Genomic DNA, 57,671 nt, shown 5'->3' on the forward strand with positions numbered 1-57,671 from the left:
AGAGGAAGCAGGATTTGCTGCTAACGATCTCATTGAACTTCACCAAGTGAGTATGGCCCCCACGTTTTTCAACGCCAATATGACCATTGTATTGGCGCGCGACTTGTATCCCAAACAACTTGAAGGCGATGAACCCGAGCCTCTTGAGGTGATTCATTGGCCTTTAGACGAAGCAGATGCTTTACTTGCTCGAGAAGACTTTATAGAAGCACGCTGTATTGCCGCGCTGTTTTTAGCTCAAAAGTGGTTTAAGGAACAATAAACATGCCCGATGACGCCCATGCCGACCTACTAGAACTTGCAAAGAAAATTGCCGTTGAAGCTGGTGAAGCCGTATTAGAAGTCTACGACAAAGGTGAGTTTGACGCTTACCAAAAAGAAGACGAGTCCCCTGTCACCAGCGCAGATTATTTGGCAAATGATATTATTAATAAGCGACTAAAAGCCGCTACACCTGATATCCCTATTCTTTCCGAAGAGAATAAACACGCAAGTTTAGAAGAGCGAAAGCATTGGCCACGTTATTGGCTTATAGACCCTATTGACGGTACACAAGAATTCATCGCCAGAAGCGGTGACTTTGCCGTTAATATTGCGTTAATTGAAAATAATGAGCCCACCATTGGGGTTATATTTTGGCCGCCAGGACAGTCTTTGTATTACGCCGAAAAAGGGAAGGGTGCATTTAAGTCTTCTCCTGATGGCGACCACCCCATAAAAGTACGCAAGCTAGACGACCCCAAAAGCAGCGTTGTTATGATTGCGATTAGTCGTCGTCAGTCTCGCGAAAAAGTGTTAAGTAGAATGTGCGCTAGGCGCGTATACCAAACACTACCGTTAGGCAGCTGTTCGCTGAAAGCCTGTTTCATTGCTGAAGGCAAAGCCGATGTATTTATGCGAATCGGCATTACCGGTGAATGGGACACAGGCGCATCTCAGTGCATAGTCTCTGAGGCAGGCGGTAGCATTGCCGCAGCTAACTTTGAACCGCTTACCTACAACCAGCGTCATTCGTTAGAGAACCCAGATTTTGTAGTAATGGGCGATCAACGGGTGCCGTGGCAAGACGTTGTCCAGTATGATGACTTCGTAAACCCACATACGCATTAGCACGTAACAAATTACATAGCGTAGCGTGCTAACCTACGTATAATAGCGTAGTAATGTTGCTGGGCCACATTACTCTGGTCGTGGTTAAATCAAGCCAGATGGAACCAATTTGTAAAAGGAGTAACCTATGATGACTACACGTATTCGCACGTTGTCGACAGCATTGCTCGCTTGTGGGCTAGCATTTCCCGCTGCAGCCGACTGGTCAATTGACAGCGAAACAAGTGTGCTGCATTTCTTATCTACGAAAAACGCACAAGTTACAGAAGTTCATAAGTTTGATAGCTTCAACGGCACCCTGTCTGATAGCGGTAAGTTAAGCGTTGCGGTAGATTTATCGTCTGTAAATACAGCGATTGATATTCGCAATCAGCGAATGCAAGACATGCTATTTAATGTATCAAAGTTTGCACAAGCAACATTTGAAGCTAACCTACCTGAGTCGATGATGAATCTGAAAGCAGGTGAAGTGGCAAACGGAAACGTTGATGGCATTTTAGTGCTTCACGGCAAGGCGGTCCCTACATCATTTTCAGTAACCGCAAGTAAGGTAGACGAAGGTACATTAACCGTATCAACTACCGCACCTACGCTTATTAAAGCCGAGTCATTTGGTCTCGCAGAGGGTGTCGCGGCACTTCAAAAGATTGCTGGCCTGAAGAGCATTACAACCACTGTACCTGTTACCTTCGCGGTAACGTTTGAACAATAGTAAGGTTGCAATGTGCGCAAAGAGGAACCTCGCGCCTTAAGGTAGCTTGAACACCTCGTGCTAATGCGCAACTGACCTCTTATTTCGTAAAGGTACAAAAAACCGCACTTTATGTGCGGTTTTTTAATTCTCGAAACAAAATCAACCTATTGGGTGTTATTAGAAAGCCTGTAACGCATAGGCAAGGGCTTTTCACTGAGCGTCTGTACCGGCATGTTCTGCCATGTATTTTCCGGTAAAGCAGGAACTTCAGCGTTATGCTGTGAAATAGCAAAGTAGTCCATGGCCACACGTAAACGCTTCAGGGCTTTGCATTCCTTTACCTCTTGGTCGATAACAAACACACCCCACCGACGCATTGCTAAGCCGAGCTTATCGCTACTGGTTAAACGAATAACCGGGGCTGCTAACACCATGCCTACCAATACCGGCAGCAGCCACATAAATAGCGATGGCGTGAAATAAAACGTGGTTACGCCCCACGCCACTGCTAGACAACTCATTATCTGCGTGTGCTTGATAGCTACCGTCCAAGGTACTTTGCGACCTTCCCGTTCTTGCGCTTCCCATTTAACTGAATGACCAACGAACACACTAATAACAAAGTAGCTGTGATAAAACATCATCAGCGGCGCAATGAGCACAGCCATTGTTAGCTCTAATGCCGCGCCTTTTATCAGCGCCCACGCGCCGCCAAACTCGCTGCGACGCTTCATGAGCGCAAGAGCAATACCCAAAAGTTTAGGTAGGAATAATAAGGCCGCCGTGCCCCACATGGTCACCATCATCATATCTTGGCGTGCCACCTGCCAGCTAGGGAATAATTGGTATTCAGACACGAAGAATTCCGGTACCGACGTAGCGCGAATAAGCGCATCTGCCGTGCCTAACGCCAGCATACAAAACAATATAAGCGAAGAAATGTAGGCAAAGGCACCAAACAAAAAATGCAGTCGGTTGGCCATTTTCAAGCCTTTCACGTTTAACAACCCTAGGTGCTGTATATTGCCCTGCACCCAACGGCGGTCGCGGATGGCGTAGTCGACAATATTGCTTGGCACTTCTTCATAACTGCCCGTGGTGTCGGTGAGCAAGTAAGCTTGCCAGCCTGCTCGGCGCAATAGCGCCGCCTCGACAAAGTCGTGGCTTAGAATTTCGCCGCCAAAGGGAGCGCGACCTTCAAGAGTAGGAAGCCCACAATGCTGCATAAATGGCGCTATACGTATAATGGCATTGTGCCCCCAATAGTTAGCACTGTCGGTTTGCCAAAATGACAACCCAGTGGCTAACATAGGGCTATATAAGTGCGCCGCGAACTGCACAAAGCGCCCGAAGAAGGTATTTTGACGTACCGGCATAGGAATAGTTTGAACAAGCGCCGTATCTGGGTTTTGCTCAATACGACGAGCAAGGTCCTGCATACGCTCCCCCGTCATTACGCTATCGGCGTCCAATACAATCATCGACTCATAGTTAGCACCCCAGCGCTCGCAAAATTCTTTAAGATTGCCTACTTTTCTATGCAGGTTCTTTTCTCGCCTGCGATAAAACACCTGGCTTGAATACCCACCAAGACGTTTTTTCAAACGTGTGAAGGCACGAAGCTCTGCATCCGTTTTCGCCATATCACGGGTGTCGCTTAGCATATAAAAATCAAACTGCGCGCTATTGTCGCTATCCATCAGTTCGCGAATACATGCTTCAAAACCCACCATAATGCGACGAGTATCTTCGTTGTATACCGGCATTACTACGGCGTGCTTTTGCCCAAGTGGTGTAGCGGAATCTGGCTGCGCTTGAATTCGGCGCAAGCTTAACGGGTCAATGTTGAAAAGCTGTAAGAAGAATCCAATAATCCCCGTCCAAAATGCCATACATAGCCAAGCAAACAGGGTTAACCCCAGTCCCAGCTGTGCAATTTCTAAATTGGTGAGGCCGTTAGGTAAAAATATTTCGTATAAACTCCAACCGGCCAGTGCCGTGCTTGGAATCACTAGCATTGCCATGATAAACAAACGCATATGCTCTCCTTTTAAGATGAAATGTGACCCGCGCTTTGCGGTGTCGCTTTTAACCTGAGGCGCGGCTTTAGCCCCGTTAGATAATGCTGTATCTGTGCGCTTAGTTTGGTTGATAGACATAATTCCACACCTCACTGACACGTTGCCCGTCTTGCTCGATATAAGCGCGCATATCAACCGTTTGCTTCTCGTTCGGTTTAACAAAGAAAGTAGCGCGCCATTCCTGTCCATCGGCTACGGGGTAAAGGCGCTGCTTAGAGATTGCGCCATTAGCGCCTTGAACCACTAGTTTCATAGATTTTTCATCAAAACTAAGAGACTGCGGTGCGCTGAAATCCACACTAAACTGACGGGTATTATTCAAACTGTCGTCTTTAAATTCGTCACCTGGCAGTACCGCTTTACCTTGGCGAGTGCGCACTACTGACGCCAGTTCGCTAACGAATGGGTTTTGCTCAACGGTTTTAAGATCGTAGGAAAAGTACAGCGACTCACCGGAATTAAAGGGCTTTTCAGGCGTCCAGAACGCCACAATGTTGTCGTGAATCTCAGATTTTGTAGGTATCTCGACGACTTCAAGACGACCTTTTTCAAAACCTTCTTGGGGGGTAACCCAAAGACCTGGACGTATGTGATAGTTAGCTTCTGCATCTAAGTAGTTATCCCACTCACCATCGCGCTGCAGCATACCGAAACCTTTGGGGTTCGTATCGCTAAGCGAGGTCACTTGAAGGCGAGCTGGATTTGTAAGGGGGCGCCAAATCTCTTCACCCGCGTGGGTAACCATAAGTACGCCATCGCTGTCGTGAACTTCCGGACGATAATCGTCGTGGCGCTTCTCTGTATTTTCACCGTACAGGAACATACTGGTGAACGGCGCGATGCCTAGCTTGCTCACATCATCTCGTGCGAACAACCAGCTTTCCACTTTAACACTGGTATCGATGTCGGGCTGAATGACAAACTTATAAGCGCCGGCTACCGACGGACTTTCTAAGCGCGCGTAAATAGTAATAGGTTTGCCTTCGCCAGGCTCGATAATCCAAAACTCGGTAAAGTGAGGAAACTCTTCCCCTTTCGCGAGTGCCGTATCGATAGCCAGCCCGCGGGCCGATATGCCATATACCTGATTTTTACCAACAAGGCGAAAATAGGAAGCACCTAAAAATACAGCAAACTCGTCTTTATACTCTTCATTTTTAAGTGGGTAGTGAACGCGAAAACCCGCAAAGCCCGACTTATCATCGGTCAACCCTGCCAACGCTGATGCTGAACCATCGTAGTTAAACATCTCACTGTTAAACGCAAGGCGCTCAGGTTTATTACTTTCGCCTATCGTATGAATGGTAACTGGGTATTCGTACAGAAACCCTGGGTGGAAAAATTGCAGCTCATAGTCGTTTTCACCGTGCCAAAGACTTTGTTCGGGTTTAAAGCGAATAGAACGATATGTTGTGTAGTCAATTTCTTTTAACTTGCTGTTTAGCCCATGATCGTCTTGCTCATAGCTCTGAGTGGCTGATTGACGAGCCGCATCAATAATAGATTGTAAAATTGGCGATGTTTTCTGTGGCTGATTGTCTTCATTAACCTCAACAGCCCCTGCCTGATGAAATGTCACTAACGCGATAACGCTGGTCATCGCCAAAAGAATGCGTGACAACCCTAGCTGTCGGGGCTTACTCGCACTCTTTTTTGAAACTTTATTAAAAATAAAAACTGGCTTAGCCATCCGTCCTCTCCTTATGAAAACAATGGTTGTCCAGGTGGCTATGTGGCTTTGGCTTGCTATCCGAGTTATCGAAAAAAATTAGCGTAAGTAATCAAATTAAAAGACTTTACCAAAGCGTTCGTGATTCAAACCACACGAGGAAAGGTGCTCTACTCCTTTCTTATTCACCCTATCGTTGTGAAGCAAACGCCCTGTCAAAACGGTAGGAGTGAAAATTGGACAACGCATAAGCACTTCAGCAAAAGCCGTTCCAATACGAAGAAGCGCTGCGTTACTTTATATTTTTCACAATACTTACAATGACTTACTTCTAATTTAATTGAGTTACAGCGGGTAACCTTGTTTTGTAAATATGTCGAGAGGGTTAGACAAAAGGTTAACTGTTGGTTTTTAGCGACACCTAGACGTGCCAACTTTTCCTCGCAGTATAAAAAAGATGCGACATATCATGAATTCAACGTTGTGACATTATTTAAGCGAAGTGAAAATTACGCATATTTATTAATGACATATAGGAAATTTACCGGCTGGTAACAGCACGCATTATCGGTGTTGGCAAAGGCCTTGCTACTCACCATGTTGATAATTAAATCGGACACGATTTCTTTACGGAGATAGAAACGGTGGCGTGAAGCATTGTTATGCCATCAACACAGTGACTTGTTAGCAGCACGTTATTTGCGCTTACTCTATGACACATGGGTATTGCGTAAGTAGAAGCAAGTAGCTGAACACATTAAGGAGTTATCACATGCGTAAAACAATCACACTTATCACGGCAGCACTTGCTGCAGCAACACTTCCTCTTTCAGCAATGGCTGACAAGCCTGACTGGCGTTACGTAGAAGGTGGTTACACCAAAATGGACTTTGACAACAACGAGTCTTTTGAGCCAGACGGCCTAACGGTTAATGGTAAATATCTTTTAAACAGCAACTGGTTCCTAAACGGTGAGTACAGTTTTTTCGAAGAAGGTAACTTTGACTTCGACATGCTTACGCTAGGTGCTGGCTATCGTTTACCCGTAAACGCAACAACTGACGCCTACTTTGGTGCTAACCTAGAGCGTATAGACGGTGACGTAAATGACGAAACGGGCTATAGCATTAATGCTGGCCTACGCTCAATGATTACAGAGCAAGTTGAGCTAGCCGGTGAAGTGGGTTACTACGACGTAGATGATGGAGAAGCATCATTTAGAGTAGGTGCAAATTATTACATTACGCCGCAATGGGCTGTGGGAGCTAACTACAGAGTGATTGATGACCTAGACATTATGCAGGTTACTGCACGATACGCGTTTTAAGCCTCCCTCTCCTCAGGTAGGTTGCCGGGTTGCTCGACCCGGCTTTTTTGGTATCTATTCTGTTTCGTCACTAGGCTGAATATCTTCCTTTCGCTTAATATCCACGCTTTCATGAAGTTCTGAATACACCAAAACCGCGTCACCTTGCTTCAATCTCTCTAACACTTGCTGCACCTTCACCTCTAGGGCAACCTCTTGTTCGCCATAGTCGGTGCCTTCACGCAGCACAAACGCTTCTGCCAAACTGTAAAGTGTATCGGCTTCTAGCGCATCTATTGGAATTATCATTCAGGCTCCTGAAAGTATGTTGTGTTTATCGTGTTTACACTATGTGGTATTTATCGGTTTAGATAGCCACAGGTGGTATTCACCGGCAGGGCTTCACTAACAAAGCGTTTCACGCGGTCATGCAGCCAAACCTTGGGATTTAATACAGAGCCCTGCATGAACCCTACGTGACCACCTCGCTCGCTAAGCTCTACCGTCACATTACGCGCAAGCTCTTCTTCTTGAGGCACAATTAGGTGGTTCATAAAGGGGTCGTCGATACTGTGCAGGACTAACGTAGGGCAGTGAATTGCGCTTAAAAAATGATAAGCACTGCATTTTTCATAGTAATCTTGAGCGTCTGCGAAACCGTGCAGTGGCGCGGTTATCTTCTCGTCAAACTGCGTAAAACTGGTTATCTCATGCACATCGCTTTTCGTTAACTGAATGAGCTTGCGATAGTCAATGTACTCCATCTTCTTAAGTAATGTGTTTTTCATGCTAGTAAGCAGATACTTTTGATAAACCCTAGAAAAGCCTTGGTTTATCGATTTAGCGCATTCAGACAGTTTTAGCGGAGAGGAGATGGCCACGGCCGCTTTTAGCCATTTTTGAGCTGGGTTTTCACCAAGTAATTTCAGCAGCATATTACCGCCTAGGGAAAATCCAATGGCGACTTTAGGAATACGTGGAAACTTATCGTGCAACCACGCCAAGAAGTAACTGGGATCTTCGGTTTCACCGCTGTGATAGGCCCGTGCTTTCAAATTTGGTACACCGCTACAGCCACGGTAATGCATCATTACCACCTGCCAGCCATTCACAGAGAGCTGCGCCATCATATCGTTAGCATAATGAGACTTAATACTGCCCTCTAGGCCGTGAAACATCACGACTATGCCTGAGGTTTCTTGCGGTTTGGGGCCCCAAGCGACGTCTACAAAGTCGTCATCGGGTAACGTTAAGCGCTCCATGTCGTAAGACAAAGGTAAACGCTTTTGAATAAAACGCGGCCAAATAGTCTGGATGTGACGGTTTTTCGCCCATCCCGGCACCTTAAAGCTGCTTTTTATTATTTTTCCATGCGATAGCGCTGATTTACTCATTGTTATTTCTTATTTTGTTTTACGATAGTTGTTTGATCACAAGGCTCACCAAACGTCGAGCCTCGCTATTGTCGCGAAGCGAGTAGGCATTAATTAACGCTGCGATAGATGCGTTAAATATATTTGAAGAAGATAGCTGCGCCTGCCCTAAGTATGTTACCGATTGCCCGTTAAACGATGTAACGATGTCGCGCTGCTGCGCTCGTTCAAGTTCAAGCTCTTCTTCTTTTAGCGCATCATAAACGGTTCTATCCCCCCCGTTATCAGGGTGTGCGGCTTTTCGTTTGGCTCTATGGGCTTGCAATGTTGAATCTGTCGGGGCCGCGGCCTCAATAACCGCCTTAAGCTGAGGCAAGTTTATAATGGTATTGTTCTCTAAGCACCAACATATCAGCAAGAGAATGTTAACATTCACCTTGTGATTGTCTTGCAGCAAAATAGCAAGCGGCGCCATGTCCCCTTTGGTATAGCGAGAAACGCTGTACGCCCAGAAAGCACTGGTCTCAAGATTAAGCGGTTGCATTGTCGTACTCTTCTCGTTTTAGCTCAATTTGCTCTTGCGCATCCAGCCACGCCATCTCTTCTTCTTCAAGCTGCTGTTTAAGCTGGGTTTGCTTGTCGAGCAAGGCCATTAGTTCGGCTTTTTTATCGTCGCTATAAAGCGTGGTATCTGCCAGCGCTTCTTCTACGTCTGCAAGTTGTGCACTGCACTTTTCCATGGCCTTTTCGTGTTTGTCGATGGCTTTTTTGAAAGGTGCTACCGTTTGCCTGAACTCAGCTTCACGGCGTTTTTCTTCTTTACGGTCTACTTTACGTTCTGGCTTACTCGGCTCACCAGAGGCTTGCTGTGCTTCGTCCTTGGCGTCGCTATTGGCTTTCGCCTTTTCTGCGGCTTGCTGCTTTAAGATCCAGTCGCGATAATCGTCTAAGTCGCCCTTGAAGGGTTCAACCTCTTTGCTATCAACAAGATAAAAATCTTCGCACACCGATGACAATAGGAAGCGGTCGTGCGACACAAGGACCATGGCGCCTTCAAAGCCCTGCAGCGCGATATTAAGGGCATGACGCATTTCTAAATCTAAATGGTTAGTGGGTTCATCGAGTAGCAACAAGTTAGGCTTTTGATAAACAATTAACGCCAGCACCAACCGGGCTTTTTCTCCACCCGACATGGGGGCTACAGGCGCTAAGGCCTCGTCACCATTGAAACCAAACCCGCCGAGGTAATCGCGAAGCTGTTGTTCTGTAGCTTTCTCGTCGATGCGCTGCAAATGCAAAAGGGGCGTGGCATTGGCATCTAGCGTTTCCAACTGATGCTGGGCAAAGTAGCCAATTTTTAGGCCTTTTGCCGTATTAAAAACACCTTGCTTAGGCGCATGCACGCCAGCAAGCAGTTTGATCAATGTAGACTTACCTTGCCCGTTGCGCCCTAAAAGCCCAATTCGACTCCCCGGCACCAAGTTAAGCTTTACCTGCTGCAACACAATATGCTCATCGTAACCCAGCTGAATTTTTTCCATTTGAACTAACGGGTTCGGAAGCGCGGTGGGCGGCGCGAATGAAAAACTAAACGGGCTTGCCATATGGGCAGGCAATAGCGTTTCCATTTTTTCTAACTGTTTAATTCGGCTTTGCGCTTGCTTCGCTTTACTCGCTTTGGCTTTAAACCGCGTAATAAAAGAGTTGAGGTGCGCAACCTTTTGCTGCTGCTTTTCATATTCAATGTTTTGCAGACGTATACGCTCGGCGCGCTGGGTTTCAAAAGACGAGTAGTTACCGGTATAAGTAACGAGCTTTTGTTGTTCAACACTGATAATTTGCGCCACTGTGTTGTCGATAAATGCCTTATCGTGTGATATCAACAGCAACGTGCCAGCATATCGCTGCAGCCATTTTTCAAGCCATATTACGGCGTCTAAATCTAAGTGGTTAGTAGGCTCATCCAGCAGCAGTAAGTCAGACGGACAAAGCAGCGCTTGGGCGAGGTTTAATCGCATACGCCAGCCACCAGAAAAATCGCTAACCGGTGCGTTCAGCTGCGCATTAGTGAACCCGAGGCCTGAAAGGATGGTCGCTGCGCGGGCTTCCACATCATAAGCCCCAGCTTGTTCGAGCTGCCCATGAATTTGGCCTATTTTCACACCATCACCACTCTCTTCAGCGGCTTCTAACTGGGCCTGTAAGTCACGTAAATGTTTATCACCGTCCACCACATAGTCGATGGCCGTACGCGTCGTTGCGGGGGTTTCCTGCGCCACGCTTACTATGCGCCAATCACTGGGTACGCTACAGTCGCCCGCATCCACACTCAGCTCGCTACGTAACAGTGCGAAAAGTGTAGATTTCCCGCAGCCATTACTGCCAATTAGCGCCACTTTATGGCCTGGAAACACCTGTGCCGACGCCTCTTCTAGCAGCATTTTACGACCGCGTAGTAGGGATACGTTTGAAAGCTTTATCATAAGCAACCTGTGATGGAACAAACTTGGCCGCGTATAATATCAAAAACTTAAGGCAAAAGCTGATCAACAGGCAGCATTTCAAGGTATAATATTGGCGAAATTCATCAAAGGTGTATGTATGTCAAAACGTGTAAAACGCCGGTTTGTGGCCGGAGCTACCTGCCCTAAATGCCAAGAGCTAGATACCATTTCGCTATACTTCGAAAATAATGTAGAGAAGCTTGAGTGTGTGGCGTGCGGCTATAACGAAGCGCAAACCGATGAAAAAGTAAGTGCAGCCACCCGTTCAAACGAAAACGTTATTGGTATTTTCAAGCCTCACTAACATTCCTACTCACCGCTAGGTAAAATTTACGTTTATTTAGTGCTATACCGCTTAACCCTTGCCGATATGAGCGTATAGCCGTTCCTCTTAAGACCACGCCAACCCTTAGCCTGCCGCTTTTCATCATGTAAAAGTGGCACAGGTATAGTTTTTGTATCCTTAGCCCCTAAGGAGTGAAATATGAAGCATGCTAAAAAACGGTTTTGTTATGTGGTAGCAGGGTTATTGCTCATGCTCATTGCGTTTAGGTTATATCTTCCATATGCCGCAGCCACATACATTAACACCACACTAAGCCAATCGAAGCAATACGACGGTCGAGTGGGCGACGTAGATTTGATGTTGTGGCGAGGCGCCTACAGCTTAGAGTATGTTTTGCTTTATAAGGCAAACGGGCAAATAGACAAGCCCTTGTTTAAAGCAGACTATGTGGAATTTACGCTGTCGTGGTCACAGCTTTTTAAAGGCGCTGCGGTAGGTAGAGTGGTTGTTAACTCCCCCGAAATTAATTTTGTAGACGGAAACTCGGAAGAAAAAAGCCAGTCGGGTAAAAACGAGAATTGGCTGTCTATCGCCGATCAACTGTTTCCGCTGCGGATAGACAAATTGACCATTAACCAAGGAAAAATTGCCTTTCATAATCCCGATACCTCTCCGGCTATCGACATTGCGCTGCACGACATTCAGCTTGAAGTGAACAACTTGGTCAATAGCGATGACTTATCAGACACCCGTGTAGCAACGGCCAAAGCCAAGGGACAAACGGCAGAGCAAGGTACAATTTCCTTAAACGCCAAGCTTAACCCGGCGACAGAAGCGCCTACGTTTGACCTAGATATACAAGCTGACAATGTTGGGCTGGTGAACTTTAAAAACCTGCTTGATACCTATGCGCCCTTTGATTTAGAAGCAGGGACCCTTACCCTTGCAGCCGAAGTGGCGTCTAACGAGGGGAAAGTAAAAGGCTATATCAAACCCATTTTGCATAATGTGGAAGTGTTTTCTTGGAAAGGCGATATTGAACGTGACGGCGACGGTTTTATTGAAGGCAGTATCGAAGCCATTTCCGCGTTTGTCACAGAGCTTTTTGAAAATCAAAGTGAAGATCAGATTGCTACACGCATTCCTATTGAAGGCGACCTATCAAACCCGGATACGCAAACATGGGACGCATTTACAGCAATATTGAAAAACGCATTTATTAAAGCGTTTAAAGGCGATGTGGAGGAAAGCGTAGAACTCGACAGACTGGAGTTAGACAGATTGGAAAACCCTAAGGGGTCCAATTAAAAACGCTGAGGGGAATTTCATCGGTTAGGGCTCTGCAAGAGCCCTAACCGCTTTAGATGGTACTATATGGTACAGCTATCACCACAATCGTTGGCACCGTCGCGCATGCCTTCAATTTCTTGGCTTTCCTGCTTGTCTTTTTCAGCCTGCTTCTCTGCTACTGACTGCTCCACTGAGTCAAAATCGATGCTGTCGAATGCATCCATATCAAAATCGCTCATAGCTTACTCTCTTAAATTAATAGTGCGGGGGCGGGGTTTCTTCCGACTGTTTAGCAATATTAGAAGGCTCTATACTTTTAACACGGTCTATTACGTGACTTACTTTAAACGCTAAGTCATCAAGCTGCTTTTGTTGTGAAGCCAGCGCTTCATTAAGTGCCTCGATAGTGTGCTCTTGAAAAGCTACTTTCATCTGTAACTCTTCAATATAGCTATTGGCGCTATCTATTTGCTGTTGTAGCTGCTCAGCGCTTTTATCTGTCATGTAAACTCTCTATCTCTCTCGTTGCCATTCTTCGGCAAGACCACTACTGCTAATAGATACTATATTATCATTGGGAAGGAAGGCGACGCCATAAACAACTGCGGTAGGTGGTGAAATAGACTCTCTTGAAGCAACTTGTATAGACTGCACCTGCTCACCGCTTTGCAAATCCCATAAGTACACCTTCCTTGCTGGCGACCCTGTAAGCAAAAATTGACCGTCTTTTGAAAACTCCACATCGGTGAAAATCTTTTGTCGTGAGGCGAATTTTAGCGAGGTAACGGGCTGCCCGGTTTGCACATTCCATACTTGCGACTTACTTTGACTATCCGCGGTAAAGGCAAAGCGCCCTTCGTCGTCTAGCGCAACTTTCGTCACGCGAGTAGGGTGAGTAAAAGTATGTATAATCTGCCCAGTATCGGTACTCCATAAATAAGCGATGTAGTCATTCCCACCAGTAAGGGCAAACTTTCCGTTAGGTGAAATGTCGATTGAATTGACTTTTTCTTGATGGCCAAAGAATTCAAGCCGACGAGAGGTGCGAGGTTCAAAGTACATCACTTTACCATTTGAGCGGGCCACCAAAATGCCGTTGCCGTTATTGGTAACCACTACGTCGCGAATAGACGATTCATCAATACGCCAAAAACCTTCAGGCTCGCCGGTTTCTAAGCTCCACAGAGCAAACGCTTCACGGTCGGCAGTCACTACATAACGCTTGTCTGCACTAATGTGCACCGACATAACTAAGTTATTGCCTTCCCCTTGATGACTCCAGTGGTAAAGCGGTTCGCTTTGCCCTATTCGCCATACATTCACCCCGTTATTTACGCCAGATACCACGGCCAAGGTGCCGTCGGTGGATATATCTGCCGCGTATGCGCCCTCTTCTACATGACGCCACTGCTGTATTGGCGTAGTATCAGGGATAGAGCATCCCATGGAATTGCCAATAAGTACGATGAGTAACACTATTCTACGGAACAATTGAGGCCTAAACATAATCAAATGGGTTTCGCTTTGTAAACGCTAGGTTTAACATAGCATGGATCACGCATCTTTAACTATCGTGCACACTGCCTTAGATGCAGCAGTATAGACATAGACGCATGATGATAATAATTAATGGAGACGTTTTTATGCAGAAGTCGCTCGTTGCCTTATCTACTATCGCTGCGCTAGGCCTTTTCGCTTGCCAGCCAAATACATCTGATGAGGCCGCTTCTACAAGCGCTGATAGTGCAAAAACAACTGCTGTTGCAGCAGAAGAAATGACAGATACGCAAAAACAAGCTTACGCCATGGGCGCAAGCATGGGTCTGTTCGTAAGCAACCGTGCCGAACAACAAGAACAACTTGGCCTAACGCTAGACCAAGACGCGCTACAACAAGGTTTTAAAGACGGCCTAAACGACACGCTAAAATTTACACCTGAGCAAATTCAACAAATTGCTCAACAGGGTGAAGAAGTATTGCGTGCTAAACAGCAAGAAATGGCTGAACAAGCTGCTGAGAAAAACATTGAAGCAGGCATTGCTTACCTAGAAGAAAATGGTAAGAAAGAAGGTGTTGTTACTACTGAATCAGGCCTTCAATATGAAGTGCTTGAAGAAGGCGAAGGCGCAAGCCCGGTAGCGACCGACATGGTAAAAGTTCACTATCGTGGCACTTTGCTAGACGGCACCGAGTTCGACTCTTCATACAAGCGTGGCGAGCCTGCTGAATTCCCGCTTAACCGTGTTATCGCAGGCTGGACCGAAGGTGTTCAATTGATGAAAGAAGGCGCGAAATATCGCTTCCACATTCCATCTGAACTAGCCTATGGACAGCGCTCTACTGGCGCTATCACACCTAATTCAACGCTAATCTTTGACGTTGAGCTTTTAGAGGTGGTTAAGCCTGAAGCCGAAGCACCAGCTGAGTAAGCAACCGCTTTAGAAAAGAGAAAGCCGACGCATAGCGTCGGCTTTTTTGTTTTAGTGAGTCAGCGTGATCCTTGCTTACCTTTTCCCTACGAGCTAGTGGGTTTTCACCACGCGCGTACCCAAATAGTAAAGTGGGTTATTCAATATGCTTGGTGCCTCGAATTACACTTATAAGCTTAGCCTAAATTAGCGAAACTTCACGCTCAGAACCCTATTTTCTTGTAACGATTTAGCCTTAAAACTCAAAGCTTAAAACGAAAGGTTTTAACGCTGAGGCGCACGGCGTCTTTCTGTGTGCACTTTAAAGGTGGCAAAGTGGTTTAATAGCGTCTGCCCCACTTTGTAAATGGCACAGCCTAAAATAAGATAGACCACGGTTATCGTGCTATTTAAGCGAACCACAATATCAAGTAGAGCGTACAGCAATAACAACGCACCGCTTAAAAACAGCATAAAACCGATGATAGTACCGCTTATTTGAAGAGGTTCATTGCCCGGCCTTCGGCGGTTCAACACAGGTATTCGGTTACGCATTCGCTTCCCCTAATAATTTGTCTAGTATTTATACTGTGACATTGCATGAAAGGTTTATGTTCAATAATTATTCAATCTGCCCTTTTTGTCACTTTTTCCGAGTATCAAAGATTGCGTTTTGTGGTATTACCCACATAAAGTAGGGGTAATTAGCTGGAATATGTATAGGACATTGTGAAGACACCGCTTATCACTCGAAAAGGCTACCTTAAGCTGAAACAAGAGCTGGACTTCTTGTGGCGTGAAGAACGACCAGAGATTACTCGCAAAGTAACCTGGGCTGCCAGCCTAGGCGATAGAAGTGAGAATGCCGACTACCAATACAACAAAAAGAAGCTGCGTGAAATTGACCGCCGCGTTCGCTACCTACGCAAGTGCTTAGAAAACCTTAAAGTTGTGGATTACGACCCACAGCAAGAAGGAAAAGTTTTTTTTGGCGCCTGGGTTGAAATTGAGAACGAGGCAGGAAAAGTAATGGAGCTGCGCCTAGTTGGCTATGATGAAATTTTTGGCCGCAGGGACTACATTTCTATCGACTCTCCTATGGCGAGAGCATTGATTGGCAAAGAAGAAGACGATGAGTTTGTTGTGAAGACCGAAACGGGCACCAAAGAATGGTGGATAAACCGAATTTGGTACGATGCCACAGACAAACTATAACCAGAGATAGGCGCCATTAGATTACCCTTTAAAACCCAATGATCAGACGACTTCCCCTACACCGCGGTGATATACTCACCGCTTCTGTTTTCACTACCGACGCTGTGTACGTAAGCCTTTCGCACACCGTTTATTCGCCATTGCCTAACGCGAATTTTTAGTATCTTAGAGCGACTTATGATTATCAATAAAATTGCAGATGAACTTAGCGTTCAACCTTCGCAAGTAACTGCCGCCGTAAAACTTCTCGATGATGGAGCTACCGTTCCTTTTATCGCCCGTTACCGAAAAGAAGTCACCCAAGGACTTGATGATACGCAGCTGCGAACGCTAGAGCAGCGCTTAACCTACCTGCGTGAGTTAGAAGAGCGCCGCGACGTTATTCTTAAATCAATAGAAGAACAAGGCAAGCTGACTGACGAGCTAAAAAGCAGTATCAGTAGTGCTGACAGTAAAACCACCCTTGAAGATTTATATTTACCCTATAAACCTCGCAGGCGCACTAAGGGCCAAATTGCCATTGAAGCGGGACTAGAGCCACTTGCTGACGCCTTATTCAATAACCCAGACACAGATGCTGAAAGTGAAGCGCAAAAGTACGTTAATGCAGAAAATGGCATTGCTGATACTAAGCCAGCGTTAGAAGGCGCCCGCTATATTTTAATGGAGCGCTTTGCAGAAGATGCGTCGCTGTTAGCTAAAGTGCGTCACTACCTTATCGAAAACGCACATGTAAAAAGTACCGTTGCGCCGGGTAAGGAACAAGAAGCCGCGAAATATAAAGATTACTTTGAGCACAGCGAAAAATATAAAACGGTACCCTCTCACCGCGCCCTTGCTATGTTTAGAGGCCGCAACGAAGGCATGCTTCACATTCAGCTTGATGCCGACCCGCAGTCAGAAGAAAAAGGGCCTTCACACTGCGAACACATTATTGCGAGCCACTACGATATTATGCACCGCGGCCGGGGTGCGGATGATTTCTTAGCCCAAGTTGTGCAGTGGACGTGGAAAATCAAAATTGGCCTACACATGGAAACCGAGCTTTTCAGCGCGCTACGAGAGCGAGCCGAAGAAGAGGCCATTGAAGTGTTTGCTAAAAACCTGAACGACCTGCTGATGGCAGCGCCTGCTGGTGCAAAAACCACGATGGGCCTAGATCCAGGTTTAAGAACCGGCGTTAAAGTAGCGGTAGTAGACAGCACGGGTAAAGTGGTTGCGACCAACACCATATTCCCACACGCGCCGCAAAACCAGTGGGATAAATCTATGCGTACGCTTACCACGCTATGTAAGCAATACAAGGTAGATTTGATCAGCATTGGTAACGGCACCGGCTCGCGTGAAACCGACAAACTGGTTGGCGAAATGCTTAAAAACAACAGCGAACTTACTGCACAGAAAATTATGGTTAGCGAAGCTGGCGCATCGGTATATTCAGCGTCTGAGCTTGCTTCAAAAGAGCTACCAGAGCTTGACGTGTCAATTCGAGGTGCGGTTTCCATTGCGCGACGCCTACAAGACCCGCTCGCAGAATTAGTTAAAATTGAGCCTAAAGCCATTGGTGTAGGCCAGTATCAGCACGACGTAAGCCAAAGTCAGTTGGGCAAATCGCTTGACCGTGTTATTGAAGACTGTGTGAATGCGGTGGGTGTTGATTTAAATACTGCGTCACCTGCGCTGTTAAGCTATGTGTCGGGCTTAAACAAAACCCTTGCCCACAATATTGTTAATTTCAGAGACACCAACGGCGCCTTCCCTGACCGTAAAGCACTATTGAAAGTAGAGCGCTTAGGGCCAAAAGCCTTCGAGCAAGCGGCGGGCTTCCTGCGTATTGTTAATGGCTCAAACCCACTTGATGCTTCGGCAGTGCACCCCGAAGCGTACCCAGTGGTTGATAAAATTGTAGATACCACCGCTGTTGCAGTAAATGACATTATCGGTAACACCGAACTACTAAAAAGCTTATCGCCTGATACCTTTACCAGCGACGAATTTGGTCTTCCTACGGTAAAAGATATCCTTAAAGAGTTAGATAAACCAGGCCGTGACCCTCGCCCTGAGTTTAAAACTGCCGCGTTTAAAGAAGGCGTTGAAACCATTAACGACCTTAAGCTAGGTATGATTTTAGAAGGCGTAGTTAGCAACGTAGCTAACTTTGGCGCATTTGTTGATGTGGGCGTACATCAGGATGGATTGGTGCACATTTCTGCGCTTACCAACAAATTTATCTCTGACCCACGTGAAGTGGTGAAAGCAGGCGACATCGTTAAAGTTAAAGTGCTTGAAGTAGACGTTGCTCGCAAGCGTATTTCCTTCACCATGCGCTTAGATGATACGCCAAGTCAAAGCAACAATGCTGGCGGCCATAGCGCTACAGGTAAGGGGGCTTCAAGTAAGGGCGCTAATAACCAGCGTGCAGGTAAAGCACAAAATAAAGGGTCTGGGCGTTCGAATCAGGGGGGCGGCAATCGCAACAGTCAACCGCAAAACAGCGCTATGGGCAACGCTTTTGCCGATGCGTTTGCTAAAGCGAAAAAGTAAATATTTTAACGCTTTTCTAATCAAAAAGAGCCTGCTTTAAAGCAGGCTCTTTTTTATTTCAAGCCTTTATCCCGCTTCCATTAGGCCTGTTATTTTTGCTACATTATTAACCGCGCAAGGTAATTCGTGTGCGCACTGAGCACCGAAATGATGAAAGGTGTTGGTCACACTACAACCAAAATTCGTATGCTGTGGACGTATAGCGAGGGTAATGTTGCGCCTTTGACCAAAGCCTTTGTTTCTAAGGCTCTACTTTCGGACAACGAAACGCTAGCAATCAAAGGACGATATAATGAACTCGCCTGTTTCACAAAAAACACTCAATGTCAGCGCTGACTATCCCGACCTTAGGGACCGTTACTATCAACCAAACCTCACTCCACTTAAGCCGTTTATCGACCCGCCAGGTAACCTTGTCATATTAGATCAAGGCAAAGACGGGGCATGTACGGGGTTCGCCCTTGCTGCCACTATTAACTTCATTTACCGCCAACAGGGTCGAAAACAGACCGTAAGTCCGTGGATGCTTTATGCCATGGCAAAGCGTCATGATGAATGGCTCGGTGAAGCCTACGAGGGTTCTAGCTGCCGCGGCGCAATTAAGGGCTGGTATAACAGCGGTGTTTGCCATGCTTCACTTACCGAAGACATTACCCATAGCAATGAGTTTGAAATGTCACTTGCTATCACCAATAACGCAAGCAATCACAGGCTAGGGGCCTACTATCGCATCGAAAGGGAAATTAGTGATTTCCACGCTGCGCTTAATGAAGTGGGTGTTATTTTTGTCTCCGCCAGAATTCATGAAGGCTGGAACAATTGCGAAGGCGATACCATCACCCTTAGACCAGAACCTATGGGCGGCCATGCTTTTGCCATCGTTGGCTATAACGACGAAGGCTTTTGGATTCAAAATTCATGGGGCGCTGATTGGAAGAAATCTGGGCTTGCCCTTTGGCGCTACGATGATTGGGCGCTAAATGTGATGGATGCGTGGGTAGTGCAGCTAGCGCTACCGATTGCCGGCACTGGCACCTTTCACCAAGCCACTCGCTCTATTGCACAAGGGCTATTCTCGCGCTCTACGCCGCGGGTGAGTATTCAAGATCATTTCGTTCACTTCGACGACGGGCACTTCGATACAACCAGCAAGTATTGGAGCAATAAAAATCACGTCGACACCATTATTGAAAAGCTATCTCAAAGTGAACATAAGCACGTAATGCTTTACGCCCACGGCGGGCTAAATAGCATAAAGGCCTCGGCTAAGCGTATTGCCGCCATGAAAGATACCTTTCTTAAAAACGAGGTATATCCCATACATTTTATGTATGACACCGGCATGCTGGAAGAATTAAAAGATATTTTAGGCTTTAAGAACCAAGAACTGAGTAACAAAGTTGGCGCGTTTACTGATTACACAGACCGTATTTTAGAGTGGGCTACAAGAAAAGTGGGCGGCGCTCTATGGCGAGAAATGAAGTCGGATGCCTGTACGCCTTTCACCCGCGTCACTTCCGATGGTACCTATTTCTTAACCCGACTGGCCGACTATTTAAAAAATAACACGCACATTCAACTTCACATAGTGGGTCACTCAGCGGGCTCTATTTTTCAAGCTCATAGCCTTGCTCGTCTATTTAAAATTGATGAAACGCTCAAAGTAGATAGTCTACATTTAATGGCGCCGGCAATAAGCTATCCGTTATTTAATGAAACATTGGCTCCGCTAATTGAAAGTGAGCATATTGCTTCAACAACGGTTTATAACTTATCCGGGCCTTTAGAGAAAGACGACCACGTGGCGCGTATTTACCAAAAATCACTGCTTTATCTCGTATCGAATGCCTTTGAGTCGAAAACGGCAATGCCATTACTAGGTATGGCGGCCTTTAATGCGCCAATTGCTAATGTAACGTTCAAGTATAGTGAAGGGAAAGAAGGTGATTCTACCGCGGCGACCTCACACGGTGGCTTTGATAGCGACGTAGACACCATGAACTCAGTGCTTACCGATATTACCGGTGGCTCCCCTAAATACCCCTTTACCAAAGCAATTTTAGATTATTGATGCGGGCGGTATTTGCAGTAAAAAGCACGTGTACGTGGAAGTTATGTCAGTGAACCGTGCAGGTGCTTAAGCCTGAAGCGAAAGGCCTTCAGCAGATGGCGTGTACGCCTGTAAATAAGCACTTTGAATACGCCCAATTCTCGCCTGCATAAACTGAGAATCATCATTGGCGCTACCCGCGCTTGAAGTAGAGTCAGCAAACTGGGGTTGGGACGATAGCACAGCGTTCGGTGCTGAGTCGGTCGGTATATCTTCATTGGTGACAGAGCCAGCTTCTTGTGCAATATCAGTTTGTGGTGTGATACTGCTATCAATATTCGTATCTAAAGCACTTTGAGCGGTATCATTGCCTTGGGCTTGCTGCCCTTTAGCAATGTTGCTGCGAGCTTCAGTGGCTTTTTGAGATGCCTCTGCCGCTACTTTTAAATCTTGTGAAGAAGGCTCAGCGGGCGCGAGAGCGGCAGCTCGCACTTGTTCCATCTTTTTCAACGTTTCTTCTGGCGTTTTTTCTTCTGAGACATCAATAGACACCTCGCCGTCGGTCACATAGCGCTTATTATCTGGGCCTGTTGTATACTCATACTGAGGCGCACCAGCATATTGGCCGCCCGTTGAAGCATGGGCCTGTTCGTGGACTCTTACTTCCTGATCGCGGGCTTTTAGTTGCTCAATTTCCGCGGCGTCTTGCTGCTCTTGTTGTTCTTCCTGTGCTTGCTGTGTTGACTGGTCAGATTGCTGCTGGTCTTTGGCGTTCTGTTTACCCGCACTTTCATCCTGAGCATTATCTTTTTCCTGCCCAAATACATTTTGAAATGCTGCTTGCAGTTCAGATTGAATTTGCGGTCGTTCATAGGTAACGGGAGCAGGAGGTTGTCCTGGACTTTTCGCTTTGTCAGCTTCAGACCCCAGCCCTTTCTGAGACGCACCTTGCTCAGCATCTGATGCTTGAGGTATGGTTTCACGCTGCACATTGTCTCTGCGCGCAGACTCGGTATTGATGTTAGCGGTAGGATAGGCAATGGCGTTAAGGATAGGTGTAATTATATTCACCGTGAGCGCTCCCGTTACGCCAGAACGTCGATAATAGTGCCAAGCATATCGTCGGCTACGCCTAGCACTTTGGCAGAGGCTTGCGCGTTTCGCTCATTTACGTTCAACGCGATGAGATCATCTGTCAATCGTGTTGCGCTAGATGAGGTGTTGTTGGTGCCGTTAGCAGCCGTATTGGGCTGGATTGGCTGCGCTGGGGCCACAGCATCTTCAGCTGTACGTTGGGCAATACTAGATGCCGCCTGCGAAATACCTTCGCTAGCACTTTGTAAGCCATACTGGGCCGCTACAAATGCAGAACTTGCACTGTTACCGTCAACACCTGTCATACACTACCTCTACTCTCTCATGTGCAATTATTGACCACTTTTACACAAATGAAAAGCTAAGACTTAACGCAGCGTATTAAACCTTTGTCAGAAGGTGCTTTTTATTTTACCCAATTTAAAGGAAGCTGTACGAAATAAGCTCCTGATTATAAAAGTCAGGAGCGCAATTCATGCCAGTCAGATTAGGATGCCTTTTGCTGGTAAATACCTGCCATGAAACGAAACAGGATGTCAGCGGTTTGCTGAGGATGGGAAATAAATGGTGCATGAGAAGCATGAGGCAACACCACCGTATCAGCCTGCGGATGCAGCTCACATATTCTGTCAATTCCGCTAGTCGGCACTAAGCTGTCTAATCTTCCGTAAAGGCGCAGTGTTGGCACAGTTATCCGCCCCACATCTTGTCGCATATCTTCGGTGGACAACATGCGAAGCCCTTTTTTAAGCGCTTCTTCCGCAGGAGCAGGGAATTGGGTTACCTGTTCCCTAATGGCTTTAATATCCTGCTTAGCGGTTTCACTTCCCATCGCTTGGATAGCCAAGAAGCGTTCTAGGGTTTTTTGATAGTTTTTCTCAAGCTGCGCTTCAAACATAGAGAGTAAATCGGCTGCAATACCAGGCCAACAAGGCCCTGCAATAAAACGCGGCGTTGAGGCGATGGTGACGAGACCGGTAAGTTTTTCAGGCGCTAATAGGGCAAGCTTCTGCGCAACCAACCCGCCTAAAGACCAGCCAACCACGACGCATCGCTCTGGTAGTTTATTCACTACAGCCTGCGCCAGCGAATCTGCGTTATACGGGGAAGGAACGATACCCGCATTCTCTCCGAACCCGGGAAGATCAATAGTAGTCACGCGAAAGTTATCGCTTAAGTAGGGAAGGAAGGATGTGAACGCACCGCTATTCATCCCCCATCCATGAAGAAATACAAGATCTACGCCTGTACCCTTTGTACGGGTGACAAGCTCGCCGTTTGTATGCAAACTTTCCATTTACACCTCCTCTGGCTGTAACGTGTTTTTTGAGACTACACGTAATGATGAAAATAGGTCGACGTTCGACAATTCAAGGAAGTTGATGGAATCAACACTATGAACCTTTCATGCTTGCTATGTTATCAGGCAAGTCCTGCGCCAGTATGTCACTGGTGTGAAGATGACATCTTTTTTTTCGATGAGCGGTTACACGGAAGTAATCTACTTCACTACGGCCCTGTTGCAGGCCACGTCAAGCATAGCCACTACGATTCACTTAGTGTGCTAGGGCTTCATACATGGCCCATGTCATCGCTGGTTCACCAGTTGAAGTTTACGCATTCCCTTACCGCAGGAAAAGTGTTAAGTCACTGGTTTGTCCATAAAAAGCGACAGTGCACGCTAACAGTGCCTCATTTACTCCTTCCGGTTCCTATTAGTGCATGGCGATTAGCCACACGACACTACAACCAAGCCGCCGTATTAAGCCATCAGCTTAGCTATACATTTGGTATCCCGATTGATCACCAATGGGCCAGAAGACAGGGATTGAGTGTACAGCACCACCTATCTAGAGTAGCAAGGGCAGAAAATGCAAGCCGCGTATTTCACCTATCGGCCTCCTGCATAGACCACTCAATCAAGGCTCTGGGACACAAGAAAAACGGACGTGACCTCACCGTCGCTATTGTTGATGACGTACTCACCACTGGGGTAACAGTGAACACGCTGAGTAAGCAGTTAAAAATGCGCTACCCGAAGATAACGGTTCAAGTGTGGGCAGCGGCGTTCACGCCGCCGCCGAAAAGCAGCTTATTTCAATACGCGTAAGCGGCGCGGCCAAATAGCCCACCTTAGTGAGCGCCCACTTACCGCTTACACTCACTGCTGCTGTTGTGCATTACCGAATGAAGTGAGATTGATAAATCGCATTCGCAAGCATTTTATTTGTGCCATACCAATACCCTCTAAATTGCGTATTGTCCGTAAAGCCTATAACCACACCACGCCCCATTTTTTGCGCTGTAACGGCCGTAGACTCTGCCATTAAAGCGACCATAGCGTTATCACTAAACCCCGCCATTAACGGTTCATCGGTATAGCGCGCTGGGGTGACAAATGGCGAATTGCTGGCTTCAACTATCATATTGTTGGTTTTAAACATTGGCAGTGTATCGTCATCGTAGCCGTAGAATAAAGGATGTGATTTATCGATATTGGCCTCAAAAACAGCCCCCGCCACTAACTTTCTAGCGTAAAGCGAGGCTCCATCCTTATAGCTAAGCTCACTGTCATCAAACGCATTATCTATGCTCTCTTGGCTAACCATTTCGATATCCAGCCACTTATGCTCGGCGAAATAACGCAGCGCAGACTTTTGTCCGATGACTACACCACCCGCTTTAACCCAGTCTTCTATCTTTTCGTTTTCCGAATCAGAGAAGTGATAGCGGCCACTTGGAAACAAAATATGGGTGTAGGTTACACTGGGGTCGCTTAGCGCCCTCGCCACATTGTGCTGATCTACAATGCTCGCAGGCAGGCCGACCTTCGTATCGAAATAGTGCCACATCTCACCCGCTTCATATTCACTGGTGCCTTCACCACCGACAATAAGTACCTGTGGTAAAGCTACCGGCTTCATGCTTCTGCTGCCTAAGTCGTTTCCGGTAGGCGTTAAGCCGCTGCGAAGGCTAAATACTGGTACCTGCAGCTGTTGCTGTACGCTTTTAAGAATAGACGCCAAATTTTCCGGCTGGCCTAAGCCTTTAGGAATAATGATACTGCCTGGCTGCAGCGCGATATTTTTGCCATTGTACTGAACGGCAGAAAAGGGCTTTTCGCTGCTACGCACTTTAACGCCGGCTTCAAGTAAGGTTTGAAGCATGGCCGGGGCATAGTAGTGCTGCCAAGAAAATGCGTAGGCATAAGCATCGCTTTGAATTGAATTTAGCGTTGCTTGCTTTAGTGTGTCTCTAGCACCTAACTCGAGACCGCGCGCATCGCCTTTGTCCAAAGGCGCATAGTCTAAGTTAAAAGCTAACGCTAAATTCCACGTGGACACATCGTAAAAAGTATTGTTTTCAAACGACGTTTGCGTTGAAAAAATAGATTTAACCAAACGATACTGCGGCTGATTTGTGGGAATATATATCGCCTGACCTGCGCTATAGCGAACCTTATTCACCTCATGGTTTTCTGTTAGCACTTCATAGCGGATGTGATGCTGATTTAGCAGCGCGATAAACGCATTAAAGCGGCCAGTATCGTTTGACACACCAACTACAAAGCCGGAATGTTCGTCCTTTTTAGCAAGCGATTGGGTGCTTTTAACAAACCCAGATTGGTAATCAAGAATTGCGGCTTTATTTGCCAATGCGCCTCTAAAGGTGCTTAGAGACGTGGTAATTTGATTGGCAATGGTGTCTTTGAAGGCAAGCTTGCCATTGATAGAGTCCTGAAGGTGACCTCGTGAACTGGCCTGCTCAAAAAGAATACCTATACTGCCGTGCAGATCAGGGTAAGTTGACCCTTTCCCTGCATAAAAGTCATCAAAAGCTTCTTGAGTGAAATACAGTTCCCCTTGCTCGTCAAAGGCAGCAGCATGATATTGCGCAAGGGCCTCGGTTAGCGTTACGTTTTCATCTGGCGTTAAAGGGTTTTTGCGCGAGCGAACACCGGGCTGAAAGAAGTAGGTGCTATCGGTACCCATTTCGTGAAAGTCGGTCAGTATATGCGGGCGCCATTTATGGAACTGCTTAATACGTGCTTGCGACTCCGGGTGGGCCAATAACAACCAGTCGCGGTTTAAGTCGAACCAATAATGATTGGTGCGCCCAGAGGGCCAGCCTTCGTCATGTTCGCGGTGACGACTGTCAGAAACCAACTGCTTTCCCTTGTGCATATTCGCCCACTGAGCAAAGCGTGATAGACCATCGGGGTTGAAAGACGGGTCGAACAGCACAATATTATTGTCTAACAAGGCATCAATTTCTTTACCTTCGCCAGCAGCGAGGTAATAAGCCAGTGCAAGCGAGGCATTTGTGCCCGAGGGTTCATTACCGTGAATACTGTAACCCATATAGAAAACTAGCGGTGCGTCGCTACCGACCTTGTCGCCACTTTCCATAGCGTTAATGTGCTGTTTTCGAAGTGTTTCGATATTCTTGCGGTTTGAAGGCGACGTAATAGTCAACAACAAAAGCGGACGATTTTCATGAGTGCGACCGGTTTCCTCAAGGGTGATACGATCGGACTTTTCGGCTAATACCTTCATGTAATTCACGACTTGGTCGTGGCGAACATGCCACTCGCCAATGTTGGCACCAAGTACCGATTCCGGTGTAGGGATATTCGGGTTATATGTCACGCTATCGGGTAGGTATGCGGTAACCGGCTGTCCACCCACATCTGGCGTTAGGGTAACCGTTGAATTTAAGGCTTGCTGTGCATATGCTTGCTGGCTAATCGTTGCACCAAAGGCAAATGAGCTAAGGGCCAATAATGCGGCAAATTTAAATCGGCTGTTTTTGGTGGAGTAATGCAATTTCGCTAACATAGCGCTTCCCGTCTTGTTGTTATGGTTGAGAAGTAAATGCTATAAGCACGCTTCCCAACAAATTCGATTTACTGGAATAATTTATTTAATTAATACCTGACTGTTTTAGTCAGGTAAATTTGTTACAATAATCCAAATTTCAAAATATGTAGGACTTGCTGATGATAACTATATCAGAAGAAGCCCAGGCTCACTTCGTAAAACTGTTGAGTAAACAAGAGTCTGGCACGAATATTCGTGTATTCGTCGTAAACCCAGGCACTTCGTCGGCAGAGTGTGGCGTGTCCTATTGCCCGCCAGATGCTGTGGAAGAGACTGACACACGCTTAACGTTCAACGGTTTTGACGCGGTCGTAGATGAAGAGAGCGCACCGTATTTAGACGAAGCTGAAATTGATTATGTAACCGACCAAATGGGCTCGCAACTCACGTTAAAAGCGCCTAACGCTAAAGCGCGTAAGGTGTCTGATGATGCGCCGCTTATTGAACGTATTAATTACATGATCGAGTCGGAAATTAATCCGCAGCTAGCTAACCACGGCGGCCAAGTTGTACTTACCGAACTCACTGATGACGGCTATGCTGTACTTCAGTTTGGTGGTGGCTGTAACGGTTGCTCTATGGTTGATGTAACGCTTAAAGATGGCATTGAAAAACAAATGCTTGAACAGTTTGCAGGCGAGCTAAATGGCGTACGCGATGCAACAGAACACCAAGCAGGTGAGCACTCTTACTACTAAGGGCGACGCCAAGCCGTTATAGGTTCTCAACCTTATGCTAACGCAAGATATACACAAAAGCTGGCAACGATTTAAAATGGGTCTCACCCTTTTCGTTGTCGGCGTCTTGCTTTTATTTACCACAAGTCACCTTCACACTACGCTTTACTATTTAAGCCTTCTCGTTTTATTTGTGGGCTTCGCCCTAGCCATGTTGGGCTATTTCGGTATTTTCATTCAGCGTTTTTCGTTTCTAAAAAATAAAAAGCCGCCACCTAAGTTTTAATCACGCTTTGACGTATCAAAAGCCCTTACCAGCATTAGCTTAGGCTCAGCACAGTTTCAAAAAGCCACAACCTACTTTCTTTTAAAGTGCTATCTCTTTCTTGACACATAACGATGTTATGGCATGTAATGAAAGTTCAGATGGCAAGTAGTCAATGCAGCTCCAAACAGGTAGATTAGTTTAAAACACCCATGACGCAACGGTAGATATGATGAAAAAACTTGGTTTGTTAGGCGGAATGAGTTGGGAGTCTACGGTCAGTTATTATCAAGCAATAAACCGAGGGGTGAATGCCCGCCTTGGCGGCTTACACAGCGCTCAACTCGTTTTGAGCAGCGTTGATTTTGCGCAGATAGAACAGCTTCAACATAGAGGAGACTGGAGTAAAACCGCAGATATTCTCACTCAAGAAGCCAGAAACCTTGAGCTAGCTGGCGCAAAAGCCTTGGTTATCTGTACCAATACCATGCACAAAGTAGCCGACACCATTGAGCAAAATATTTCAGTCCCGCTTATTCATATCGCCGATGCTACAGGTAACGAGCTTCAACAGCATAGCGTTAAAAAAGTCGGGCTACTCGGCACACGCTTTACCATGGAGCAACCCTTTTATAGGTCGCGCATAGAAAATAATTTTAACATTGATGTTATTACGCCCAATGCACGACAGCGAGATATTGTGCATAAGATAATTTATGAACAATTATGCAAGGGCGTGATTTGTGTTGACTCCCGTAACGCGTATATTGAGATTATTAACGCACTTGCAGGCAAAGGTGCTGAAGGCATTATTTTAGGCTGTACGGAAATCGCATTATTGATACAGCAGCAACACACCCAAGTTCGGTTATTCGATACCACTGCTATTCACGCATCTGCAGCCGTCGACATTGCATTAAGTGATTGAGGGTCTATTAACCCTATTTGATCGATGGGGCTTACCCCAGATTTAAAAAGAGGACACAACTATGTTTAGCCACGTTATGTTAGGTGCAAATGACCTTGAAGCGTCGAAGAAGTTTTATGATGCCGTTTTAGGCGTACTGGGCTACGAGCCCGGGGTTTTTGATGAACACGGACGAGTATTCTACTACACGCCAAAGGGTATTTTGGCGCTAACCAAACCGATTAACGGTGAAGCCGCCACACATGGTAACGGCACAACACTCGGCCTTGCTGCCCGCACACCAGAGTTGGTAGATGAGTGGCATAAAGTAGGAAGCGAGAATGGGGGTGTTCCATGTGAAGATCCACCAGGCATTCGAGGCAATGGCGAACGCCAACTTTACCTTGCTTACCTGCGAGACCCTGCAGGCAATAAGCTTTGTGCCACGCACATCGTCAAGATGTAACGGTTAAAAATATTAAGCCTGCCGAGGCTTCATTGCCATCTGCAGGCTTAGTTATACGTTTTACTACCCGTTAGAAGACGCCAGTTCTTCACGCTTGTCTAACCGATAAAAGCTCCAAGCCAATGTCACGCCCCTAGCTAGTAAAAAGGCAAGTAGGGCATACCATAGGCTTACATTACCCTGGTTTTTGGTGAGGTACCACACGGGGAAGTAGACGCCTAGCGCACTTATTATCATAGTATTTCGCATTGCGCTGGCTCGGGTAAGGCCAACAAATACACCATCGTATAAAAAGCACCAGTGCGCCAACAAGGGAAGTAAAACCATCAAGCTAAGGTAGGGCAGTGCTGCCCTTACAATGCCACCATGCTCGGTAAGTAGCTCAATAATGGCTTCACCTGCTGCGTAAAATATCAGGCTATAGATAAGGGCAAAAATACTCGACCAAACTAGCCCTTGATAAGTACGCCGTTTAATTTCGGCCGTATTTGAAGCCCCTTTGGCTTCCCCCACCAGCGCTTCCACACCATAGGCAATGCCATCTAACCCCAGAGCAATCAAAACGAAGAACTGCATAAGTATAGCGTTGACCGCTGCCGACGTTTCGCCGTAGCGGGCGCCTTGAATAGTGAGGAACGCTAAGCAGCCTTGCAATGCTAAGTTGCGTAATAGCATGTCACCGTTTAGCTTCATCAACACTTTTCGGGTAGCGCGGTTAAACCACGATGCACTTACCGCTACACCGCCAACCTGTTTAAAAGCCACCACTAGCGCCATTATTGCCATGGTATATTCAGCGATTACGCTGGCTAGCGCTACGCCAGCCACAGACAGGTTCAGGCCAAACACAAATATCACATCGAGCGTGGCATTTAATAAATTCCCCACAATTTGAATGGTCATAACGCTGCGCGTTTTCTGTTGCCCCACTAACCACCCCACCAATGCAAGATTCAGCATGGCAGCAGGTGCCCCCCACACTCGGGTCGAAAAGTAATGTTGAAGGTGAAGGGCTACGTCACTGTTTGGCTGGGTTAAGGTTAAGCCTACAGAAAGAATAGGGGACTGAAGAACAAGCACGGCGCCCCCCAACAACAAGGCTACGGCCACCGTTTGCCATAATACTTTCGCCGACTCTAATGTATTGTTCTGCGCGCCTTTAGCTTGGGCACTTAACCCCGTTGAAGACATGCGAAGAAAACCACATACCCAGTATATTTGGGTTAATATGAGCGCACCTACCGACGCCCCCGCAAGCATGGCGGGTAACGACATGTGCCCGAGAACCGCAGTATCCACTAAGCCTAATAGCGGTGTAGTAATATTCGCTAAGATCATGGGAAGCGCTAGGGCTAACAGACGGGTATGATCGTCAAAAAAGGAGCGCTGAGTTACTTGGAAACGGGACATAAATGATCTCAGTAGGGGTTGGTTTCGCTATATACTATCAACTTATGGCGCAGCATAACTAAAACGCGCACTGGCTCATCTAAGTAGCAAACAGGTAAAGACGCGTTCATACAAGAGTTTATCATGCTATTAAATTTGATCAGGCACTCAATGGATGATGATATGAAAACAAGCAATGTGGTACACAACAGAACGATGAAACGCACGAATGTCAAATATCTAGCAATAATGTTCATGGGGTTTTTTAGTGTATTGTTTTTCGCGCCAGCCCTCTCTGCAACCCCTGCGGCTGATATCAACAATCAAGTTGAGGCAAGCAGCGATTCAACGCTAAGCACCACCCCAAACGCCGCAATTCTGCTTTATCACCATGTATCGTCTTCAACGCCTGCCAGCACGAGTATATCGCCTGAGACCTTTAAATCACACATGGAATACTTGGAAACGCACCACACAGTAGTGCCGCTTCAGGACGTTGTTTCCGCGATACAAAACAACACCACACTGCCTGAAAAGGCTGTCGCTATTACGTTTGACGATGGCTATGCCAATATTTTAGACAATGCTCACCCAATTCTCGCCGAAATGGATTTTCCTTATACTGTGTTTATTAACCCCAATGAAATTGGCGTAGGCCCGCAGCAGTTAACATGGGAGCAAGTCGTTGCCATGCATAACGACGGCGTTGTGTTTGCCAATCACACCCTAGACCATTTACACATGCTAAATGGTGAGCAGGAAATGGGCGAGCGCACATGGCTCGACACCGTATGGCAAAACGTTGAAAGTGCAGAACAGAAGATAGCAGATAGGCTGGATATCAGCCTTAAATATTTGGCCTTCCCATTTGGCGAATACAATACGGCGCTCGCCAATAAGCTTGAAGCTGAAGGTTATGTAGGGTTTGGACAACACTCGGGAGCGGTAGGCCCTAACAGCGATATGCAGGCCCTCCCACGTTTCCCCGCGGCGGGCCCCTACGCTAACTTAGCTACACTTAAAACCAAGCTAAACAGTCTAGCTATGCCAGTCACACATACCACTCATCAGAACCCACGAATGACTCAAAGAAGGCTGACCTCTCCTATTAGCCTTACTATCGACAGTGACGATGTGCGCCTTTCTCAGGTAAATTGCTTTTTTAGCGGCAAGCCAATAGAAACAAATATTGAAGGTAACGTACTGACCTTTAGCGTAAATGAAATGCTCCCCGTAGGGCGGTCACGGGTTAACTGCACGGCACCATCTAATACACAGGCCGGGCGCTACTACTGGTATTCGACGCCTTTTTTTGTGGCCGATGAAAAAGGGAATTATCCAGATTAAGTAGAAGCGATTGTTTTAACATACAACAAGGGCTGCTATGTATATTAAAGCAGCCCTTACATAACGAATGGTTTACCTACACGGGTTTGGAAAAGCGGATAAACCCTTTGTTTATCGACTCTTCTACAAAGTCATGGCGTTGATAAAAACGAATGGCGGGGATATTCGATACTTCAACGTCCAACACCAGCTTACGCTTTTGCAGCTTTGCAGCGCGGGCCTGCATAGTGTCAATCAGCTGTGAGCCTACTCCCGAACGGCGCGCACTTTCAGCAACAGATAAATGGCCAATCATAAGCTCGGTGTTGGTTGGCGGCGTTAAATTTATGGCTACCGTTTGGTTGCGCATCAGAACCGTCATGGCTTCATCAAGGGTAAAATAAGACGTTATACTGTCGAGCGTTGCTCTATCAAATGCTGCGCCTAGCTTGCTATGCCAGCAGGTAACGACACCAAGAACCTCATCACCTTTGCATGCCACCCAATGATTATTGAAACCATACTGACCACCACCAAGCGCCCACGCATGGGAAAGATAGCCATCGGCCGTTTTGTTCTTATTGTGTCCAAAGATAGACGTTAATAATGACTGCGCCGCATTTAAAATAAGTGGCGCAATTTGCGCAGCATCAGAAGCTACGCCTTGCCTGATTTCAATTTCCATACTACTGCTTTGAGATAATTACTGGCATGTCTGCCAATATTTGCTGGGAATCACTTATCGATAGCTTTCCTGGCTCTCTTTTTGGTTTAAATCTTCCTATCACCCTAGCTTCAGGGTCGATAAGTACAACGGACGCACTGTGATCAACTAAATAATTGGGGTTGTCGGTACTTTCTGCAATAGCATACATCATTCCCAAGTTGCGTACGAAGGGAAAAAGCGCTTTATGCTCGCCGGTAAGGGCAATGAACTCTTCATTAAAATAGCTCACATACTCTGCCAGTCTTTCAACTGAGTCGCGTTTTGGGTCCACAGATACAAAAACAATGCGAATTGGTTCGACGCTATTTAGGGCTTGAAGTTCTGGGTAAATATTATTGAGCTCAGCCATGGTAGTAGGGCAAATGTCGGGGCAAAAGGTATAGCCCACAAACACAAGGCTCCACTGGCCTTTTAAAGACGACGTATCAAAGCGTTCGCCCTTATGCGATACCAAGGAAAAAGGCGATATAGTACGTGGTTCTGGGTAGGTTTGAAAATAGTCAGGCTCGCCTTCAACACTCGGGGGCGCAATATAAAGCGCCCCGACTATGCCAGCACAAAGTGCTAAAAACGCAACAAGGCCGACAGTGATTCGTTGATTCATAAACTCAGTGGTATGTAGTGATCTAAGAGTAATACTACAAACAATACCATGAGATGAATAATTGAAAACCTAAAAGTTTTCATTGCGGTTTGTGAATCTGCGTCGAACTTCAGCTTTAGCGCGTAATATAAAAAGCTAATATTCAATATACTCGCGCCAATTAGATAAATAAGATCGCTCATGCCAGTCAAGTAAGGTAGCAAGCACACAAGCCCTAACAATACTGTGTATAGCAACACGGATGTTTTGGTAAAAGAAATCCCATGAGTAACAGGCAGCATAGGCACTTTCGCTTTCGCGTAGTCTTTTTCTCTATGGATGGCAAGCGCCCAAAAATGCGGGGGCGTCCATGTAAAGATGATAAGTACCAACAAGAGTGCGTGGGCATGAATCTCGCCCGTTACCGCAGTCCAGCCTAAAAGCGGAGGGGCTGCGCCTGCTAGGCCGCCAATAACGATATTTTGAGGCGTTGCACGCTTTAAGTACATGGTGTAGATGAAGGCGTAGCCGACTAAGCTAGCCAGCGTGAGCCATGCCGTTATCATGTTTACAAAAAGAGCGAGGACCGCAAAGCCCACTACACCCAGTATTCCTGCAAACCAAAGGGCATTATTTATACTCACTTTACCTTTCGCCACGGGACGGTTAAAGGTACGCGCCATCACGCTATCTATTTTGTGATCGACAACATGATTAATCACCGCAGCTGACGCTGATAACATGCCTATACCGAGTAAGCCACAAATTAAAACCTCAGCCGATACCCAAGTAGGCGTGGCTAAGCACATGCCCACTAGCGCAGTTAACAGCAGCAACATCACCACATTCGGTTTAGTCATTTCATAATAATCGCGCCAGGTAACCTGTTGGTATTGGCGAGAAGCGCGTGCCTGTAATGGAAGTGATTTAGCCATGGAAACCTCCTGGAGCTCTAGGGAGAATATGAGAAGCGGAAGACCCAGAAATAGGGCCAGGTGAATTTGCGTGAGTGCTAAACGCGCCCGCGGGATTAAACGGCGTAGAGGGTGGCGACGGTGTAGCGATGCCCACTGAACTGTCTTTTTCCCCTTCTTTTTTGTACACGGCATTGCGTTGCAACACGGTAGCCACAGTAAAAATTAGGTTTAGCAAAGCAAGCAGTAACACAGCGGCTACAGCGTTGTGCAGTACCGCCACCGCTAATGGCAACATGAAAACAACATTGCTAACCCCTAGTGCCACCTGCATGCACAACGCGATTAACATAACTACACTGACGTACTTTTGTTTTTGCGTAGCAAAATTGCTTACCAATACGCGAACCCCCAAGGCTAGCAAATACAAAAAAGTGATAACTGCGCCTAGTCTATGCACAATATGCATCGTTACCCGCTCGCCATAGTCGTGAGCGCCAAATTCATAATTATCCGCATTGGGTACGCTAAAAGCGCCTTTAAAATCGATACGCCCTTGCCAGCCGCTTTCACACACCGGAAGCTCAGTACATGCAAGGGCTGCGTAGTTTGCCGACGTCCACCCCCCTAAAGCAATTTGCGTAACTAATACGCCTAAGCCAACAAACGCAAAAAACTTAACAGAAGACTGAAACGCGGTAGCGCGAGGCCCACTAAAAGGGTGCTCTTCATATTGTAAAGCATCAGTATTGGCCGCTTGATGACGGCGTAGCCGAAGGTACAGAATAAAGAGGCATGAAAGTACCGAGAAGCCGCCGAGAAGGTGCCCCATCACCACAACAGGAAGTAGATTAAGTGTTACCGTCCACATGCCAAGTGCCGCTTGAAATATAATCAGCCCCAGCAGCAGTAACGGCAGTTTAACCGGCGTGCCCTTGTCACGCTGCCGAAGGGCGATAACGGCGATAGCAAGTACACAAACTCCCAGCGTGCCAGCAAAATAACGATGAATCATTTCGTTCCACGCTTTAAAGGCCTCGACAGGACGTTCTGGGTAGGCCGCGTTTGCCTGAGCCACTTTTTCCTCGCTTAGAGGTACCGTTAAATTACCATAGCACCCTGGCCAATCAGGGCAGCCCAGCCCAGCGTCCGTAAGCCTTGTATAAGCACCCAAAATTATGACTACCGCCGCTAAGAAAATACTGAATAGGGTTAACTTTTTCATCGTTATTATCCTATGCGAGACAGTTTTAGAAGCTTTCTCATGTCGGCTAGCATATTGCGACTTTCCATCACCGCCTCTTTTCTGTCGTTGTTTATCTCATAAAAGAGCATGGCGTTGTTTTGGGTATCTACGATGTAAACACTGCTTGATAAAAGAGCCGTGGGGGACGTAACCTTTAGCGTTTCAACAAAAGGGTATTCGCTCAACGCGGCGAGCGCTTTTTGATCGCTTGAAGACGTAGAGACGACCAGCGCCTGAGCACGGTCCGACTCTTTACCTAGTGCTAACCACACTTGGTTAATGCTAAATAGGGCGTTCTCGCACACGCTATCGCACGTTTCGGGCATGACGTAAAGCAATCGCCATTTCGGCTCTGCATCTTTAAGCAAAGCACTCATATCAATGGTAGGCGCTAGCAAATTACCTTTATTGGTCGCGCCTTTGGTGAACCAGTCGTTATCAAGGGCAAGCTTTGCCAACACCACAGGCAAAACAAACACCGCCACCATAATAATTAACGTCTTTTTTGAAGCAGTATTACTCATAACTACGTCCTTTCTTACTAATTACAAAGCCGCCAATAGCGGCGGCGGCTATGGCTAAACCAAACCATTGCAGCGCATAGCCAAGGTGCTTTTCAGGAGACATTACAACCGCCTTATGCTCGCGAATAAATGCGGGGTCGGGGGTTGTAAGTTGAAGAATAAAAGGTAAAAAGTTGCGCTCTAACGCATGGCTTAAAGCAGCAAAATCGATGTACTGAACAAGTGCCGGGCTTTGCGCAAGTGCCATATTCGTTTCTTTAACTAACGGATTTTCACCGGGCGCACTGATAATGCCGGTAAATGCCCGCATATCGCTAGCCAAGCGGATATCCGGTAAGGTTCGGGTTAAGTCTGGCGCCGGCACCCAACCGAAATTAACCAATAGCCAGCCTGCATTGGTATACACCGGAGCGAGAACATCAAACCCCACCCGTTGCTTGTGAATTTGGTTGTCTAAAAGCAGGACGTGATTGGCGTCTAATGCGCCGCTAAACGATACCGTAATATCTCGGGGATCCTGATTTAAAAGCGCTTCTTCTAAACTCAAGGTTCCATTGCTTTGCTTTTGCGCTATGCTAGCTAAGCGTTGTTGCTTTTGGACCATGCGATCAAGTTGCCAATACCCTAAACCGCACATTATCGCCACACTAAAGCCTGTGAGTAACCAAGGAATAACGCGGCTAGTGCGAGAGAACATAGTTATCTCGCCCCGTGCACAAATAAAATAAAAACAGAGGTGAGTATGCTAATAAAAATAATCCTTGTTGCTCTTGTGCTGTACATGATTGTGAACTTGTTCATGGCAATGCGCGTTATGATGAAAAACGACACGTCGAAAGGCCCTATGAGTAAATATATTGGTCGGCGTGTACTGACTTCAGCCATCATCGTCATTCTTATTCTTATCGCTATTGGTACCGGCTTAATTACCCCAAACCCAAGGCCTTATTGAGTTTGGGGCTTCTTGCTTTATAGCACGTAAACAAAGAGATAAAGCATGACCCACACCACATCAACAAAGTGCCAATACCAGCTTCCGGCTTGAAACGCGAAGTGATTATCTGGCGTAAAATGCCCTTTCAAAACCCTAAAAAACATCACGATAAGAATGATAGTTCCAAGGGTGACGTGCATGCCGTGAAACCCAGTAAGCATAAAGAAAGTATTGCCATAAATGCCTGACTGAAGGGTTAAACCCAAGTCGCGATACGCGTGGACATATTCCTCCACCTGCAAGAATAAGAACCCACACCCAAGTAAGATGGTAATGCCAAGCATAAGGGTTAATTGCTTGCGTTTATTCTGCTCTAGCCCCACATGCGCAAGGTGCAAAGTTATAGAGGAAATGAGTAGAATTACGGTATTAATAGTCGGTAGACCGGCGGCGCTCATCTCTTGTGTTGTCACTCCGCTCGGCGTACTTACCAGCGGCCACATAGCTTCAAATGTGGGCCACAGTACCTCGTTGGTCATGGCATTATTTGATGCGCCTCCCAACCAGGGAACAGCGATAAATCTCGCGTAGTAAAGGGCGCCGAAAAACGCAGCAAAAAACATGACTTCTGAGAATATAAACCAGCTCATTCCCTGTCGATACGAGCGCCCTAACTGATCGCTGTACAGCCCCGCCATCGACTCGTCAATTTGGTTTTTAAACCAGCCGATAAGCATCACTAATAACACTGCGACACCCGCAAGAAGGATATGGCCTCCGTAGCCAGTTTCCCCTTTTGTGGCTTCTACAACATAGTTTCCTGCCCCCACGGCGATAAGAAATAATGCGATAGCACCAACAATGGGCCAAGGGCTTTGCGCGGGTACATAGTATTTTTGGTATTCATCTTTTTGAATTTCGGGCTGCATTTTTTTCTCCTTATCCCTTGTGCCTATTCACCGGTCGACGGTGTCGAAGCCATAAAGGGATTCGGTGTTGTCGTTAGGTCACTTGCTCGCGCTGTGACGTCATAGAGTGTGTACTGCAAAGTAAAAAAGGTAATATCTTCAGGTAACTGAGGGTCTACATAAAACTGCATAGGCATGTAGGCTTCGCTACCTGCGGACAAAGGCTGCTGGTTAAAACAGAAGCATTCCGTCTTATTTAAATAAAGTGCTGCCATGCCTGGTGATACAGAAGGAATGGCTTGAGCCACAATATTGCTAGAGGCTGGGTTTCGAACGTAAAACGACACCGTGTTGAGCTCACCGGGGTGAACTTTCACACGCTTCGTCTCGGCGCGAAACTCCCACGGCATGCCGGTATTCGTGCGGGTAATAAACTCGACGGTCACTGTTCTGGACGTATCAATTTCAACCGACTGATAAACTGCTGCAGTCCCTTCGGTTTTGCCGTTAATTCCCGTTACATCACAAAACACATCGTAAAGAGGAACAAGTGCGAAGCCGAAGCCAAACATACCGATAACAATGGCGATAAGCTTGATCACCATTTTGTTGTTTGCACTTTGTTGTGACATCACGCTACCTCCGAGTAAATTCAAAGGTAAGGACTGTTAAACGCTATGATATGCGCCCCAACATCCCTACCGTCTGTAGTGTGTGAATTTCCTTACTCACACAGGCCATGCCTCACGTATAACACGCCCAACCTAAGCGCTTATTTAACAACAGGTGGGGTTTCGAACGTGTGGTAAGGAGCAGGTGATGGAATTTCCCACTCAAGACCTTCAGCGCCGTCCCATACCTGCGCTGACACGCCTTCTCCCTGCTTTTTGCAAGCCTTAATAAGCAATGCGAGGAAGATAAGTTGAGATAAACCAAATGCGAAGCCGCCCAAGCTTATCCACTTGTTAAAATCGGCGAACTGTAAAGCATAATCTGGAATACGACGTGGCATGCCCGCCAAACCTACAAAGTGCATAGGAAAAAACAAAACATTCACCGACACGAGGGAACACCAGAAATGCCATTTTGCCAACGCAGTGTCGTACATTTTGCCGGTCCATTTAGGTAGCCAATAGTAAACGGCTGCCATGATGGAAAAGACAGCCCCTGTCACAAGTACATAGTGAAAGTGAGCCACTACGAAGTAGGTATCGTGGTATTGGAAGTCAACTGGCGTTATCGCAAGCATAAGTCCCGATAACCCGCCTATGGTGAAAAGCACGATAAAGGCAATCGCAAACATCATCGGCATTTCAAAACTTAGCGAGCCACGCCACATAGTGGCCACCCAGTTAAACACTTTTACGCCAGTTGGCACCGAAATAAGCATGGTGGCAAACATGAAAAACATTTCCATATAAACCGGCATGCCCGTGGTAAACATGTGGTGAGCCCAAACGACAAATGACAACAGCGCAATGGACGCGGTTGCATAAACCATAGAAGCATAACCAAATAGCTTTTTACGGGAAAAAGTAGGAACAATTTGCGAGATAATACCAAAGGCCGGCAATATCATTATGTACACTTCAGGGTGACCGAAGAACCAAAAAATGTGCTGGAACATGACGGGGTCACCGCCACCTGCTGCATCAAAGAAGCTTGTTCCAAAGAATTTATCGGTCAATACCATGGTTACCGCGCCTGCTAGCACTGGCATAACGGCAATAAGAAGGAATGCAGTGATTAGCCATGTCCACACAAATAGCGGCATTTTCATCCAGGTCATGCCAGGGGCACGCATATTGAAAATCGTCACAATAACGTTAATCGCCCCCATAATGGATGAAATGCCCATTATGTGAACCGAAAACACAAACAGCGCTGTAGAATCGCCGCTATATGTTGTGGAAAGTGGCGCATAGAACGTCCAGCCAAATGCTGGGCCACCGCCTTCCATGAACAGCGAGCTCAACAGTATGAGAAACGCGCCGGGCAGGATCCAGAAACTCCAGTTATTCATGCGAGGCAATGCCATATCTGGCGCACCTATCATCATGGGGATTAACCAGTTAGCAAGCCCGGTAAAAGCAGGCATTACCGCGCCAAAAACCATGATAAGCCCATGCACTGTGGTCATTTGGTTAAAGAAATTTGGTTCAACAATTTGTAAGCCAGGCTGAAACAGTTCAGCCCGGATAACCATTGCCATCGCACCGCCCACTAAGAACATGATAAAGGCGAACCATAGATAGAGTGTGCCTATGTCCTTGTGGTTAGTGGTAAACAACCAACGGGTAACCCCCTTTGGAATATGGTCGTGATGCTCATGATCATCGTGTTGCGCAGAGGTATCTGGCGAAATAACTTCAGTTGCTTTGCTCATGATCTGCTCCTAGTTTCCGTTCGCAACAGCGTTGACATCTTTAGCCTGAACCATGTCACCGGTGTTGTTACCCCACGCATTTCGCTCGTAGGTAACAACAGCTGCTATTTCTTTAAGACTTAACATTTTGCCAAAGGCTTGCATGGCCGTGCCTGACTTACCGTGAAGCACAATGTCGATATGGCCTTGCTGATCTTCTTTGGCCATTTTGCTGCCTTTGAGTGCTGGAAACACGCCAGGGAGACCTTCACCGTTTGGCATGTGACATGCTGCGCAAGTCGCGTTATAAACACGCTCACCTTCTTGCATTAACTCGTCCATCGACATATTCATAGAAAGGAGACGCTGCTCTTCTTCTTTTGCCTGACGAACCATTGCCTCTTGTTCACTCATCCACTTATCAAACTCAGCGGGCTCTTTGGCAATAACCACAACGGGCATATAACCGTGATCTTTTCCGCACAATTCAGCACACTGTCCGCGATAAATGCCGGGCTCATTTACATTGGCCCATGACTCGTTAATAAATCCAGGGTTGGCATCTTTCTTAACGGCAAAATCTGGAACCCACCACGAATGAATAACGTCGTCAGAGGTAATAAGGAATCGTATTTTTTTGCCCGTAGGTATCACTAGTGGACGGTCAACCTCAAGTAAGTAGTTATCGGTTTTCTGAAACTTGTTTTCAATCTGCTCTCTTTGTGTGGCAAGCAGCGAGTAGAACTCCACGTCACTGTCCATATATTTATAATGCCACTTCCATTGCGACCCTGTGACCAACACTGTCATATCGGGTTCAGTGGTATCTTCCATCGCGATTAGCGTATTTGCAGCCGGTACCGCCATAAAAACGAGAATAAGGAAAGGGATAACGGTCCACGCGATTTCTACTTTTACATTTTCATGAAAGTTAGCGGGCTTAGCGCCACGAGACTTTCTATGTAGATACATAGACGCGAACATCACGCCAAACACGACCACCGCAATGCCAACACAAATGAAGAACATCAACATATGAAGGTCGTAAACCTGACCACTAATGTCGGTAGCACCGCGTCGTAAATTAAGTGAAGAGATTTCTTCACTTGCTTCTTGCGCGAAAATCAATGAAGAGAAAAGCAAAAATGGTAGGCTTGCGCACCACCTTGCCAATACGGTCGTTAGTTGTTTCACTCAGCACCTCCGGAATGGTACGGCTAAAGGCGCTATCTTGTTTTGCGCTAACCCTACCAAATGAATTGCGAACGATTGACCCATAACCTCAACTTGTAAAACAAATTTAGAGTCATTGTTATTATTTTGTTAATCTCTGTATAAGAATTGCGCAATAATGTCGTGCCGTCTAGTCTTTTCTATTAAAAATTTAACGAAGTGGTTAATATTTAATCATTTGGTTAAAAGTCAGCATAAGATGAGGTGTGCAGGAAGTAAGCTTTAGAATGTGCAAACGCGCAGTAAATCAAACGCCCATTTTGAACGTGGAGACAACGTCGATGTTACTTTAACTTGCTATTAAATAGACAAGTTAATCCACCTTGAACGACAGTTTTAAACAGTGCTTATATTTTGTAATAGCTGTCGCGGGAGGTATTCATGGACGAAATAAAGAGAAATCTACCGCACAATAGTGGATTCAAGGATTTCTAGTAGGAATAGGATATTCAAACCTAATTTGCCTAAAGCAGAACAAAAACGGGGAGTAAAAGGCACAAAAAAAGCGGCTAATGCACCGCTTTTGATCAAAGAAGCTAAAACCTTACATCCAATCAGCGTTTCGTATAACGCCTACTGCAATACCTTCGATTGCGAAGGGCTCATTTGCAAGGTCAACTTTTATCGGTGAAAACTCTTCATTTTCAGCATGAAGTAATACCTCGCGACCGCGTTTTTCTAGACGCTTCACAGTAACATCTTCATCAACTCGAGCTACCACCACTTGTCCATTATGTACATCAGTCGTGCGATGCACAGCTAGCAGATCACCGTCTAAAATGCCAATGTCTTTCATACTCATACCGTTTACACGAAGTAAAAAGTCTGCTTGAGGTTGGAATAGGGCTGGGTCTACCTTGTAATGAGACTCAACGTGCTCTTGAGCTAAAATAGGCTCTCCAGCAGCTACACGCCCAATTAAAGGCAGGCCTTCTTCCTCTTCAGCTTCATTGTCCAGAGGAATATTGAGCTTTATACCTCGCGACGTACCCGGCAAAATTTCAATCACGCCTTTACGCGCCAAGGCTTTCAAGTGTTCTTCCGCGGCGTTGGCAGAACGGAAACCAAGCTGACGGGCAATTTCAGCACGCGTAGGCGGCATTCCCGTTTCTTGCATGGTTGTTTTAATAAGTTCTAAAACTTCAGTTTGTCGAGCTGTGAGTGGGCGCATAAAAGACCTGTCTGTTCATACAGTTCCTGTAAGTATATACACCTAAAACCAAATAACAAGCACTTAGCGCGTCTTTTGCTTATTGTAGTTGATGAAGAGCGTATACCTTGCTCTTATCGAGCTAGCAGAAGCATAAATCGCAGCCGCTTGATAAGCGCGCCACTATCTTAAATACCTTTTTGTTTTTGAACTTGTTCAAATACATGGAGTCATTACAGCAAGTAAAGCAATGATATTGGCTTATCGCGAGATTGTGACGCGATTGTGTTACACTCCCCTTGTTTTTATTTCATAGGATTACATAGTTCATGTCGTGGATGCGAAAAGCCCTTTTGTCGGTATTTCATTATCCTGTAAAGTTACTGGTTAAAGCCCATAGTATTCCAGTTAACGTTGAAACCGAATTAGGAATAGATAAAAGCAAACCTATCGTTTATCTACTTCCCACCAACTCAGTGACAGACCAACTTTCATTGAGAATGTCGACCCAAGCTCTAGACTTACCCAGCCCAACTAAGACCTTAACGTTGGCAGGGAGAGAGTATTCATCGACGTTGTTTTTGCGAAAAACACAACCGCTTTTCCGCTCGTCGGCAAAAGACACGGGAATTGAAGAAGTCTTTACAGACCTTTTCCACCTGCACAGAGACCATGAGAATCTCGATTTACAAGTTGTGCCGGTTTATGTGACATGGGGCAGAGCACCAGGCCGCGGTAACCCGGGACTGAGCGACCTTATTGCTGATAAGGCTGCACCCAGCTGGTTGCGCAAGTTATTCATCGTGCTGTTTTTAGGCCGTGACAACTTTATCAATTACTCTAAGGCCGTTTCGGCGCGCGCCATGTCTAACCAACACGGTAGCGATCAGAGTATCGCTCATAAGCTCGTTCGGGTTGCCAGTACGCATTTTCAGAGAAAGCGCCAAAGTATGACGGGCCCTACGCTATTAGAGCGTCAAGAGCTCAATAATAGCGTATTGGGGTCTGATGCCGTACGCCGCGCCATTGCCGAGGAATCTAGAAGCAAAAAAGTATCTCACGACAAAGCAAAAGCGCGCGCCCAGTCATACATTACCGAGATTGCTGCAGACTATCGCGAGGGCCTTATCCGGTTTGGCGACAGGCTGCTTACGCGTATCTGGAACAAAATCTATAACGGCATAAGCGTAGGGCACGCCGAACGAATTCGCGAACTTGCTGCAAACGGACATGAAATTATTTATGTGCCGTGTCACCGCAGCCATATGGATTACCTACTGCTCACTTACGTGATTTATCACGAAGGCATGGTAACGCCCCATATCGCAGCGGGTATTAATCTTAACTTTTGGCCCGTAGGTAAAATGTTCCGCCGTGGCGGTGCGTTTTTCCTGCGTCGCAGCTTTGCAGGCAACAAGCTGTATACTGCGGTTTTCAGAGAGTATTTAGAGCTACTTTTCAACAAAGGCTACTCGGTGAAATACTACCCTGAAGGCGGTCGTAGCCGCACAGGTCGTCTTATTCCGCCGAAAACCGGCATGTTAGCCATAACCATTCAAGCCATGTTGAAAGGGGTGAATCGCCCTGTGAGCATCGTGCCTGTTTATATTGGCTATGAAAACGTGATGGAAGTGAAAAGCTACCTTAACGAACTTAAAGGGTCTAAGAAGAAAAAAGAGTCAAACCTTCAAGTCTTCTCTGCTATTCGTAAACTTAAAAATTACGGCCACGGATATGTGAACTTTGGTGAGCCCATTGCGCTGAACCAGTTCCTTGAAAGCCATGTGCCTAACTGGCGCGACTGTAGAGATGCTGAGCCCGAGAAGAAGCCTGCGTGGTTAACGCCTGCGGTTAATGAACTTGCTAATAACGTGATGACGCGAATTAACCGCGCAGCCGCGTTAAATGGTATGGCGCTTACATCGCTGTGTTTACTCTCTTCAAAAACACAAACCATGAGTGAGGCCGAGCTAAAACAGTCTATTGGCGATTTTATGGATTTGTTTAAAGCTGTTCCATTTAGTGACGACGCCACCATTCCTGATTCAACGGCAGAAAAATTGCTGCGCGATACGCTGAAACTCGGACGCTTTGATATTAAAGAAGATGACTACGGCCGGTTAATTAGCCCGCAGCCTAAGTCAGCGGTTTACCTGACATATTATCGCAACAATATTTTGCACTTATTTGCGATCCCAGGTCTTGTTATGGCCTCTGTTTTCGCGAAAAAAGGCACGACTAAGAACGATATACTTCAGCTAATTGCTGCACTTTATCCTTTACTGCAAAAAGAGCTTTTCTTGCATCTAACCCAAGATGAAGCTCTTGCGCATACTGACGCACTGATTACCGCACTGCTCAATAATGGGTTATTGCGTCAAAAAGACAAAGAGCTATTGCCTCCTGATGCTCACTGTAAACAATTCCATTCTGCATGGCTGTTAAGCCGCTGCATGCAGGAAACGTTACAGCGTTATGCCGTTGTGCTTACCATTCTTGATAAAGAAAAGGTAATTAGTCGAGGCGCCTTAGAGCGTGAGAGTAAACAAGTGGCCGAGCGTTTATCCGCCCTGTACGGGCTAAGTTCACCAGAGTTTTACGACAAGAACGTGCTGTCTAGCTTTATCGGCGCACTTAAAGAAAACCATTGGTTAGACTCTGAAAAAGATGGCAGTCTAAAGTACTCTGAAGAATGTGAAGCGCTTCGACAAGATGTAATGGCGCTAATATGGCCTGAAATGATGCAACATTTAGAGAATGTAGCGCTTAATGGTCAAACTAATTAAAGCTCGCCATTAACACTATCTATCAAAACGTAAAAAGCCCATGCTGCTGCATGGGCTTTTTTGTGCACCCTTTACCTTTGTTTGACACCGGTAAAAAGTAAGCCGTTTTTCACTTAAAGGTAAAGTGGCTCGTTGTAATGCCGCCTTGTATCGCTTCTCGGTAAACCATGGCTTAACGTGAAACAATGCAAGGCGATAACTTGAAAAGCCAAGCGCCTGCGCTCAGCGTTTTGATTTAGGCGGGTTGAGACAAGAAAAAACGATAAGCTGGATTATCCGTGACTTCTTCCACCTTGTAACCTAATTCGGCGACGTGCTGGTTAAAGTCATCCCGGCTTTCAGGCGCAATATCAAAGCCAGCTAACACTAGCCCCTCGGCTGCACCGTGGTTGCGATAATGGAATAAAGTAATATTCCACTGCTCGCCTAAGGTGTTTAAGAAATTCAGCAATGCTCCCGGGCGCTCCGGAAATTCAAAGCTAAATACCTGCTCGTTCAAGATAGTAGGTGGGCGACCACCAACCATATGACGTACGTGCAGTTTTGCCAGCTCGTTGTCACTTAAATTAACGCAGTCATAGCCTTTGCTCTCAAGGTCACCTTGCAGTGCAGCAAACTCTTGCTGACCGCCTTTAAGCTTCACGCCTACAAAGATATGCGCTTCACTTTCACTGGCATAGCGATAATTGAACTCGGTAATGGCCTTAGCCCCCACGCACTCACAAAACTGCTTGAAAGCGCCTTTGGTTTCAGGAATTTTTACCGCAAAAACTGCTTCTTTCTGCTCGCCTAATTCACAGCGTTCAGAAACATAGCGTAAGGTATGAAAATTGATGTTTGCGCCACACAAAATGCCACCAAGCTTCTTGCCCTTCAAGTCGTACTGCTTAGCGTATTTGCGAATAGCGGCCACCGAAAGGGCGCCAGCAGGTTCAGCAATAACTCGGGTGTCGTCGAAAATATCTTTAATTGCGCCACAAATTTCATCATTGGTAACGGTAATGGTTTCGTCAATTAAACGGTTACATAAACGAAAGGTTTCCTGCCCCATGACTTTGACCGCCACGCCATCGGCAAAAATACCGACGCTTTCCAGTTCCGTAGGCTCGCCTTGTGCTTTCGCTTTAATGAAACACGCCGACTCTTCAGACTCCACCGCCACAATCTTAATGCTGGGCTTTAGCTGCTTTAAATACACGGCAATCCCGGCAGCTAAGCCACCACCGCCCACGGCGATAAATAAAATATCAAGGTGTGGGTTTTGCTCTAATAGCTCTCGCGCAACCGTACCTTGGCCTGCAATTACATCAGGGTCGTCAAACGGCGGTACGAAGGTATAGCCATGGGTCTCACACAGTGCTTTAGCATGGTTACTGGCTTGGTCAAAGCTGGTGCCATGCAATACCACATTCACGTTTTCACCACCAAAGCGACGTACTGCGTCTACTTTAATGTCAGGGGTGGTTTCCGGCATAACGATGGTTGCCTGAATACCCTTCATTTTTGCGCTATACGCCAAGCCTTGCGCATGGTTACCGGCAGAAGCACCAATAACCCCGGCTTTAAGCTGAGCTTCACTTAGTGAACAAATACGGTTGTAGGCACCACGCAGTTTAAAGCTTTTAACCGGCTGCTGGTCTTCCCGCTTTAGGAAAATATCATTGCCAAGTTCTGCAGATAGCAGTGACATGTAAGAAAGCTCACTGGCCACAGCCACATCGTAAACGGGAGCGAGCAATATCTTTTTTAGATACTCGTGATCGCTGACGTGCTCTTTTTCCATTACAAGTCTTCCAACTTACTGACATCGCGCACTGCACCTTTGTCGGCACTGGTTGCCAGCGCTGCAAAGGTCTTGAGTGATGTAGAAACTTCGCGTACACGATCTTTAGGTTTCCAAGGCTTATCGCTCGCTTCCATTTTTGCACGGCGTTCGGCGAGCGCTTCATCGGAAATAACGATGTTGATGCTTCGGTTAGGGATATCTATTTCAATCTTGTCCCCGTCTTCAACTAAGCCAATACCGCCACCACTTGCCGCCTCAGGAGAGCAATGACCAATAGACAGGCCGCTAGTACCACCGCTAAATCGGCCGTCGGTAACTAATGCACAGTGCTTGCCTAAGCCTTTTGATTTTAGGTAAGAGGTTGGGTAAAGCATTTCTTGCATGCCCGGTCCGCCGCGCGGACCCTCGTAGCGAATAAATACCACATCGCCGGCTTTTACTTCGTCACCTAAAATACCCGCTACCGCATCGTCTTGGCTTTCATAGATGCGCGCTGTGCCGTTGAATTTTAAAATAGACTCATCCACACCTGCGGTTTTAACAATACAGCCGTCTTCTGCCACATTACCGTAAAGTACAGCGAGTCCACCTTCTTGACTAAACGCATGTTCAATCGAGCGGATACAGCCATTTTCGCGGTCGTCATCGGCTTCATCCCAACGGCAATCTTGGCTAAACGCCTTAGTCGTTCGAATGCCCGCAGGTCCCGCGCGATAAAAGGTGATCGCGTCTTTATTTTCAGGGTTAGTGATATCCCACTCGCTGATAACATCCGTAAGCGGCTTACCAAGCACGTGATTAACATCGCTATTCAGCAAGCCCGCTTTGTTAAGCTCGTTCAAAATACCTAACACGCCACCGGCACGGTGCACGTCTTCCATATGGTATTTAGGCGTCGACGGCGCCACTTTACATAAGTGAGGCACTTTGCGAGATAGCCTATCGATATCATCCATAGTGAAAGGCACTTCACCTTCCATCGCTGCTGCTAACAAGTGCAGAATGGTATTGGTTGAACCACCCATGGCAATGTCAAGGCTCATAGCGTTTTCAAACGCTTTAAAGTTAGCAATATTACGGGGCAATACGCTTTCATCATCATCACCGTAGTAGCGCTTGCAAAGCTCAACTATTTGCTTACCTGCTTGTTTGAACAGCCCTTCACGGTCAGCGTGAGTAGCAAGCATTGAACCATTGCCCGGTAGTGATAAACCTAACGCTTCGGTTAAGCAATTCATGGAGTTAGCAGTGAACATCCCTGAGCATGAACCACAGGTAGGGCAGGCTGAACGCTCAATTTCATCGGTATCAGCATCACTCACTTTATCATCAGCAGCCGCTACCATGGCGTCAACCAAATCTAGCTTGATAAGCTGATCTGAAAGCTTGGTTTTCCCCGCTTCCATCGGACCGCCCGATACAAAGATTACCGGCACGTTAAGGCGCATTGATGCCATCAACATTCCCGGGGTGATCTTGTCGCAGTTAGAGATACAAACAATGGCATCGGCGCAGTGCGCATTTACCATATACTCCACCGCATCAGCGATGATTTCTCGTGAGGGCAGGCTGTAAAGCATCCCGCTATGACCCATTGCGATACCGTCATCTACCGCTATTGTGTTGAACTCTTTTGCAACACCACCGGCTTCCTCCACGCTGCGCGCTACCAGTTGACCAAGGTCTTTGAGGTGAACGTGCCCAGGTACAAACTGCGTAAATGAGTTAGCAATAGCAATAATAGGCTTGCCGAAATCAGAATCTTTCATTCCGGTTGCACGCCATAGCGCACGAGCGCCGGCCATATTTCTACCTTGTGTGGTAGTTGCAGAACGTAACTTGGGCATAAATCCTTCCCGTTAATTTTAGGTGCTAGGGTTTAATGCTAGACCTTTATGTGAAACTTAAAAACAGTGGTAAACCAGTAATGCTTTGGCTTGTTTTCCAATACGCGCTGTTTTACTCAAAATTGCATGTCATACTGATGATGTATTAAATCATCTTAGGTCGTTCAAGCGAAGGGCGACAAAGCCTCACTGCTCACAGACCAGTAGCGCTTTGTTTTATATGATATCTTTGACTTACAATGCCGTATTCCTTTGGCATTATAAAAATGAAATGTTGTTTGTTAGGGGTTATGGCTTTACCCCTACACGCAACGCGCGGTAAACCGCGAATTGGTATTGCGCAAAGAAATAGCATGAAACACACGGCTTGATCAAGTTTTTTGCGGTAGAAATAGCGAGTTCTTAAGAGTAGTAAAAGGGTAATAAGCATGTTCGATTGGTTTCACTGGCTAAACCTGGCAGGCGTTGCGGTATGCGCAATTTCAGGCACTCTTATGGCCTATCAAAAACGCATGGATGGGTTCGGCGTTGTGGTGCTAGCCAGTGCCACGGCTATCGGTGGCGGTACGCTTCGCGACGTTATGTTAGATGTACCTGTGTTTTGGATTGCCGATACCGACTATTTGTATACCACTCTCATTGCGGCTTTTGTCCCCATCATCTGGCTTCGAATAAGCCCACGGTTTCCTTTTCATTACCTACTGATTGCCGATGCCTTCGGCTTAGCCTTGTTTAATGTGGTGGGTATAGAAAAAGCTTTGGCGAATGACACCGGCATGGCAGTGGCGGTTGCAATGGGCACCATTACTGGCGTATTTGGCGGGTTATTACGAGACGTTATCTGCCGAGAAGTGCCGCTGGTTTTAAACGGCGAGCTTTATGCGATGACCTGTATTGCTGGCGGGGTTGTATATGGCATCGCACTTGAATTTGACCTTGCTACCCAGTGGTGCGGGATCGCAGCTCTTGCTACTACCGTGCTGTTTAGACTAGGTGCCATGCGCTGGCACTGGCAATTACCCGTCTTTTATAACGATCACCATTAAGCGCTTTAGTTAACGCTTCGCTGAGCGCATGCAGGCCAGTGAAGCGTTAAAATAGGCAAGACCAGCACCGACCTCATTTCCTCTTTAAACAATAGGCCCGCATTTTTTAATTCCGTCGATATTCACTCCCTCAGTACAGTTACAAGTTTTCTTCACACCCACTACAGTTGAGCCTTGCTGCGTTTGCTCTGCATGAGCGATGGATGCATTAAACTTTGAAATAAGAGATAAAGACACAGGGGTGAGTAAGGCTTATGGGCATGGCTGTGGTTAAAACTTTTGCAGGCCAAGGCGTTACTGCGCCAGAGGTGAGCGTAGAAATTCATTTGGCTAACGGCTTACCCGCCTTTCAACTAGTGGGCATGGCTGAAACCAGTGTAAAGGAAGCCCGTGAGCGTGTGCGCAGCGCCCTTATCAACAGTGGCTTTGAATTTCCTGCCAAACGAATAACCGTTAACTTAGCTCCCGCTGATATTCCTAAGTTCGGCGGGCGATTCGATCTTCCCATCGCCGTAGGTATACTCGCCGCTTCCGGCTATATTTCAGATACAAGCTTATTAAATATTGCCTTTGTGGGCGAGCTTGCTTTAAACGGAGAAATAAAGCCGGTTAACGGCCTTATTCCCGTCGTAATGACAGCCGCAAACGAAGATATTGCTTTGGTTTACCCTGGTGACAATGACGTTGAAGCCGCACTTGTATCCCACGCTACGCGCTTTCCCGCGTTTGATTTACTGTCTGTTTATGAACACCTTACTGGCAATAAGAAATTGGCAAAGGGACAGCCTTTTGCTTCACATTCGCCTAATAAGGTGCAAACAGGTTGGGATGATATTATCGGGCAGGAACAGGCTAAACGGGCGTTAATCATTGCCGCAAGTGGTGCGCATAATCTACTAATGGTGGGGCCTCCCGGCACGGGAAAGAGCCTGCTAGCTAGCCGTATGCTCTCGCTACTACCAGATATGAGCGAGGAAGAGGCCCTTGAAGTAGCCGCCATTCATTCAGTAAAAGGTGAAACCTTACACGCCGAGCGCTTTTTAACGCGTCATTTGCGCTCTCCCCATCATACCAGTTCTGCTGTGGCGCTTACTGGTGGCGGTTCTAATCCGGTGCCGGGCGAAATATCGCTGGCCCATAACGGTATTTTGTTTTTAGACGAATTGCCTGAATTTGGACGCAAAGCGCTGGATGTATTGCGTGAGCCCCTTGAAACTGGCGATGTACACTTGTCGAGAGCTTCAGGAAGCGCTACGTACCCAGCTAATTTTCAGTTAGTAGCAGCGATGAACCCAAGCCCGACGGGTGATATTGATGATAATCGTCTGACACCACAGCAGCAACTTAACTACTTAAATCGCCTCTCTGGGCCGCTTCTCGATAGAATAGACATCCAGGTAGAAGTGCCCCGTTTGCCCGACTACGACCTGCCAGAACGGGCCAATATGCCTAACGATTCATTATTTGACACCCGCCAACGGGTTATTGAAGCAAGGCATAAACAACAAGCGCGCCAAGGTAAACCTAACGGTGCGCTACATGCGGGCGAGCTTGCCGATATTTGCCTACTTGATGATGCAGACTTACGCTTTTTACAGGCAGCCGCGAAACAGCTGAATTTATCCATGCGTGTGTTTCACCGCACGCTAAAGGTGGCCAGAACCATTGCCGATCTGGAAGGGTCACAGGGCGTACTTCGCGCTCATATCGCTGAAGCGTTAGGCTATCGCGCATTAGACAACTTGATAAAACAACTTAGTGCTAATTAGCCGCAAATGTTTACGCAAGCGTATACGAAGCCTATGGTCTTGATGATAAGTTTAGTTCCATAAAGGCATTTATCAGCGGCTCGTTCTGCTTGTCCTGCAAGCAACATAAACCAAGCGCATAGGGCTCTATATCATCTACCGGTATCTGAGTTACCGCATTGGCCATACTGGAATGATCAAGTACCACTTTTGGTACAAAGCCTACACCACACTCTAGCGCTACCATGCTTACAATGGCCTCATTACCGCCGACATACGCATACACGTTAGGGCGAATACCGTGCTCGGCAAACCAGTGGTATGCCGTGCGTCGTGTTGGCCCTGTTTCAGGCATGATCACCTGATGTTTGGTCCAATCTAGCTGACTTAATTGGGTCAAGCGCCATTCTCGAGGAGCAATAAGCACCAAAGGCACGTTGTCAAGGGCGGTGAAATGCAAATCTGTTGGCATATCAGGGGTGTAGATGGCAATAGACAAGTCGCATTGTTTACCTTTTACTTTTTCAATGGCAAGGGCTGGATCGCCTGTGATAAGCCGTATATCGACACCCGGGTGCTGCTGCCTGAACTGCCTTAGCATAGCGGGCAAATGGCTTTGACTGGCAGTTACCGAGCAAAATACACTGAGTTCCCCTTGAAGTGCATCGCTATCTTCTTTTAAATCAATTTTCAATTGCTGCCAATCAGCTAACGCTTGTTTTGAGAAGGACAATAACTTGTGCCCGCTATGGGTGAGCGCGACTTTACGGTTATCCCGTTTAAACAAGGTGCAGCCTAACTCGTCTTCAAGACGCTGAATAACACGGCTTAACGTAGATGGCGATACATACATGGCCTCAGCGGTGACGCCGAAGTGAAGGCTGGTAGCCAGGTGGTTAAAGAGCTGTAGACTGCGAAAATCCATATATATTTCACTTTATGCAATATTATCTTGCAAATATATCATTTTCCAAAACAAAAGAAATCTTTTAGTCTCACTACCAAGTCGTCATAGACGAGGTCTGTCGACGCCAAGGTCGGTGTTTGATATTGACAAAAATGAATGTTGTTCGGAAATTTTTATGGCTAATTATTTCAACACCCTGTCACTTCGCCAGCAGTTAGACCAGCTTGGCCGCTGCCGCTTTATGGCACGCGATGAATTCGCTGACGGTTGTCAGTTCTTAAAAGGCAAGAAAATTGTCATTGTAGGCTGCGGCGCGCAGGGCCTTAACCAAGGCCTGAATATGCGTGACTCAGGGTTAGATGTTTCTTATGCGCTGCGTCAGGCAGCGATCGATGAGCAACGCGACTCTTACAAACGCGCTTCAAGCAATGGATTTACTGTTGGTACCTATCAGCAGCTTATTCCAGAAGCTGATGTAGTTTACAACCTAACACCTGATAAGCAGCACGCAAGTGTGGTAGAGGCAGTAATGCCGCTTATGAAAAAAGGGGCAACGCTAGGTTACTCACACGGCTTCAACATTGTTGAAGAAGGCCAGCAAATTCGTAGCGATATCACAGTAATTATGTGTGCGCCGAAAAGCCCAGGCTCAGAAGTACGTGAAGAATATAAGCGAGGCTTTGGTGTACCAACACTAATAGCTGTGCACCCGGAAAACGACCCTGAAGGTAAAGGTTGGGATCAGGCTAAAGCTCTGGCAAGTGCAACTGGCGGTGACCGCGCAGGTGTACTTGAGTCTTCATTTGTGGCTGAAGTTAAATCTGACCTTATGGGTGAGCAAACCATTTTATGTGGTATGCAACAAGTTGCAGCAGTACTTGCGTTCGAGAAAATGGTTGATGACGGTATTGACCCAGGTTATGCAGGTGCGCTTATTCAGTACGGCTTAGAAGCCATTACTGAAGCACTTAAGATTGGCGGCGTTACTAATATGATGGACCGTCTATCAAACCCTGCAAAAGTGAAGGCATTTGAGCTTTCTGAGCAGTTAACTGATTTACTTCGTCCGCTATTTGAAAAGCACCAAGACGATATCATCAGCGGTGAGTTCTCTCGCACTATGATGGAAGACTGGGCGAATGGCGATGCGAACCTACTTAAGTGGCGTGAAGAGACCGGTGAGACTGCGTTTGAAAACGCACCAGCTTACGAAGGTGAAATCAGTGAACAAGAATTCTTTGACCACGGTATCTTATTGGTTGCCATGATCAAGTGTGGTGTTGAAGTTGCGTTCGACGTAATGGTTGAAGCCGGTATTCTGCCTGAGTCTGCGTACTACGAATCGCTACATGAAACGCCGCTTATTTCTAACACAATCGCGCGTAAGCGTTTGTATGAAATGAACGTGGTTATTTCAGACACAGCAGAATACGGAAACTATTTGTTTGCCAATGCAGCAATTCCGATTTTGCGTGAGAAATTTATGCCTACCATTGATACCAGCGTTATCGGTAAGGGTTTGACTGCTGCTTCTAATCAAGTAGAGAACAAACGCCTTGTTGAGATTAACGAAGCCATCCGTTCACACGGTGTGGAATCGGTAGGTAAGACCTTGCGTGGCTACATGACTGATATGAAAGCCATAGTTGTGTAAAAACAGAGGTTAGGACAGTTTCTGTCGTTAGGTGCTTAACTAAGCCCTCTTGCCCGACCATTTTGGTCGGGCTTTTTTATTTCTATAACTCAGCGAGTCTCGCTCTTCTTACTGCGCCTGTACATAAGAAGCTATTAATACTTAACGGTTACGAAGTAACACCTTCCCGAACACGCTCAGCGAAGCGCACTGATGCGTAAGCTAATGCAAAAAAGATAAGAAAGCCCCAACCAATGGGCATCAAGTTTCCATTCAAAAAACTATCAACGATAAGGGCAACGGGCACCGAGAATAAGCTTGAGAAGCAGCCGATAATAGCTGCACCTAGCCCAGCCATATCGCCTAGCGGCTGCATGGCCATGGCGTTTAAGTTTCCAAATAAAATACCGACAAAAAAGAACCCTACAAACATCACAGCAATAGTAAGAACAAGAGGCGGAAGCCCGTCGTAGGCAAATAACAAGGCAAGGTAGACAACCGCAAACCCGTTCACCCCTTTAAGCGCAAATCGACAAAGCTTGCGCATGCCGAAACGCATTACCATTTTACCGTTGAAGTAAGAAGCAAGCCCGATAGAAAAGGCGAGGGTAGCGAAGATATACGGGAACCACTCTCCTACATTATAAAACACGGTAAATATGGTTTGTGACGCGCTTAAATACGCCAAAAACGCCCCGAAGATACAACCCATGGCAAAGGTATAACCCATAACTTCTGGATGGGTCAGAATAAACTTTGATGATTTAAAAAAGTGTGCACGCGAGAATTTTCTGCGCTTTGCACGAGGCAAGGTTTCGCCTTGACGAGAAAAGAACCAAATCCCCGCCATAGTAGCCACCAGTAGAAACAGCGTGAATATATGGAACCAAGATGTCAGTTCCATTACGGTTTGACCAATTATTGGGGCAAGCATGGGCACTAAAATAAACACCATCATGATAAATGACATAACTTTTGCCATCGCATCACCCACGTACAAGTCGCGGATAATTGCCATAGAGGCTATGCGCGGGCCAGACACCCCAAAAGCTTGAATAACGCGCCCCACCAGCATGGTTTCTAAATTAGTGGCAAGCATACAAACAAACGTACCTAAGGCAAAAATGCATAAGCCCACAAGTATTGTTAGACGGCGGCCACGGCTGTCTGAAAACGGACCGAAAAACATTTGCCCAAACGCCATGCCTAAAAAGAACACGGTTACAATCAAATGGGTATGATGTGCCTCTTCTACGTTAAGTGACTCACCAATTTGGATAAGTGCGGGCAGCATAGCATCTATGCTAAGGGCAACCAGCGATGTCATGGTTGCCATTAACGCAACAAATTCAACAAGGCCAAGAGCGGGCTTTTGCACAGCTGCCGTATCTTCAGATACGCCATTAGATGTCTGGGGCATAAAGTCTCGAATATGAAATTAAGTGTGGGAAAGTAAAAAGGCGCGAAATAATCGCGCCTATATAAGTGTACCTGAAATTTGGTTAAAAAGCCGCCAGCACGAAGAAATCTTGTCTTAAATACTGGGGCGTTTAACGGGTACTATTCAGTGGTAAGACCGGCTTTCACCGCATCGTCCTTTGAAGCAGGTTTCAAATATTGATTCAAAAACATATCCATTTCTTTGAAGAATAGGTGCCGATTACGCTGAATAGATAAAAAATGATCGCCACTTTCAAGTTCAACATATTTAAAAACTTTATCGTAATCTTCCAATTCATCTGCCATGTAGCGACTATGTAGAGGCGGGACTATGCGATCTTCCTCTCCATGCACTAGCAAAATAGGGGTCTTGACGTACAAAAAACAATCCATGATATTTTACTCTGCCAAGTGTTAGCGCAAATATTTGATCTCTCATCGTAGTTTGGGGATACAAAACGCAATTGTGGTATCATTAACCGCGTTCACAATACGGACTTTACTATCAAGCGGTATGCTTCTTAGCCCAGCGTTATCTTAAGGATTTAGCCTTTTCATGCCTTCAATTTGGACCGGGCTTGCCAGTTTGCAAGACCCACTTTTCCGACAGTTTATGTTGAAAACATTCAAGACTCATTTGGTTTTGATGTGCGGCGTACTGCTTTCGCTGATCTGTATGTTAGCATCGACCGCGCAAGCGCAAGAGGGCATTTCCTATAATATTCAAGGCGTAAAAGACGATAAGCTACGCAACAATATTCGGCTTCACTTGAACAGCCTCGATGTTGAAAAAGCACTACTTACTGACCCATATTGGCAAGGGGAAGTGAGCGATACAGTGGCAACAGCACTGCAGCCATATGGCTATTACAACAGCGAGACTAACGTTGTTATCGATGACGGCGACAAGGTTACGGTTAATGTTTCGTTAAACGCCCCCCTAACCATTAATAAAGTGACCCGTGAAATTATTGGGGCAGGGCGTGAAGATAAAGCGTTTAGAGAGCGTTTTAACGCACTTAAGCTTAAGGAAGGCGATGTACTCAACCAGACTATCTATGAATCGTTTAAGTCTTCGATGTTTAACTATGCCCTTTCCAACGGCTATTTTGACTTTCACTGGCAGGCTACCCGACTTGATCTAGTGCGTGGTGCGAAGCAGGCAAACGTACTGTTAATTGCGCAAAGCGGGCCTCAGTACCAGTTTGGTGAACTCAAAATCGTCGGCGAAGACAAAGCAAAAGCCATTATCAGTCGCCTTAAACCATTTGAAACCGGAGACGCTTATTCATCAGCGGTGTTGTCTGATTTCAATCGGCGATTGAATCAATCTGGGTATTTCAATCGTGTGATTGCCAGGCCGGTAGTGAGTGACGCTGAGGGTTTACGTGTACCTGTTGAGGTGTCACTACAGCACAGGCCTACCGACGCATTTAATGTGTCACTTGGCGCGGCCACCGATACCGGCCCGCGGGTCCGACTTGGCTGGGAGCGCCCTTGGGTAAATGACAAAGGACATTCGGTATCATCGGATATCTTTATATCTGAGCCCGAACAGTCTGTTACCGCCGACTACCGCATTCCCATGAAAAACATCACTCGTGATTACGCCAGCATTGAGGCGGGTTACCAATTTATTGAATACGCCAACACGTCCTTTGAAAGTGAAACCCTATCGTTGTCTGCCCACCGCTACTGGCAAAAAAACGACTCGCCATGGCAGCACGATGGTTCGATAACTTACCTTAGGGAAACGTACGATCAAGGGGAGCTTAACACCAATACCACGTCACTGGTTTTACCGGGGTACTCGTTAACCTATCGCAATAAAGACAGCGAGCTTAACATCAGCAACGGCAGCTACATTCAAATGCTTGCACAATATGGCAAAGAAGGCTTTGGCTCTGACATCGACTTTGCTAAAGCGGTAGTAGAGGCTACGTTGATACGCACGTTTAACGATGTACATAGAATATCCTTACGCGGTGAAGCAGGCGCTATTAAAACCAACAGCTTCGATGAAGTGCCCACCTCTTTGCGTTTCTACGCTGGGGGAGACCAAAGCGTTAGGGGTTTTGACTATCGAGAAATATCGCCCACCGCAGATGTTATCGACCCCGAAACCGGTGAACTTGTGACCGATTCAATAGGCGGGAAATATTTGCTTACCACAAGCGTGGAATATGCCTATCGCGTAGCCGATAATTGGCGCGTCGCGGCATTTGTTGATGCCGGTACCGCCACCAACGACACCAGTACAACACTAACCTATAGCGTTGGCCCGGGTGTCCATTGGCTTTCGCCAATCGGCCCCGTTCGTCTTTATGTTGCAAGGGGGTTTGCCCCCGATGAAAATACA

The 57,671-nt window shown here is 46.6% G+C and carries 51 protein-coding genes and 1 pseudogene (2 of these 52 cut by a window edge); 21 read left to right on the forward strand and 31 right to left on the reverse strand.

Annotated features, from left to right (window positions below; all coding sequences use genetic code 11):
• The 3 genes from nudE to ACTRWF_RS09550 all read left to right on the forward strand — a co-directional run.
• Positions 1 to 262 carry the final stretch of an ADP compounds hydrolase NudE gene (gene nudE, locus ACTRWF_RS09540; RefSeq protein ID WP_012520142.1) on the forward strand. 302 nt of this gene lie to the left of the window's left edge, so the window shows 262 of its 564 coding nt (coding positions 303-564); its start codon lies off the left edge, out of view; its stop codon occupies positions 260 to 262.
• A gap of 2 nt (positions 263 to 264) precedes the next feature.
• Positions 265 to 1,110, forward strand: coding sequence for a 3'(2'),5'-bisphosphate nucleotidase CysQ (gene cysQ, locus ACTRWF_RS09545; protein WP_012520143.1), 846 nt, complete (start codon positions 265 to 267; stop codon positions 1,108 to 1,110).
• A gap of 127 nt (positions 1,111 to 1,237) precedes the next feature.
• A complete protein-coding gene (locus tag ACTRWF_RS09550) occupies positions 1,238 to 1,822 on the forward strand; it encodes a YceI family protein (RefSeq protein WP_012520144.1) in 585 nt (194 codons plus the stop codon).
• Between the two features lie 146 nt (positions 1,823 to 1,968).
• On the opposite strand, the gene mdoH is transcribed toward ACTRWF_RS09550, so the two are convergent.
• Together mdoH and ACTRWF_RS09560 are read right to left on the reverse strand one after the other, a co-directional pair.
• Complete coding sequence (mdoH, locus tag ACTRWF_RS09555; RefSeq protein WP_015068474.1) at positions 1,969 to 3,963, reverse strand: glucans biosynthesis glucosyltransferase MdoH; 1,995 nt, start codon at positions 3,961 to 3,963, stop codon at positions 1,969 to 1,971.
• Complete coding sequence (locus tag ACTRWF_RS09560) at positions 3,944 to 5,575, reverse strand: glucan biosynthesis protein G (RefSeq protein WP_015068475.1); 1,632 nt, start codon at positions 5,573 to 5,575, stop codon at positions 3,944 to 3,946. Before ACTRWF_RS09560 ends, mdoH begins: the two co-directional genes overlap by 20 nt.
• A 751-nt stretch (positions 5,576 to 6,326) precedes the next feature.
• On the opposite strand from ACTRWF_RS09560, the gene ACTRWF_RS09565 reads away from it, so the two are divergent.
• On the forward strand, positions 6,327 to 6,881 hold the full coding sequence (locus ACTRWF_RS09565) for an outer membrane beta-barrel protein (protein WP_020744530.1): 555 nt from the start codon (positions 6,327 to 6,329) through the stop codon (positions 6,879 to 6,881).
• Between the two features lie 54 nt (positions 6,882 to 6,935).
• Here ACTRWF_RS09565 and ACTRWF_RS09570 read toward each other — a convergent pair whose 3' ends face one another.
• Genes ACTRWF_RS09570 through ACTRWF_RS09585 form a run of 4 tightly spaced genes read right to left on the reverse strand, consistent with a single transcriptional unit; the run spans position 6,936 to position 10,716 of the window.
• Positions 6,936 to 7,169, reverse strand: coding sequence for a YheU family protein (locus ACTRWF_RS09570; protein WP_012520148.1), 234 nt, complete (start codon positions 7,167 to 7,169; stop codon positions 6,936 to 6,938).
• A gap of 50 nt (positions 7,170 to 7,219) precedes the next feature.
• Positions 7,220 to 8,254 (reverse strand): hydrolase, encoded by a 1,035-nt coding sequence (locus tag ACTRWF_RS09575; RefSeq protein WP_012520149.1) that lies wholly within the window; start codon positions 8,252 to 8,254, stop codon positions 7,220 to 7,222.
• 19 nt (positions 8,255 to 8,273) lie between these two features.
• Positions 8,274 to 8,777, reverse strand: coding sequence for a TIGR02444 family protein (locus ACTRWF_RS09580; protein ID WP_020744531.1), 504 nt, complete (start codon positions 8,775 to 8,777; stop codon positions 8,274 to 8,276).
• A complete protein-coding gene (locus tag ACTRWF_RS09585) occupies positions 8,764 to 10,716 on the reverse strand; it encodes an ATP-binding cassette domain-containing protein (RefSeq protein ID WP_012520151.1) in 1,953 nt (650 codons plus the stop codon). The genes ACTRWF_RS09580 and ACTRWF_RS09585 overlap by 14 nt, the downstream gene beginning before the upstream one ends.
• Positions 10,717 to 10,834: 118 nt before the next feature.
• Between ACTRWF_RS09585 and ACTRWF_RS09590 the strand changes: the two genes are divergently transcribed.
• A complete protein-coding gene (locus tag ACTRWF_RS09590; protein ID WP_012520152.1) occupies positions 10,835 to 11,041 on the forward strand; it encodes a YheV family putative zinc ribbon protein in 207 nt (68 codons plus the stop codon).
• Positions 11,042 to 11,221: 180 nt separating this feature from the next.
• Positions 11,222 to 12,331, forward strand: a complete 1,110-nt coding sequence (locus ACTRWF_RS09595; RefSeq protein ID WP_012520153.1) for a DUF748 domain-containing protein — start codon at positions 11,222 to 11,224, stop codon at positions 12,329 to 12,331.
• Positions 12,332 to 12,393: 62 nt separating this feature from the next.
• Here ACTRWF_RS09595 and ACTRWF_RS09600 read toward each other — a convergent pair whose 3' ends face one another.
• From ACTRWF_RS09600 to ACTRWF_RS09610, 3 genes are read right to left on the reverse strand one after another with little or no spacing between them, the layout of a single operon-like run.
• Positions 12,394 to 12,552: a hypothetical protein gene (locus ACTRWF_RS09600; protein WP_012520154.1), complete on the reverse strand. Its 159-nt coding sequence runs from the start codon at positions 12,550 to 12,552 to the stop codon at positions 12,394 to 12,396.
• 16 nt (positions 12,553 to 12,568) lie between these two features.
• Complete coding sequence (locus ACTRWF_RS09605) at positions 12,569 to 12,817, reverse strand: SlyX family protein (protein ID WP_012520155.1); 249 nt, start codon at positions 12,815 to 12,817, stop codon at positions 12,569 to 12,571.
• A gap of 9 nt (positions 12,818 to 12,826) precedes the next feature.
• Positions 12,827 to 13,759, reverse strand: a complete 933-nt coding sequence (locus tag ACTRWF_RS09610; RefSeq protein ID WP_012520156.1) for a WD40 repeat domain-containing protein — start codon at positions 13,757 to 13,759, stop codon at positions 12,827 to 12,829.
• Between the two features lie 197 nt (positions 13,760 to 13,956).
• Between ACTRWF_RS09610 and fkpA the strand changes: the two genes are divergently transcribed.
• Positions 13,957 to 14,742 carry an FKBP-type peptidyl-prolyl cis-trans isomerase gene (gene fkpA, locus ACTRWF_RS09615; protein ID WP_012520157.1) on the forward strand — a complete coding sequence of 262 codons (786 nt, stop codon included), beginning with the start codon at positions 13,957 to 13,959 and terminating at the stop codon, positions 14,740 to 14,742.
• 264 nt (positions 14,743 to 15,006) lie between these two features.
• Here fkpA and ACTRWF_RS09620 read toward each other — a convergent pair whose 3' ends face one another.
• A complete protein-coding gene (locus ACTRWF_RS09620; protein WP_015068477.1) occupies positions 15,007 to 15,276 on the reverse strand; it encodes a hypothetical protein in 270 nt (89 codons plus the stop codon).
• A 174-nt stretch (positions 15,277 to 15,450) separates the two neighbouring features.
• Here ACTRWF_RS09620 and greB point away from each other — a divergent pair, with 174 nt between their 5' ends.
• From greB to ACTRWF_RS09635, 3 genes are all read left to right on the forward strand, one after another.
• Entirely contained in the window at positions 15,451 to 15,936 is a 486-nt protein-coding gene (gene greB / locus ACTRWF_RS09625; RefSeq protein WP_012520159.1) for a transcription elongation factor GreB, read from the forward strand.
• Between the two features lie 177 nt (positions 15,937 to 16,113).
• On the forward strand, positions 16,114 to 18,480 hold the full coding sequence (locus ACTRWF_RS09630) for a Tex-like N-terminal domain-containing protein (RefSeq protein ID WP_462835464.1): 2,367 nt from the start codon (positions 16,114 to 16,116) through the stop codon (positions 18,478 to 18,480).
• A 292-nt stretch (positions 18,481 to 18,772) separates the two neighbouring features.
• Positions 18,773 to 20,551, forward strand: coding sequence for a C1 family peptidase (locus ACTRWF_RS09635; protein WP_024017247.1), 1,779 nt, complete (start codon positions 18,773 to 18,775; stop codon positions 20,549 to 20,551).
• A 66-nt stretch (positions 20,552 to 20,617) separates the two neighbouring features.
• On the opposite strand, the gene ACTRWF_RS09640 is transcribed toward ACTRWF_RS09635, so the two are convergent.
• The 3 genes from ACTRWF_RS09640 to bioH all read right to left on the reverse strand — a co-directional run bounded on the left by ACTRWF_RS09640 (position 20,618) and on the right by bioH (position 22,922).
• Positions 20,618 to 21,601 carry a putative metalloprotease CJM1_0395 family protein gene (locus ACTRWF_RS09640; RefSeq protein WP_462835465.1) on the reverse strand — a complete coding sequence of 328 codons (984 nt, stop codon included), beginning with the start codon at positions 21,599 to 21,601 and terminating at the stop codon, positions 20,618 to 20,620.
• Positions 21,602 to 21,615: 14 nt separating this feature from the next.
• A complete protein-coding gene (locus ACTRWF_RS09645; protein WP_462835466.1) occupies positions 21,616 to 21,930 on the reverse strand; it encodes a hypothetical protein in 315 nt (104 codons plus the stop codon).
• A gap of 182 nt (positions 21,931 to 22,112) precedes the next feature.
• Positions 22,113 to 22,922: a pimeloyl-ACP methyl ester esterase BioH gene (bioH, locus tag ACTRWF_RS09650; RefSeq protein WP_020744536.1), complete on the reverse strand. Its 810-nt coding sequence runs from the start codon at positions 22,920 to 22,922 to the stop codon at positions 22,113 to 22,115.
• A gap of 99 nt (positions 22,923 to 23,021) precedes the next feature.
• On the opposite strand from bioH, the gene ACTRWF_RS09655 reads away from it, so the two are divergent.
• Positions 23,022 to 23,735 (forward strand): ComF family protein, encoded by a 714-nt coding sequence (locus ACTRWF_RS09655; RefSeq protein WP_462835467.1) that lies wholly within the window; start codon positions 23,022 to 23,024, stop codon positions 23,733 to 23,735.
• Between the two features lie 70 nt (positions 23,736 to 23,805).
• Here the strand turns inward: ACTRWF_RS09655 and ACTRWF_RS09660 are convergent, their stop codons facing one another.
• Positions 23,806 to 26,463 carry a M14 family zinc carboxypeptidase gene (locus ACTRWF_RS09660; protein WP_462835468.1) on the reverse strand — a complete coding sequence of 886 codons (2,658 nt, stop codon included), beginning with the start codon at positions 26,461 to 26,463 and terminating at the stop codon, positions 23,806 to 23,808.
• Positions 26,464 to 26,624: 161 nt separating this feature from the next.
• Between ACTRWF_RS09660 and nfuA the strand changes: the two genes are divergently transcribed.
• From nfuA to ACTRWF_RS09675, 3 genes are all read left to right on the forward strand, one after another.
• Entirely contained in the window at positions 26,625 to 27,203 is a 579-nt protein-coding gene (nfuA, locus tag ACTRWF_RS09665; RefSeq protein WP_012518748.1) for a Fe-S biogenesis protein NfuA, read from the forward strand.
• A gap of 476 nt (positions 27,204 to 27,679) precedes the next feature.
• Positions 27,680 to 28,375, forward strand: a complete 696-nt coding sequence (locus ACTRWF_RS09670; protein ID WP_012520168.1) for an aspartate/glutamate racemase family protein — start codon at positions 27,680 to 27,682, stop codon at positions 28,373 to 28,375.
• 61 nt (positions 28,376 to 28,436) lie between these two features.
• The gene (locus ACTRWF_RS09675; RefSeq protein WP_012518745.1) at positions 28,437 to 28,820 is read left to right on the forward strand and encodes a VOC family protein; all 384 of its coding nucleotides are present in this window, start codon (positions 28,437 to 28,439) and stop codon (positions 28,818 to 28,820) included.
• Between the two features lie 63 nt (positions 28,821 to 28,883).
• On the opposite strand, the gene ACTRWF_RS09680 is transcribed toward ACTRWF_RS09675, so the two are convergent.
• The gene (locus tag ACTRWF_RS09680; protein WP_462835469.1) at positions 28,884 to 30,230 is read right to left on the reverse strand and encodes an MATE family efflux transporter; all 1,347 of its coding nucleotides are present in this window, start codon (positions 30,228 to 30,230) and stop codon (positions 28,884 to 28,886) included.
• A 123-nt stretch (positions 30,231 to 30,353) separates the two neighbouring features.
• Between ACTRWF_RS09680 and ACTRWF_RS09685 the strand changes: the two genes are divergently transcribed.
• Complete coding sequence (locus tag ACTRWF_RS09685; protein WP_462835470.1) at positions 30,354 to 31,556, forward strand: polysaccharide deacetylase family protein; 1,203 nt, start codon at positions 30,354 to 30,356, stop codon at positions 31,554 to 31,556.
• Positions 31,557 to 31,632: 76 nt separating this feature from the next.
• On the opposite strand, the gene ACTRWF_RS09690 is transcribed toward ACTRWF_RS09685, so the two are convergent.
• From ACTRWF_RS09690 to ACTRWF_RS09715, 6 genes are read right to left on the reverse strand one after another with little or no spacing between them, the layout of a single operon-like run.
• Positions 31,633 to 32,220 carry a GNAT family N-acetyltransferase gene (locus ACTRWF_RS09690; protein ID WP_012520171.1) on the reverse strand — a complete coding sequence of 196 codons (588 nt, stop codon included), beginning with the start codon at positions 32,218 to 32,220 and terminating at the stop codon, positions 31,633 to 31,635.
• A gap of 1 nt (position 32,221) precedes the next feature.
• A complete protein-coding gene (locus ACTRWF_RS09695; RefSeq protein ID WP_462835471.1) occupies positions 32,222 to 32,866 on the reverse strand; it encodes an SCO family protein in 645 nt (214 codons plus the stop codon).
• Entirely contained in the window at positions 32,863 to 33,780 is a 918-nt protein-coding gene (gene cyoE / locus ACTRWF_RS09700; protein WP_462835472.1) for a heme o synthase, read from the reverse strand. Before cyoE ends, ACTRWF_RS09695 begins: the two co-directional genes overlap by 4 nt.
• Entirely contained in the window at positions 33,773 to 34,984 is a 1,212-nt protein-coding gene (locus tag ACTRWF_RS09705; RefSeq protein WP_462835473.1) for a COX15/CtaA family protein, read from the reverse strand. The genes cyoE and ACTRWF_RS09705 overlap by 8 nt, the downstream gene beginning before the upstream one ends.
• A 5-nt stretch (positions 34,985 to 34,989) precedes the next feature.
• Entirely contained in the window at positions 34,990 to 35,529 is a 540-nt protein-coding gene (locus tag ACTRWF_RS09710) for a hypothetical protein (RefSeq protein ID WP_012518738.1), read from the reverse strand.
• Positions 35,522 to 36,226 carry an SURF1 family cytochrome oxidase biogenesis protein gene (locus tag ACTRWF_RS09715; protein ID WP_462835474.1) on the reverse strand — a complete coding sequence of 235 codons (705 nt, stop codon included), beginning with the start codon at positions 36,224 to 36,226 and terminating at the stop codon, positions 35,522 to 35,524. The genes ACTRWF_RS09710 and ACTRWF_RS09715 overlap by 8 nt, the downstream gene beginning before the upstream one ends.
• Positions 36,227 to 36,271: 45 nt before the next feature.
• On the opposite strand from ACTRWF_RS09715, the gene ACTRWF_RS09720 reads away from it, so the two are divergent.
• Entirely contained in the window at positions 36,272 to 36,481 is a 210-nt protein-coding gene (locus ACTRWF_RS09720) for a DUF2909 domain-containing protein (protein ID WP_012518736.1), read from the forward strand.
• Between the two features lie 17 nt (positions 36,482 to 36,498).
• Here the strand turns inward: ACTRWF_RS09720 and ACTRWF_RS09725 are convergent, their stop codons facing one another.
• From ACTRWF_RS09725 to lexA, 5 genes are all read right to left on the reverse strand, one after another.
• On the reverse strand, positions 36,499 to 37,392 hold the full coding sequence (locus ACTRWF_RS09725; protein ID WP_462835475.1) for a cytochrome c oxidase subunit 3: 894 nt from the start codon (positions 37,390 to 37,392) through the stop codon (positions 36,499 to 36,501).
• Between the two features lie 23 nt (positions 37,393 to 37,415).
• The gene (locus ACTRWF_RS09730; protein ID WP_020746418.1) at positions 37,416 to 38,003 is read right to left on the reverse strand and encodes a cytochrome c oxidase assembly protein; all 588 of its coding nucleotides are present in this window, start codon (positions 38,001 to 38,003) and stop codon (positions 37,416 to 37,418) included.
• A gap of 140 nt (positions 38,004 to 38,143) precedes the next feature.
• Positions 38,144 to 39,757, reverse strand: coding sequence for a cytochrome c oxidase subunit I (gene ctaD / locus ACTRWF_RS09735; protein ID WP_283632656.1), 1,614 nt, complete (start codon positions 39,755 to 39,757; stop codon positions 38,144 to 38,146).
• 9 nt (positions 39,758 to 39,766) lie between these two features.
• Entirely contained in the window at positions 39,767 to 40,930 is a 1,164-nt protein-coding gene (coxB, locus tag ACTRWF_RS09740; protein ID WP_012520176.1) for a cytochrome c oxidase subunit II, read from the reverse strand.
• Positions 40,931 to 41,513: 583 nt separating this feature from the next.
• On the reverse strand, positions 41,514 to 42,140 hold the full coding sequence (gene lexA, locus ACTRWF_RS09745; protein ID WP_012518730.1) for a transcriptional repressor LexA: 627 nt from the start codon (positions 42,138 to 42,140) through the stop codon (positions 41,514 to 41,516).
• Between the two features lie 308 nt (positions 42,141 to 42,448).
• Between lexA and plsB the strand changes: the two genes are divergently transcribed.
• Complete coding sequence (plsB, locus tag ACTRWF_RS09750; RefSeq protein ID WP_462835476.1) at positions 42,449 to 44,905, forward strand: glycerol-3-phosphate 1-O-acyltransferase PlsB; 2,457 nt, start codon at positions 42,449 to 42,451, stop codon at positions 44,903 to 44,905.
• Positions 44,906 to 45,140: 235 nt separating this feature from the next.
• On the opposite strand, the gene ilvA is transcribed toward plsB, so the two are convergent.
• Both ilvA and ilvD read right to left on the reverse strand, forming a co-directional pair.
• On the reverse strand, positions 45,141 to 46,688 hold the full coding sequence (gene ilvA, locus ACTRWF_RS09755; protein WP_462835477.1) for a threonine ammonia-lyase, biosynthetic: 1,548 nt from the start codon (positions 46,686 to 46,688) through the stop codon (positions 45,141 to 45,143).
• Positions 46,688 to 48,538 (reverse strand): dihydroxy-acid dehydratase, encoded by a 1,851-nt coding sequence (ilvD, locus tag ACTRWF_RS09760; protein WP_462835478.1) that lies wholly within the window; start codon positions 48,536 to 48,538, stop codon positions 46,688 to 46,690. The genes ilvA and ilvD overlap by 1 nt, the downstream gene beginning before the upstream one ends.
• Before the next feature lie 428 nt (positions 48,539 to 48,966).
• Between ilvD and ACTRWF_RS09765 the strand changes: the two genes are divergently transcribed.
• A complete protein-coding gene (locus ACTRWF_RS09765) occupies positions 48,967 to 49,584 on the forward strand; it encodes a trimeric intracellular cation channel family protein (RefSeq protein WP_071960278.1) in 618 nt (205 codons plus the stop codon).
• Positions 49,585 to 49,838: 254 nt separating this feature from the next.
• Positions 49,839 to 51,353 carry a YifB family Mg chelatase-like AAA ATPase gene (locus ACTRWF_RS09770; protein WP_024017260.1) on the forward strand — a complete coding sequence of 505 codons (1,515 nt, stop codon included), beginning with the start codon at positions 49,839 to 49,841 and terminating at the stop codon, positions 51,351 to 51,353.
• A 31-nt stretch (positions 51,354 to 51,384) separates the two neighbouring features.
• Here the strand turns inward: ACTRWF_RS09770 and ilvY are convergent, their stop codons facing one another.
• Complete coding sequence (gene ilvY / locus ACTRWF_RS09775) at positions 51,385 to 52,257, reverse strand: HTH-type transcriptional activator IlvY (protein ID WP_012518724.1); 873 nt, start codon at positions 52,255 to 52,257, stop codon at positions 51,385 to 51,387.
• Positions 52,258 to 52,414: 157 nt separating this feature from the next.
• Between ilvY and ilvC the strand changes: the two genes are divergently transcribed.
• A complete protein-coding gene (gene ilvC, locus ACTRWF_RS09780) occupies positions 52,415 to 53,893 on the forward strand; it encodes a ketol-acid reductoisomerase (protein WP_012518723.1) in 1,479 nt (492 codons plus the stop codon).
• 148 nt (positions 53,894 to 54,041) lie between these two features.
• On the opposite strand, the gene ACTRWF_RS09785 is transcribed toward ilvC, so the two are convergent.
• Positions 54,042 to 55,292 carry a multidrug effflux MFS transporter gene (locus tag ACTRWF_RS09785; protein WP_012518722.1) on the reverse strand — a complete coding sequence of 417 codons (1,251 nt, stop codon included), beginning with the start codon at positions 55,290 to 55,292 and terminating at the stop codon, positions 54,042 to 54,044.
• Positions 55,293 to 55,432: 140 nt separating this feature from the next.
• Positions 55,433 to 55,687 (reverse strand): annotated as a pseudogene (locus tag ACTRWF_RS09790) (alpha/beta hydrolase family protein); the annotation flags it as partial.
• Positions 55,688 to 55,868: 181 nt separating this feature from the next.
• On the opposite strand from ACTRWF_RS09790, the gene ACTRWF_RS09795 reads away from it, so the two are divergent.
• Positions 55,869 to 57,671 carry the 5' portion of a BamA/TamA family outer membrane protein gene (locus ACTRWF_RS09795; protein ID WP_462835479.1) on the forward strand. It continues 36 nt past the right edge of the window, so only the first 1,803 of its 1,839 coding nucleotides appear in the window; the start codon lies at positions 55,869 to 55,871; its stop codon lies off the right edge, out of view.

This window comes from Alteromonas sp. G5_S2_22_S1 (assembly GCF_054968525.1).

Excerpts from the sequence above, each read along its gene's own strand:
- cysQ (WP_012520143.1), top strand. The coding sequence starts at position 265 with ATGCCCGATGACGCCCATGCCGACCTACTAGAACTTGCAAAGAAAATT.
- ACTRWF_RS09550 (WP_012520144.1), top strand. The coding sequence starts at position 1,238 with ATGATGACTACACGTATTCGCACGTTGTCGACAGCATTGCTCGCTTGT.
- mdoH (WP_015068474.1), bottom strand. The coding sequence starts at position 3,963 with ATGTCTATCAACCAAACTAAGCGCACAGATACAGCATTATCTAACGGG.
- ACTRWF_RS09560 (WP_015068475.1), bottom strand. The coding sequence starts at position 5,575 with ATGGCTAAGCCAGTTTTTATTTTTAATAAAGTTTCAAAAAAGAGTGCG.
- ACTRWF_RS09565 (WP_020744530.1), top strand. The coding sequence starts at position 6,327 with ATGCGTAAAACAATCACACTTATCACGGCAGCACTTGCTGCAGCAACA.
- ACTRWF_RS09570 (WP_012520148.1), bottom strand. The coding sequence starts at position 7,169 with ATGATAATTCCAATAGATGCGCTAGAAGCCGATACACTTTACAGTTTG.
- ACTRWF_RS09575 (WP_012520149.1), bottom strand. The coding sequence starts at position 8,254 with ATGAGTAAATCAGCGCTATCGCATGGAAAAATAATAAAAAGCAGCTTT.
- ACTRWF_RS09580 (WP_020744531.1), bottom strand. The coding sequence starts at position 8,777 with ATGCAACCGCTTAATCTTGAGACCAGTGCTTTCTGGGCGTACAGCGTT.
- ACTRWF_RS09585 (WP_012520151.1), bottom strand. The coding sequence starts at position 10,716 with ATGATAAAGCTTTCAAACGTATCCCTACTACGCGGTCGTAAAATGCTG.
- ACTRWF_RS09590 (WP_012520152.1), top strand. The coding sequence starts at position 10,835 with ATGTCAAAACGTGTAAAACGCCGGTTTGTGGCCGGAGCTACCTGCCCT.
- ACTRWF_RS09595 (WP_012520153.1), top strand. The coding sequence starts at position 11,222 with ATGAAGCATGCTAAAAAACGGTTTTGTTATGTGGTAGCAGGGTTATTG.
- ACTRWF_RS09600 (WP_012520154.1), bottom strand. The coding sequence starts at position 12,552 with ATGAGCGATTTTGATATGGATGCATTCGACAGCATCGATTTTGACTCA.
- ACTRWF_RS09605 (WP_012520155.1), bottom strand. The coding sequence starts at position 12,817 with ATGACAGATAAAAGCGCTGAGCAGCTACAACAGCAAATAGATAGCGCC.
- ACTRWF_RS09610 (WP_012520156.1), bottom strand. The coding sequence starts at position 13,759 with ATGGGATGCTCTATCCCTGATACTACGCCAATACAGCAGTGGCGTCAT.
- fkpA (WP_012520157.1), top strand. The coding sequence starts at position 13,957 with ATGCAGAAGTCGCTCGTTGCCTTATCTACTATCGCTGCGCTAGGCCTT.
- ACTRWF_RS09620 (WP_015068477.1), bottom strand. The coding sequence starts at position 15,276 with ATGCGTAACCGAATACCTGTGTTGAACCGCCGAAGGCCGGGCAATGAA.
- ACTRWF_RS09630 (WP_462835464.1), top strand. The coding sequence starts at position 16,114 with ATGATTATCAATAAAATTGCAGATGAACTTAGCGTTCAACCTTCGCAA.
- ACTRWF_RS09635 (WP_024017247.1), top strand. The coding sequence starts at position 18,773 with ATGAACTCGCCTGTTTCACAAAAAACACTCAATGTCAGCGCTGACTAT.
- ACTRWF_RS09645 (WP_462835466.1), bottom strand. The coding sequence starts at position 21,930 with ATGACAGGTGTTGACGGTAACAGTGCAAGTTCTGCATTTGTAGCGGCC.
- bioH (WP_020744536.1), bottom strand. The coding sequence starts at position 22,922 with ATGGAAAGTTTGCATACAAACGGCGAGCTTGTCACCCGTACAAAGGGT.
- ACTRWF_RS09655 (WP_462835467.1), top strand. The coding sequence starts at position 23,022 with ATGAACCTTTCATGCTTGCTATGTTATCAGGCAAGTCCTGCGCCAGTA.
- ACTRWF_RS09660 (WP_462835468.1), bottom strand. The coding sequence starts at position 26,463 with ATGTTAGCGAAATTGCATTACTCCACCAAAAACAGCCGATTTAAATTT.
- nfuA (WP_012518748.1), top strand. The coding sequence starts at position 26,625 with ATGATAACTATATCAGAAGAAGCCCAGGCTCACTTCGTAAAACTGTTG.
- ACTRWF_RS09670 (WP_012520168.1), top strand. The coding sequence starts at position 27,680 with ATGAAAAAACTTGGTTTGTTAGGCGGAATGAGTTGGGAGTCTACGGTC.
- ACTRWF_RS09675 (WP_012518745.1), top strand. The coding sequence starts at position 28,437 with ATGTTTAGCCACGTTATGTTAGGTGCAAATGACCTTGAAGCGTCGAAG.
- ACTRWF_RS09680 (WP_462835469.1), bottom strand. The coding sequence starts at position 30,230 with ATGTCCCGTTTCCAAGTAACTCAGCGCTCCTTTTTTGACGATCATACC.
- ACTRWF_RS09685 (WP_462835470.1), top strand. The coding sequence starts at position 30,354 with ATGCTATTAAATTTGATCAGGCACTCAATGGATGATGATATGAAAACA.
- ACTRWF_RS09690 (WP_012520171.1), bottom strand. The coding sequence starts at position 32,220 with ATGGAAATTGAAATCAGGCAAGGCGTAGCTTCTGATGCTGCGCAAATT.
- ACTRWF_RS09695 (WP_462835471.1), bottom strand. The coding sequence starts at position 32,866 with ATGAATCAACGAATCACTGTCGGCCTTGTTGCGTTTTTAGCACTTTGT.
- cyoE (WP_462835472.1), bottom strand. The coding sequence starts at position 33,780 with ATGGCTAAATCACTTCCATTACAGGCACGCGCTTCTCGCCAATACCAA.
- ACTRWF_RS09705 (WP_462835473.1), bottom strand. The coding sequence starts at position 34,984 with ATGAAAAAGTTAACCCTATTCAGTATTTTCTTAGCGGCGGTAGTCATA.
- ACTRWF_RS09710 (WP_012518738.1), bottom strand. The coding sequence starts at position 35,529 with ATGAGTAATACTGCTTCAAAAAAGACGTTAATTATTATGGTGGCGGTG.
- ACTRWF_RS09715 (WP_462835474.1), bottom strand. The coding sequence starts at position 36,226 with ATGTTCTCTCGCACTAGCCGCGTTATTCCTTGGTTACTCACAGGCTTT.
- ACTRWF_RS09720 (WP_012518736.1), top strand. The coding sequence starts at position 36,272 with ATGCTAATAAAAATAATCCTTGTTGCTCTTGTGCTGTACATGATTGTG.
- ACTRWF_RS09725 (WP_462835475.1), bottom strand. The coding sequence starts at position 37,392 with ATGCAGCCCGAAATTCAAAAAGATGAATACCAAAAATACTATGTACCC.
- ACTRWF_RS09730 (WP_020746418.1), bottom strand. The coding sequence starts at position 38,003 with ATGTCACAACAAAGTGCAAACAACAAAATGGTGATCAAGCTTATCGCC.
- ctaD (WP_283632656.1), bottom strand. The coding sequence starts at position 39,757 with ATGAGCAAAGCAACTGAAGTTATTTCGCCAGATACCTCTGCGCAACAC.
- lexA (WP_012518730.1), bottom strand. The coding sequence starts at position 42,140 with ATGCGCCCACTCACAGCTCGACAAACTGAAGTTTTAGAACTTATTAAA.
- plsB (WP_462835476.1), top strand. The coding sequence starts at position 42,449 with ATGTCGTGGATGCGAAAAGCCCTTTTGTCGGTATTTCATTATCCTGTA.
- ilvA (WP_462835477.1), bottom strand. The coding sequence starts at position 46,688 with ATGGAAAAAGAGCACGTCAGCGATCACGAGTATCTAAAAAAGATATTG.
- ilvD (WP_462835478.1), bottom strand. The coding sequence starts at position 48,538 with ATGCCCAAGTTACGTTCTGCAACTACCACACAAGGTAGAAATATGGCC.
- ACTRWF_RS09765 (WP_071960278.1), top strand. The coding sequence starts at position 48,967 with ATGTTCGATTGGTTTCACTGGCTAAACCTGGCAGGCGTTGCGGTATGC.
- ACTRWF_RS09770 (WP_024017260.1), top strand. The coding sequence starts at position 49,839 with ATGGGCATGGCTGTGGTTAAAACTTTTGCAGGCCAAGGCGTTACTGCG.
- ilvY (WP_012518724.1), bottom strand. The coding sequence starts at position 52,257 with ATGGATTTTCGCAGTCTACAGCTCTTTAACCACCTGGCTACCAGCCTT.
- ilvC (WP_012518723.1), top strand. The coding sequence starts at position 52,415 with ATGGCTAATTATTTCAACACCCTGTCACTTCGCCAGCAGTTAGACCAG.
- ACTRWF_RS09785 (WP_012518722.1), bottom strand. The coding sequence starts at position 55,292 with ATGCCCCAGACATCTAATGGCGTATCTGAAGATACGGCAGCTGTGCAA.